A 56,838-nucleotide genomic window follows, 5' to 3' on the forward strand; every position below is an offset into this window, starting at 1 on the left:
GGCAGGGCCAGCAGGCACCGTCCGGTCACATTCCTTTCACCCCGCGGGCGAAGAAGGTGCTGGAACTGAGCCTGCGTGAGGCGCTGCAGCTCGGTCATAACTACATCGGCACCGAGCACATCCTGCTGGGCCTGATTCGTGAGGGTGAGGGCGTTGCCGCCCAGGTGCTGGTCAAGCTGGGCGCCGACCTCAACCGGGTCCGCCAGCAGGTCATCCAGCTGCTCTCGGGCTACCAGGGCGGTAAGGAGACGGTCGAGTCCGGCGCACGTGGTGAGTCGGGGACTCCGTCCACCTCGCTCGTGCTCGACCAGTTCGGCCGCAACCTGACCCAGGCGGCACTGGAAGGCAAACTCGACCCCGTCATCGGACGTTCGAAAGAGATCGAGCGTGTGATGCAGGTGCTGAGTCGCCGCACCAAGAACAACCCGGTCCTGATCGGTGAGCCCGGCGTCGGTAAGACCGCCGTCGTCGAGGGGCTGGCTCAGGCCATCGTCAACGGTGAGGTCCCGGAGACACTCAAGGACAAGCAGCTCTACACCCTCGACCTGGGTTCCCTGGTCGCGGGCAGCCGCTACCGCGGTGACTTCGAGGAGCGCCTGAAGAAGGTGCTCAAGGAGATCAACACCCGCGGCGACATCATCCTGTTCATCGACGAGCTGCATACGCTGGTCGGTGCCGGTGCTGCCGAAGGTGCGATCGACGCGGCCTCGATCCTGAAGCCGAAGCTGGCCCGCGGCGAGTTGCAGACCATCGGTGCCACCACGCTCGACGAGTACCGCAAGTACATCGAGAAGGACGCCGCCCTGGAACGCCGGTTCCAGCCGGTGCAGGTGGGCGAGCCGACCGTCGAGCACACGATCGACATCCTGAAGGGGCTGCGCGATCGCTACGAGGCGCACCACCGGGTGTCCATCACCGACGGTGCCCTGGTGGCCGCGGCGACGCTGGCCGACCGCTACATCAACGACCGTTTCCTGCCGGACAAGGCGATCGACCTGATCGACGAGGCGGGCGCGCGCATGCGTATCCGCCGGATGACCGCTCCGCCGGACCTGCGCGAATTCGACGACAAGATCGCCGATGCCCGCCGGGAGAAGGAAAGCGCCATCGACGCGCAGGACTTCGAGAAGGCCGCGCGGCTGCGCGACAAGGAGAAGCAGCTCGTCGCCAAGCGCGCCGAGCGCGAGAAGCAGTGGCGTTCCGGTGATCTGGACGTCGTGGCCGAGGTCGACGACGAGCAGATTGCGGAGGTGCTGGCCAACTGGACCGGTATTCCCGTCTTCAAGCTCACCGAGGAGGAGACCACCCGTCTGCTCCGCATGGAGGACGAGCTGCACAAGCGGATCATCGGCCAGGAGGATGCCGTCAAGGCCGTCTCCAAGGCGATCCGCCGTACTCGTGCCGGCCTGAAGGACCCGAAGCGTCCGTCCGGTTCGTTCATCTTCGCCGGTCCGTCCGGTGTGGGTAAGACCGAGCTGTCCAAGGCGCTGGCGAACTTCCTGTTCGGCGACGACGACGCACTCATCCAGATCGACATGGGTGAGTTCCACGACCGCTTCACCGCCTCGCGGCTCTTCGGTGCCCCTCCGGGGTACGTCGGCTACGAGGAGGGCGGCCAGCTCACCGAGAAGGTGCGTCGCAAGCCGTTCTCGGTGGTGCTGTTCGACGAGATCGAGAAGGCGCATCAGGAGATCTACAACACCCTGTTGCAGGTACTCGAGGACGGCCGCCTGACCGACGGTCAGGGTCGTACGGTCGACTTCAAGAACACCGTGCTGATCTTCACCTCGAACCTCGGTACCTCCGATATCTCGAAGGCCGTGGGCCTGGGCTTCGCCCAGTCCAACTCCGAGGGCTCGAACTACGAGCGGATGAAGCTGAAGGTCAACGACGAGCTGAAGAAGCACTTCCGCCCGGAGTTCCTGAACCGTATCGACGACGTGATCGTCTTCCACCAGCTCACCACCGAGCAGATCGTGGAGATGGTGGATCTGATGATCAACCGCGTAGCCACTCAGCTGCGGAACAAGGATATGGAGATCGAGCTCAGCGACAAGGCCAAGAGCCTGCTGGCCAAGCGCGGTTTCGACCCGGTGCTGGGTGCGCGGCCGCTGCGTCGCACCATTCAGCGCGAGATCGAGGATCAGCTCTCGGAGAAGATCCTGTTCGGCGAGCTCGGCGCCGGTCAGATCGTCGAGGTCGATGTCGAGAACTGGGACGGCGAGGGCGCCGGCGAGGATGCGCGGTTCACCTTCGTCGGTACGGCCAAGCCGGCCGCACCGGAGTCCGAGCCGGTCGGCGCGCTCGCCGGTGCCGGTGAGAGCACACCGGAAGCTCCGGCCTCGGGCGAGTAGGTAGCGCCCGCACACGACCGATTGTGCCGGTCACCCTTCATGGGTGGCCGGCACGATGCGTTCGGGGCTGTCGCGTACTCAGCGGCACACGGTCGGCCGCGGCGGCGCTACCCCTTGGCGGTGGCTTCGACCGCTGCTCGGGGAGTGGATTTGTCGGTGCTCCGGCGTACCGTGGAGGCGTTCGGATTATTCGACAGGGGGGAGCAGAAAATGACCAATCCTGACCTGACGTTGCTCGCGGTCCTGCTGGACCGGTCCGGGTCGATGCAGTCGATCAAGGCCGATACCGAGGGCGGTGTGGCCGCGTATCTCGAGGAACAGCGCAAACTACCCCGGCACACCCAGGTGACCTTCGCGCAGTTCGATACCGAGTACGAGACCGTGTACTCGAATGTGCCGATCGCGGAGGTGCCGCCACCGGTGCTGGCGCCGCGCGGTGGCACCGCGCTCTACGACGCGGTCGGCACCCTCGTCACCGAGGTGGGGGCCGAGCTGGCGGCCCGGCCGGAATCCGAGCGGCCTGGGTCGGTGATCGTGGTCGTGCTCACCGACGGGCACGAGAACTCCAGCCGCGAGTGGACCCACGACGCGGTACGGTCGCTGATCACGCAGCAGCAGGAGGTCTACAACTGGGATTTCCTGTTCCTCGGCGCCAATATGGACGCGGTGCAGATCGGTTCGCGCATGGGATTCGCGCCGACGCAGTCCATCACCTATGCGGCGGCGCCGGCCGGAGTGGCCGGCGTATTCGGAGCCGCGGCAGCCTATTCGGCGCGGCTGCAGTCGGACCCCAGCTCCGCTCGCCGTCGCGGATTCACCGATTCCGAACGCGAACAATCGAATCCGGAAGCGTGATCGGCGGCAGGCTTCACGGTATCGGCATGCTTCACGGCAATGTGCACGGCGGCGCCATGATTGCCGGTACCGCGCGGGCCGTACGCGGGGCCGTCGGGGGCTACTGCCAGCCGGGGCGGACCAGCCCGGACTCGTAGGCCATGACTACCAGCTGAGTGCGGTCGCGAGCACCGAGTTTCATCAGGATGCGACTCACGTGGGTGCGGGCGGTGGCCGGGCTCATGAACAATCGCTGGGCTACCTCGGCGTTGGTCAGGCCCTCCGCGACCGCCGCCATCACTTCGCGTTCGCGCTCGGTGAGCTCTGCGAGCGCACCCGTCGGCGCCGGTTTCGCGTGCGTGGCGAATTCGGCCACCAGGCGTTTGGTGACGCTGGGGGACAGCAGGGCCTCCCCGTCGGCGACCACCCGCACCGCCTTCACCAGATCCGCTGGTTCGGTGTGTTTGACCAGGAAGCCCGTCGCGCCCGAACGCATTGCCTCGAAAACGTATTCGTCCAGCTCGAATGTGGTCAGCACGACGACCTTCACCTCGGTGAGGGTGGGGTCCGCGGCGATTTCGCGGGTGGCGGCCAGCCCGTCGAGCAGCGGCATTCGGATATCCATCAGCACCACATCGGGCCGCAACTCGCGGGTGAGACGCAGAGCTTGCCGGCCGTCCTCGGCCTCCCCGACGATCTCGATCCCGTCCTGCGCATCCAGTAACGCGGCGAAGCCGGCGCGCACCAGAGCTTGATCATCCGCCACCAGAACCCGAATATCGCTCACGCTGCCTCCTGGAGTTTGCGGAGCACCCGCGCCCGGTCGGCATCGTGAGCCGCTGCGCGATTGTCGCTCACGCTGCCTCCTGGGATTTGCGGGGCACCCGCGCCCGGTCGGCATCGTGAGCCGCTGCGCGATTCTTGCTCACGCTGCCTCCTGGGATTTGCGGGGCGCCCGCGCCCGGTCGGCATCGTGAGCCGCTGCGCGATTGTCGCTCACGCTGCCTCCTGGACCATGTGCCTTGTTCATATTTCCCCCGGCGGTTCGGTACGGGTGCTCGTGGGGACCGGTAGTCGGGCCTCGACTCGGAAGCCTCCGTCTGCGCGTGGCGCCGCGGTGACTTCTCCGCCGAGTGCGTGCGCGCGTTCGATCATCCCCGGAATTCCGTTCCCACCACCGGTTGTGGACAACTGTGCAGAACTCGACGGCTTCGTGTTGTCCACAGTGATGCACAGCTCGCCCGGTGCGTAGTGCACCGCAACCTGTGTGCGAGCACCCGGGGCGTGGCGCAGGGCATTGGTCAGTGATTCCTGCACGATGCGGGCCGCGGCCACATCGACGACGACCGGGAGCCGGTACGGCGTCCCCGTGATGCGGGCATCGACTTCGGTCCCGGCCGCACGGGTCGGAGCCAGCAATGCTTCCAGCTCGCCGACCCCGATCGCCGGACTGGTCGGTGCTGCAACATTTTCCGCGCCGGCGCGGATCGAGCGCAGCAGCGTGTGCACCTCCTCGAGTGCGTCCCGGCTGACCTCCTTGATGGCCGACAGCGCGGTGCCCGCCTGGTCCGGTTTGCGCTCCAGCAGTTCCAGCGCCACCGAGGACTGCACATTGATCAGCGACAGACTGTGGGCGAGCACATCGTGCAGTTCGCGGGCGATGGCCAGCCGTTCCCGTGCGGCGCGCTGTTCCCGCTCGGCCAGCTCGCGCGCCTGTTCGGCGGCACGGTTGCGGCGCGCGGCGTCGGCGCGCTGCTGACGTGCGATACGCACCGACCGGCGCTGCCGGATCGCTTCGGCAACTGCCACCAGAACCATCAGCCAGGCCAGGATCCCGACCATCGGCCAGCCACCGGGATGGTGTCCGCGCAGTGCCGGCACCGGCCACACCAGCACCAGATATCCGAGCGGAACGAGGGGATAGGTGTACCAGCGCGAGCCACGAGTCGCCGCGGTCAGGAAGGCGATCACGAGTGAGATGAAGACCGGGCCGTACCCGTAACCGATGAGCAGATATGTGGCGGTCACCGCGAGCACTGCCGCGAAGACCGTCCACGGATATGTGCGGCGCGCCGCCAACAGCATCGGCCCGGCCACCAGCAGCGCGAATCCGAGCGCATCGAGGGAGCGCAGCCCGCTTTGATGCGAGTTCGCGGCATATCCGCCGCCCAGTTGGATGGCGGCCACGATCAGGCACAGTGCCACATCCCAGCCGCCCGGCCGCCTGCTCGGTTCCACAGTTCGAACGGTAACCCCGGCGGCGCCGGAGCAGGGCCCACGCGCGTCGATTTACGTCGAGATACGTATGCCCGCCCCGGCCCGGCGGCGGATGTATCGGCGCCGGTAGCAGCGGATCGTCGAGTTCATGACCACCACGGATTCCAGCGACCGAGATCCGGCAGCCGCAGCGCCCACGAAGCCCCCGCCCCCGAACTCGCAGTCCCCGGCTACCGCTTCGCCGCCGACGGCCCCGAACTCGCAGCCCACGGCTGCCCGCGGTGCCGCGCAGGTCTCGACCGGCAAGGCCACTCCCGGAACGGACCACGGATCGGTGGCCGGCATCGACAGTGTCGTGAGCACCGATGCACTCACCAAGCGATACGGCGCCCACACGGCGGTGGACGCAGTAGCGATGACCGTGCGCCGGGGCGAGGTGTACGGCTTTCTCGGTCCCAACGGCGCGGGGAAGACCACCACCTTGCGCATGCTGGTCGGGCTGGTCACCCCGACGTCCGGTACCGCCACTGTATTCGGCCGGCATCCGCGCGAGGCCGAGGTGCTGCGCCGGATAGGAGTGCTGATCGAGGGCCCCGGCTTCTACCCCTATCTGTCGGGCCGGGACAACCTGCGCGTACTGGCCCGCTACCACCGCTCCGGACAGCGCACCCGCGGCTCCGACAGCACCGGGCGTAGGGGCGGGAGCCCGCGCCGGCGGTCCGGGTCCGCGCACGGCGGTCCGGTGAGCACTGGCGGGGCTGGCAAGGGCTCGAGGGGTTTCACGGGTAATCGGCAGCTCTTCGCCGAGGTGGACGAGATACTGGAGCGGGTCGGACTCGCCGATCGCGCCGGCGACCGGTTCCGCACGTATTCCCTCGGCATGAAGCAGCGCCTCGGTGTCGGCGCGGCACTGCTGGGTGGGCCCGATCTGCTCATCCTCGATGAGCCCACCAATGGCCTGGATCCGGCCGGTATGGCCGAAATGCGGGAACTGATCACCGGTTTGGCGTCCGAAGGGCACACCGTGGTGCTCTCCTCGCATCTGCTCAGCGAAGTGCAGGAAATATGCGACCGGGTCGGCGTCATCTCCGAAGGAAGCCTGCTCACCGAGTCGACAGTGAGCCAACTACGCGGTGCGGCAACACTTCTGGTCCGTGCCGACCCGATCGACACGGCCTTCCCGGCGGTGTGCCGGGTGGTGGGTGAGCAGGCCGCGATGCTGACCGCCGCCGGGATCAGAGTCGATTCCGGTAGGGCAATGGCGCCCGCGGTGGCCCGCGCGGTGATCGAATCCGGTGCCGATCTCCTGGAGTTGCGCACCGACGAGAAGTCCCTCGAGGAAGTGTTCTTCGAGATGACCGGACAGGAGCAGCGGTGATGGATGTATTGACCTGTGCCCGCGCCGAATTCGCCCGGCTGCGGAAATGGCCGGCCTTCTGGATCGTGCTCGGCACCTGGGTACTGCTGAATCTCGTCTTCGCCTATCTGTTCAACTATCTGGCCTACACCTCGGGTGACAGTTCGCGGATGTCCAACGGTCAGCCTCGGGAGGTGTTGCTGCAGTTGATGCTGCCCGCGGCGGTTCCGGAGGTGTTCACCCAGGGGATGGCGATGTTCGGCGGTGCGCTGATGCTGGTGCTGGGCGCGCTGGTGGTGGGCAGTGGTTACGGCTGGGGCAGTTGGAAAACGGTGTTCACCCAGGGGCCGTCGCGTCCGGCGGTGGTCGGGGGCACCGTGCTGGCTCTCGCCGCGGTGGTGGTGGGCTTGGTGGTCGCGGCCTTCGTCATCGATACCGGGGTCGCCGCCGCGATCGGCGCGATCGAACACCAGTCGCTGACGCTGCCGACGCCCGGACGGGCACTGTCGGGGCTCGGCAGCGGAGTCGCGATTCTGGGCATGTGGACCCTCGCCGGTGCCCTGATCGCAGCCATCGCCCGGGGCCCGGCGCTCGCCGTCGGCCTGGGCCTGGTGTGGGTGCTGGTGGTGGAGAATCTGCTGCGCGGCGTGGCGGGGATCTTCGCGCCGATCCGGGCGCTCACCGACCATCTCCCCGGTTCGGCCGCGGGGTCGCTGGCGGGGGCGATGCGTACCGTGTCGGGTTCGGCGACGCCGGGAGTGCTCGATGTCCTGTCCCGCCCGGCCGCACTGGTGATGCTCGTCGTCTACATCGCCGTATTCGTCGCGGGCACAGTCGCATTGCTGGTCCGCCGCGATATGGCCTGACAAGCTGCCACATCGGAGTAGGTTCGATCGGGACGGCACATCCAATCTCGAAGGAAGGACAGCGATGCCTACACGTAGCGCTCGGACCGCGTGGACCGGTGGTTTGCAGGACGGATCCGGACAGGTCGATCTGGCCAGTTCCGGTGTCGGCAAGTTCGACGTCTCGTTCCCGAAGCGGACAGCCGACACCGCCGAGGGCACCACCAGCCCGGAGGAGCTGATCGCGGCGGCGCATTCCTCGTGCTACGCGATGGCGCTGTCGGGGCAGATCGGCGCCGCCGGTGGGACGGTGCAGGGCTTGGACGTGAGCGCAGATGTCACCCTCGGACCGGATCCGGCGGGCGGTTTCCAGATCTCGAAGATCGTGCTGAAGGTGCGGGGCCGGGTCTCCGGCATCGATGCGACAGCGTTCGGTAAGGCCGCCGAGGAGGCGAAGGCCGGCTGCCCGATCAGCAAGGCACTGGCCGGGGTCGGCACCATAGAACTCGACGCCGCACTGGAGAGCTGAGCAGTTCGACCCGATGGCGGCCGGTCTCGGATCGAGACCGGCCGTCGGCAGGCGGGATGGGCAGTGCCATCCGTGGGTCGGGAATCAGTCGGCGGACTTGGCGGGTACGTCCAGCACGACCTCGAATTCCAGCAGCGAGGCACCGGAGGAGACGGGCTTGCGATCGGAGCCGGCGTGCGCCTCGCGAGCCGGGCCGTCCCGCCACGCGGCGAAGGACTCTTCGGAATCCCACTGGGTCACAACGAAGTACCGGTTGTCACCGGCCACCGGGCGCAGCAACTGGAAGCCCAGGAAGCCGGGAGAATTGTCCACCGCGTGCGCGCGATGGGCGAAGCGCTTCTCGAGTTCGGGTCCGGCTCCCTCGGGAACCTCGATCGCATTGATCTTCACAACAGCCATGAGCCCAGGCTATCTCTCGCGGCGGCCACGTATCGTCGGTGCCGATGTTGTACGACGAGGGCGGCACCGGGGTGCCGATTCTGCTGCTGCACGGACTGATGGGCAGCGCCCGGACCTGGGCGGACCAGGTGCCGTGGCTGCGGGAATTCGGCCATGTCCACACGTTCGACGCCGCAGGTCACGGCCGACCGGCCCCGCCGGCCCTGACCACCGAGGCTTTCGTCGCCGATCTGGCCGAGGCGACGGCGGCGATAGCGGAACCGATGGTCCTGATCGGTCATTCGATGGGGGGCTTGCACGCCTGGATGTTCGCCGCAGCCCATCCGGACCGGGTGCGTGCGCTGGTGGTCGAGGATATGGCGCCGGACTTTCGCGGTCGCACCGCGCAACACTGGGCCGAGATGATCGCGGCATGGCCACAACCGTTCCCGGACGCGGATGCGGTGCTGGCGCATTTCGGGCCGATCGCCGGCCGGTACTTCCTGAACTCGTTCCGGCAGTCGGCGGACGGCTATCGGCTGCACGGCGAGGTATCCACCTTCCGCGATATCTCGGAGGAGTGGGGCACCCGCGATTTCTGGGCCCAGTGGCGGTCGGTGCGGGCGCCGGCGCTGCTTCTGGAAGGGGAATACACGATCACTCCGGAGGGGCAGATGCGGGAGATGGCGGTGGTCCGTCCCGGGGTGCGGCATCGGCTGGTGGCCGATGCCGGACATCTCGTCCACGACGATCAGCCGGATGTCTATCGGGCCGAAGTGGAACGGTTTCTGCACGAAAACCTGAGCTGAAAGCGGCTGATTGTGGAGAACCGGCGGTGAGGTTCCGGCCGGTCGGTCAAATTTGATGGCAGCCGCCTTCAGTCTCGATCGCCGACAGTCGTATGCTCCTTTCAAGCCCACGAACGAAGGTGAACGATGATCGACTTCTCGCTTCCCGAGGACCTGGCAGCCGAACGCGACCGCATTCGCCGGTTCGTCGTCGACAAGATCGTTCCCTACGAGCGGGACCCGCGGCTGACCTCGCACGGCCCCAACGACGAGCTGCGCCAGGAACTGGTCGAGCTGGCCCGCGCCGAGAAGCTGCTGACCGTTCAGGCACCCGAGGAACTGGGCGGGCGTGGCCTCACCCATGTCGAGCAGGCCGTGGTCTACGAGGCGGCGGGCTGGTCCACCCTGGGGCCCGTCGCGATGAACTGCGCCGCACCGGACGAGGGCAATATGTTCCTGCTGTCCAAGGTGGCGAATCCGGAGCAGACCGATCGGTATCTGATGCCGGTGATCAACGGCCATCAGCGCTCGGTTTTCGCGATGACCGAACCCGGCGGCGCCGGTTCCGATCCGGGCCAGCTCGCCACCACCGCAACCTTCGACGGTGAGAACTTCACCATCAACGGCCGCAAATGGCTGATCACCGGCGCCGACGGTGCGAAAACTTGGATCATCATGGCCAAGTTGGAGGCCAACCCGCACCTGGACGGGCCCATTCCGGAGGGGCCCACCCTGTTCCTCGCCGAGGGCGGAACCCCCGGAATAACCATCGAGCGGACCATGAACACGATGGACCGTAACTACGTCGGCGGCCACGGCGTGGTGAATTTCGAGAATCTGGTGCTGCCCGCGGAGTCGCTGCTCGGGGAGTCCGGTCAGGCGCTGCGCTACGCCCAGCTGCGGCTGGCCCCGGCCCGGCTCACGCACTGCATGCGCTGGCTGGGTGCGGCCGAACGCGCCCAGAGCATCGCGGTAGAGCACGCCAAGACCCGCACCGCCTTCGGTAAGCCGATCGGCGAGCACGAGGGCGTGTCGTTCATGCTCGCCGACAACGAGATCGCCCTGCATCAGTGCCGGCTGACCATCTGGCATGCCTGCTGGCTGATGGATCAGGGCCACAAGGCCCGCCACGAGAGCTCGATGGCGAAGTCCTACGTCTCCGAGGAACTGTTCAAGGTCGCCGACCGCTGCGTGCAGGTCCTGGGCGGTATCGGCATCAGCGACGAAACCGTGGTCGAGATGATCTTCCGCGATATGCGCGCCTTCCGCCTGTACGACGGCCCCACCGAGGTCCACAAGTGGGCCATCGGCCGCAAGGTCCTGCGCGACTGAAAAGGTCCTGCGCGACTGAATCCGAATGCGCTCACCCACCCCTCGCATCCGGGGTAGCCTCCCCGAAAATGCGCCCATCCAGCCTCCCCCTAGCAGCAGACTTCCCAAGGGTGCTCCTATCCCTGGTTTCGGCCCGCCTCGATTGTGGAGCGACGGAGCGAGGGAGCGAAGCGACTGAGCGTAGGAGTGAAAAATCGAGGCAAAGGGCGCCGAAACCCCGCCGGAGCGGAGCGAAGGCCGAGGACACTAGAGTGGCCGAAAGATCATTCGAGCCTAGGGATTGTGTGGGATGAGTTCGGAACTGCAGGTCGATATCTCCGCCGGCGTCGCTGTCCTCACTCTCAACCGTCCGGCGCAGCAGAACGCCATGACACCGGCGATGGCGGAGGCTCTCGGTGCCGCGTTGCGCCGGTGCGACACCGAGGACGCGATCCGCGCGGTGGTGCTCACCGGGACTCCGCCCGCGTTCTGCGCGGGCGCGGATCTGTCCGATCGGACCGGTGATGTCAGTGGCATGATCGACCCGCCGCCCTGGCAGATCCGCAAGCCGGTGATCGCGGCGGTGAACGGGCATGCGGTCGGGATCGGGCTGGCGTTGGCGCTGCAATGCGATCTGCGCTACTTCGCCACCGATGCCGTGTACGGCCTCAATCAGGTGCGTCGCGGTGTCATGGCCGACGGGTACGCGCATTGGACGCTGCCGCGGCTGGCGGGTATGGCACGCGCCGCCGACATCATGCTGACCGGGCGCACCTTCGACGGTGACGAGGCGCAGCATCTGGGCTTGGCCAACAACAGCCTGCCCGCCGGGGAAGTGCTCCCGACCGCGTTGGCGGTGGCCACCGATTTGGCGACCGGTTCGGCACCGTTGCCCACGGCGCTGAGCAAGCGGTTGCTGTGGGAGGGGCTGGGGATGGGGCCGGACGCGGTCGGCCGGCTGGAGGCGGATCTGCACGGCTATGTCGGCGACAGCGCGGACGCCGGCGAAGGTATGGCGGCGTTTCGTGACCGTAGGCAACCCCGCTGGACCGGCAGTATCAGTGCCGAATGGCCCGCCGGTGAGCTGGCACCTCCGGTGCCGCGTCACGGATTGGACGCCGGCGACGCCGAGTGAGGTGTGGCTAGTCAGCCGCCGATCAGTACCAGCAGGAATATGCAGGCGGTGACGACCATCATCAGCGTGCCGATGATGCCGATGACGTAGCCGACCAGCACCTGGGAACGGCCGCCGATCGTGCCGCCCGACAGCTCGATCTGGTCGAGCGCCCGCTTGCCCATCACCCAGGCGATCGGACCCAGTGCGCCGCAACACAACATGCTCAGCACCCCCAGAACCAGCACCGTCGTCGCGTGCGGATGCTCGACCGGGTTGCCTGCAGGCGCCTCGGGTAATGAGCCCCAGTACTCGGGATGGTTCATGGCCACCCCACGAGTTTACTGGGAAATGCCGATACCGCGGGGTATCTCGGCGCTACCGGCGTTGGCGGGCTATGTCGGCCAGCACCACGCCCGCGGCCACCGACGCGTTGAGTGATTCGACGGGGCCGGCCATGGGGATGCTCAGGATGGAGTCGCAGGTTTCGCGGACCAGCCGCGACAGGCCCTTACCTTCCGAGCCGACGACCACCACTGTCGGTGTGCTGCCGTCGAATTCGTCCAGCGGCATATCGCCGCCCGCGTCCAGGCCCACCACCTGCAGCCCCGATTTCGCCCAATCCTTCAGGGTGCGGGTCAGATTCGTCGCACGCGCCACCGGAAGCCGGGCCGCGGCCCCGGCGCTCGTGCGCCAGGCCACCGCGGTGACGCTCGCGCTACGGCGCTGCGGGATCACCACGCCGTGGCCGCCGAACGCGGCGACCGAACGGATCACCGCACCCAGGTTGCGCGGGTCGGAGATGTTGTCGAGCGCGACCAGCAACGGGGCCGTGCCCGAGTTGCGGGCCGCGTCCAGCAGGTCGTCGGGATGTGCGTACCGGTACGGCGGCACCTGCAGGGCCATGCCCTGATGTAATCCGTTGGTGCTCATGCGGTCCAGATCGGTGCGCGAGACCTCCAGGATGGAGATACCGGCATCGGCGGCGCGCTGGACGGACTCGGTGAGCCGGTCGTCGTTCTCGGTGCCGAGCGCCACGTACAGCGCGGTCGCCGGCACCTCGGCACGCAGACACTCCACGACCGGGTTGCGTCCGAGTACCAGCTCGGGACCGTCGTCGCCCTTACGAGTGCTGGGACGGCCACCACCGGGTCGGCGGTTCTGCTGTCCCTGAGCTGCTTTCGCCGCGGCGCGGGCACGTTTGGCGGCCGGATGCTTGTCCCGCATCACCGCGGGTGGGGTGGCGCCGCGGCCTTCCAGCCCCTTACGGCGTTTACCGCCACTGCCCGTCGTCGCGCCTTTCTTGGTGCCACCCTTGCGGATTGCGCCTCGACGCTGCGAATTGCCTGCCATCAGTGTGCCTTTCGTCTGGGTCGCGATACCCGCACCCGGTCAGCAGGCTTCGCTCGGTCGATCATTTGGTCAGCGACCATTCCGAGCCGTCGGCGGTGTCGACGACCTCGATACCGGCCGCGCCGAGACGGTCGCGCACGGCGTCGGCGGTGGCCCAATCCTTGGCCCCGCGGGCCTCGCGGCGCCGCTCGAGCTCGGCGCGAACCAGCACGTCGAGTGCCGATTCCGCCGCCGTGGAATCCGAGGCCGCGGTGGCCCAGTGCTCGTCCAGCGGATCGACACCGAGAACCGCGAGCATGGCGCGCACCTGTCCGGCGGCCGCCCGCGCCGATTCGGTGTCCCCGGCCTGCAGCGCTCGGTTGCCTTCGTGCACGACGCGGTGAATTTCGGCCAGTGCCTTCGGAATCGCGAGGTTGTCGTCGAGCGCCTCGGCGAAGGCATCGGTCCACTTTCCGACCGCAACCGCACCGGCACGTTCGGCGGTGCGCTGCACGAAAGCCTCGAGTCGCTGATAGGTCTGGGCGGCGTCGTTCAGCGCCTGCTCGGAATATTCGAGCATCGACGCGTAATGGGCACTGCCCAAATAGAAGCGCAATTCGACCGCGCGGACCTTGGTGAGCATATTCGGCACCGACAGGGTGTTGCCGAGCGATTTCGACATTTTTTCCCCGCCGAGCGTAACCCAGCCGTTGTGCAGCCAGTAATTCGCGAAACCGTCACCGGCCGCGCGGGACTGGGCGATTTCGTTCTCGTGGTGCGGGAAAACCAGATCCATGCCGCCGCAATGGATATCGAATTCCGGGCCGAGGTAGAACTCGGCCATCGCCGAGCACTCCAGATGCCAGCCCGGGCGACCCGGTCCCCACGGCGAGGGCCAGGTCGGCTCACCCGGTTTGGCCGCCTTCCACAGCGTGAAATCGCGCGGATCGCGTTTGCCCGCGCCGGCGCTCTCACCCTGCTGCACATCCTCGAGTTTGTGACCCGACAGTGCACCGTAGTCGGGGAAACTGCGCACGTCGAAGTACACGTTTCCACTCGAGGCGTAGGCGTGGCCGCGGTCGACGAGCCGCTGCATCAGATCGATCATCTGGGTGATGTGCCCGGTGGCGCGGGGCTCCACCGACGGCGGCAGCACCCCCAGAGCCCGGTACGCCCGGTCGAAGGCGCGCTCGTGCGTCGCGGCCCATTCCCACCAGGGACGACCGGCTGCGGCGGCCTTGTTGAGAATCTTGTCGTCGATATCGGTGACATTTCGCACGAACGCCACGTCGTATCCGTTCGCGGTGAGCCAGCGGCGCAGGACATCGAATGCGACACCGCTACGGACGTGTCCGATATGCGGTTCGCCCTGCACGGTGGCGCCACACAGGTACACCGAGGCACGTCCGGGGACCAGGGGGGTGAAATCCCGCATGGTCCGCGTCTCGGTGTCGAACAGGCGCAGAGTCACGACCAGCCATCCTAAGGCTTGTTGAACAACGGTATGGGTGGGCCCCTCCAATAGTCCGTGCCACATCCACCGAGATGCGCGCGTGGACCGGTGCAGGGGTGGTTCGGCGGGATATCTCCCGCGGGCGAATTACGGCCGGAATATGACCGGCCGCAGTACCGGAATCACTATTCGGTACTACATCGCCCGAGCAACAACGCGGTGGCCACCGCGGCCACCCCCTCGCCCCGGCCGGTGAGTCCCAGCCCGTCGGAGGTGGTGCCCGAGACCGCGACCGGCGCATCGAGAAGCTTGCCGAGAACCTGCTGTGCTTCGGCGCGTCGCGGGCCGATCTTCGGGCGATTGCCGATGATCTGTACCGCGGCGTTGACGATCCGATAACCGGACTCGGTGAGCAGCCGCCGCACTTCGGTCAGCATCGCGGCGCCGGACACACCTTCCCATTCGGGCCTGCCGGTGCCGAACACAGCGCCGACATCGCCCAGGCAGGCCGCCGACAGCAGGGCGTCACAGAGCGCGTGCGCGGCCACATCACCATCGGAGTGGCCGGAGCAACCGTCGTCGCCCTCGAACAGCAGGCCGGCCATCCAGCAGGGCCGTCCCGGTTCGATCGGGTGCACATCGCTGCCGATGCCGGTGCGCAGCGCGGACAGATCGGCCGATTCGATCATCGGGGCACCGCCGTCCGCTTCTCCTGCTGCCCGCCGACCTGACCAGAGGTGTGGTCGGCGCCGGACAGCAGGGCTTCGGCGAGCCGTAGGTCGAGTGGTCCGGTGATCTTGAATGCGAGTGCATCGCCGGCGATCACCCGCACGGTCGCGCCGCAGGCCTCCACCAGCCCGGCATCGTCGGTGGCCGACAGTTCGGCCGCGTAGGCGGTGCGCAGCAACTCGGCGTCGAATCCCTGGGGAGTCTGGATGGCCCGTAGTGCGGCGCGCTCGGGTGTGCCGGTCACCGCACCGTCCGCGCTCACCGACTTGATGGTGTCGGCTACGGGAAGCCCCGGTACGACGGCGCGATGCCCGGCCGCGAGTTCGGCGACTACGCGTGCGATCAGGGCCGGTGGTGTCAGCGCTCGGGCTGCGTCGTGCACGAGGATGTGCGTGGCGTCGGAGGCCGCGGCCAGTCCGGCGCGCACGGAGTCGGTGCGTTCGGCGCCGCCGGGGACCACGTCGACCGGGATCGAGCTGGCCGCGTGGGCACGGGCGGCGAGCAGTTTCCGGGCGTCATCGAGCAGCTCGATGGGCGCCATGATCACGATGCGGTCCACGACCCCGGACGCGATCAGGCCGTCAATTGCGCGTACGAGCATGGGACTGCCGCCGACGGGGACGAATGCCTTGGGCGTGGCTTCACCCAGGCGAACGCCCCGACCGGCGGCAGGAACCAATGCCACAACACGACGAGGGGTGTCGAGCGTCAAGGCGGTGCGGTCAGGAAGCCGCGGCGAGAACCTCGTCGAGCAGGGTCTCGGCCTTCACGTCGTCGGTGCCCTCGGCGAGCGCCAGCTCACCGACCAGGATCTGCCGGGCCTTGGCCAGCATGCGCTTCTCGCCGGCGGACAGGCCGCGGTCCTGCTCCCGGCGCCACAGGTCACGGACGACCTCGGCCACCTTGTTCACATCGCCGGAGGCGAGTTTCTCCAGGTTGGCCTTGTACCGCCGAGACCAGTTCGTCGGTTCCTCGGTGTGCGGAGCGCGCAGCACCTGGAAGACTCGATCGAGACCTTCCTGGCCGACGACGTCGCGGACGCCGACGTATTCCGCGTTCTCTGCGGGAACCCGAACGGTGAGATCGCCCTGTGCGACCTTCAGGACCAGATACTCTTTCTGAACACCCTTGATGGTGCGAGTCTCGATAGCTTCGATCAGCGCCGCTCCGTGGTGGGGGTAAACGACGGTGTCTCCGACCTTAAAAATCATGTGTCCCGTGCCCCTTTCGATGTTCACAGTTTAACATGCGACTCGATAACGCCGCGATCAACGGCGCAGGTCAGGGCCACAACTGGCCGACGCTGGGGCTTGACAGATCGCGAAGCGTGTGCATGCCGTTGTGCCAGAACAGAATCCGGTACACACTCGGCGCGCGGCGACATTGCGGCGGACCGGTCCACACCGACCACCCTGCGTACTACTACGCTGCCTACTACTACTCTCCATCGTGGAGTGAGACGGTCGACATGGAGGACAACCCGTGACTGCCCTGAAAGCCATCACAGCGTCGAATGGGACCAAGGTGTCACGCTGCGCGATCGCCGTCGCAGCGCTGGCCACCGGTGCGGCGCTGGCGTTGTCCGGATGCAGTGCCGGCCAGATCTCGCAGACCGCGAGCCAGGTCCCGGCCGTGAACGGCAATGCCGCCACCGTCGGCAATGTGGCGCTGCGCGATGTGCGCATTCTGCTGCCGCAGTCCGAGGAGTACACCAACGCCAAGGGCGGTAAGGCCGTCCTCGCTTTCAGTGCGATCAACGAAGGCTCCGCGAAGACCGACAAGCTGGTCAGTGTCACCACCGATCTCGGCAAGGTGAACTTCATCCCGTCCGCACCCGAACTGGCGCCGGGCCAGACCGTGCTCGCCGGTAGCGCGGAGGAGGTCGCGGCGGCCCGCGCCGACCAGGGGGCACCGACCTCGGCTCCGAACCCGGCTCCGGCGTCGAGCGCGGCGGCCACCCCCACCCCTGAACACAGCGCGTCCCCGCGCGAAGAGGGCGCCGGGACCGCCGATCAGCCGGCCGACCCGGCCGCCAACCCGCTGCTGGTCGAGATCACCGACCTCAGCGAGGACGTCGTGCCCGGCCTGACCTACGGTGTCACCTTCAACTTCAAGGACGGCGGCACCGTGCAGATGCAGGTGCCCGTCGACGCCGGCCCGAAGACCCCGCGCCACGAGTCGGCGACGCTCGAAGAGCACGAGGGCCACTGAGCCCCACCCCGCCGGGCCCTGCCGCGGTGCGCCCCGCCCCATCGCGACCCGGCCCGTCGGACCTCGGGCACCCGGACCGGTTCGTGCCGGTCGGTCCGCACTACCCGGACCTGTCGCCTCCTGTCGTTAGGCTGCGCACGTGGCCAAGGTGAAGTCGCTGTACCGGTGTTCGGCGTGCGGTAACGAGGTTGCCAAATGGGTGGGGCGCTGCCCCGGATGTAGCGAGTGGGGAACCGTCGACGAGGTGGTCGCGGCTCCGGGGGGATCGAATGCCTCCGCGGGGCGCCGCGCGCTGCTGCCCTCGACCGCGGCAGCGCCCATCTCGACCATCGATTCCCGGATCACCCGCGCCCGTCCCACGGGCGTCCCGGAGCTGGATCGAGTGCTCGGCGGGGGAGTGGTCCCGGGCTCGGTGGTGCTGTTGTCCGGCGAACCCGGGGTCGGTAAATCGACGCTGTTGCTCGAGGTGGCGCACCGCTGGGCGCGGCAGCGCGAGGAACGGGCACTGTATGTGACGGCGGAGGAGTCCGCCGGGCAGGTCCGGTTGCGGGCCGACCGCACCGATGCGGTGCACGACCGGGTCTACCTCGCGGCCGAATCCGATCTGGCCACCATTCTCGGTCACGTCGAGCAGGTACGCCCGACGCTGCTGGTCGTCGACTCGGTACAGACCATGCTGGCCGCCGACGCCGACGGTGTGATCGGCGGTGTGACGCAGGTCCGCGCCGTCACCGCGGCACTGACCGCACTGGCCAAGGCGAGCGGGATCGCGGTGCTGCTGGTCGGTCACGTCACCAAGGACGGAAACGTCGCCGGCCCGCGCACCCTCGAACATCTGGTGGATGTGGTCCTGCAGTTCGAGGGCGACAAACATTCCACGTTGCGCATGGTGCGCGGCATCAAGAATCGCTTCGGCAGCGCCGACGAGGTCGGCTGTTTCGAGCTGCACGAGGACGGTATCGCCGGGGTCAGTGACCCGTCCGGGCTGTTCCTGCACCATCGTGAGGACCAGGTACCCGGTACCGCCGTCACGGTCGCGATGGACGGCAAGCGGCCGCTGCTCGGCGAGGTGCAGGGGCTCACCGTGTCCACCCCGGTGCCCGCGCCCCGGCGCGCGGTGAGCGGACTGGACTACAACCGGGTGTCGATGGTGCTGGCGGTGCTGCAGAGCCGCTGCGGGGTATTTCTCGGCAAACACGATGTGTACGCGGCCACCGTCGGCGGGATGCGATTGACCGAGCCGGCCGCGGATCTCGCCGTGGCGGTCGCGATCGCCGGGGCCGAGCGCGATATCGCGCTGCGCGCGGGGATGGTGGTGCTCGGTGAAGTGGGCTTGGCGGGTGAGGTGCGCCGGGTCGCGGGGGTCGGCCGTCGCCTGCGAGAAGCACAGCGGTTAGGTTTCACCGAGGCGTTGGTACCGCCCGGAACCGACCGCACCGGTATCACCATGAAGGTGCACGAGGTCGCCAGCGTCCGCGCGGCACTCGCCTCCAGTGGTTTGTCGAAGCGACGACGTGAGCGTACGGAGGCGGAATGATCCCTGGCCGGTGGAAGCCGCAGCGGCCCGCCCGCCCCGTGTCGTTTCCACGCGACACGGAGAGACGGGGGCGAGCCGAGTTGCGGACACCGGCCGGACCGGACACCGGCGCCGCGGCTACCGGGGCGGATGCTGCCGAACCGGCCCGTACGATCGCCCGCCTGGTCCCCGGCACCGAGCTGCGTGACGGGATAGACCGCATTCTGCGTGCCCGCACCGGCGGACTGATCGTGCTCGGGTACGGCGCCGAACTGGAGGCCGTCTGCGACGGTGGATTCGAGCTCGACGTCGGCTTCTCGCCGACGAGGCTCCGCGAACTGTCGAAAATGGATGGGGCGGTGGTGCTTTCCACCGATGGCCTGCGAATCCGGCGCGCCAATGTGCATCTGGTACCCGATCCGGGGCTACCCACCGCCGAATCCGGCACCCGGCACAAGGCCGCGGAACGCACTGCTGCGCACACCGGATACCCCGTGGTGTCGGTGAGTCGTTCGACCGGCATCGTCACCGTCTACGTGGCCGGGTTCCGGCATCAGATTCAGCGCTCGGAGACGATCCTGTCGCGGGCCAATCAGGCCATGGCGACGCTGGAACGCTATCGGTCGCGCCTGGAGGAGACCACGCGGCAGTTGTCGCTGGCGGAACTGAGCGACCGCGCGACCCTGCGCGATGTGCTGGCGGTGCTGCATTGTCTGGAACTGGTGCGTCGGATCGCCCGCGAAATCAGCTCCGATGTCGACGAACTCGGAGTGGACGGCCGCCAGCTGTCACTGCAGCTCGCCGAACTCGTCGGCAACAGCGACCCGCTGCGCCGCCTGCTCGTGCGTGACTATCTCCGGATCTCGGGTACCGCGAGTACCGCTGCCGAGGCCGCAGCGACGAGTCCTGTCGCTGCGGCAGCGGGGAACTCCGTTGCGGCAGCCGGGGACTCCACTGCGTTGCCCGGGGGCTCGGCTGTGGTTCCCGGAGACGTGCTGGTCGATCGGACCCTCGCCGGGCTGGATGCCCTGCTCGAGGTGGAACTGCTGGAACTCACCAATCTGGCTGCTCCACTGGGTTTCCCGGCGGCGATCGAGGTGCTCGACACCGCGGTGGTGCCGCGCGGTCACCGCCTGCTGGCCGAGATCCCGCGCGTCTCGCCACACAGTGCCGAACGTGTGATCGCCGCCTTCGGTGCGCTACCGGTGCTGGCGTCGGCGAGTATCGCCGAGATCGAGGAGGTCCTGGACGGCGATACACAGCTGGCACAGCGCATTCGTGAGGGTCTGACCCGGCTGGCCGAGTCCGGCACGGTGCGAGTCACCGAGTCCGGCGGTGCGCGGTTCAGGCGATATTGAAGGTCTCGGGATCGCTCTGTACCGAACCGAATTGCGCCACGACGGCGTAGCCGCCCGGCGGAACCGGTACCCGATCGCCGGCGCAGCCCGGTTGTGAGGTGGTGCCCGACCAGGTGAGTGAGAACGGTGCCTGCTCGCCGCCCTTCAGGGTGCGAACGTCGGCCGCGCCGCCCTGATCGCAATCCGTGCTGGTCCACAACCGGCGCTTACCGTCCAGCGACTGCACCCACACCTGTTGCATACCCGATCCCATGTCGCGCGTGCAGGCGCTGGTGGAGATATTGGTGATCACCACGCTGAACACCGGTTGATCGCCGGACTTGTATGTCGGCTGACCGACCGAAGCCTTCACCGCCAGTGACTGATCCGGGCACTGTGGCGGCGGATTGCTGGCGGTGGAGTTGACGGTGCCCGAGGTGGTCTCCTTCGAGTCGGCGTCCGTGGAGGTCGCCGGCGGGGGACCGCTCTGTTTCGCAGCCGATACCGAGGTCGAGGCGGCTGCGGCGGCCTTCGGATCCTCGTCGTCGCCACCACCGCGTAGCAGCATCATCGCCAGCCAGACGACCAGCGCGAGGGCGACGATCAGCGCACCGATGGCGAGCAGGCGGCGACGCCAGTAGATCTCCGGGGGGAGCGGTCCATTCGGTTCCAGCACGAGACCAACGGTATGTGCATATTCGAGCGGTTTCACTCAGGTACGCGGCGTGTCGGCACCGGGACGGCCGTGATGCCGGGTACATTTCCGCGCTTCACTCGCGGTGGCCGCAGACCACCGCGAGTCGCATAGCAGTGGTTCAGACCGCTTCGCCGATATCGCCGATCACCTTGTGCAGCTGGGCACGGCCGTCGGCAAGCTTGTAGTTCACACAGGCGATGGCGAGCCGCCCGGCGTCCACCCGGTCACCCACGATGCGCGACCGCTCGGTGAGCATGCTCGCGGTCTCCTGCACGTGGCGCGCCTCGAGTTCGTCGACCTCGTGCAGGCCCTCGCGGCGGCCGTTCAGGATGGACGGCGTCACCCGCTCGACCAGGCTTCGGATGAAGCCGCCGGGGACCGTGCCCTCGTCGAGCGCGTCCAGCGTGGCCCGGACCGCACCGCAACTGTCGTGGCCCAGCACCACGATCAGGGGAATGTTGAGGATCTCGACGCCGTATTCGATCGAGCCGAGTACCGACTCGTCGACCACATGGCCGGCGGTGCGGACCACGAACATATCGCCGAGGCCCTGGTCGAAGATGATCTCGGCGGCCACCCGGGAATCACCGCACCCGAACAGAATTGCTCGCGGATGCTGACCGGCGACGAGTTTCGTTCGATCGGCCGCACCCTGGCTGGGGTGCTGCAGCGTACCGCTGACGAACCTGTCGTTACCCTCGCGGAGAGACTTCCAGGCACTGATCGGGTTGGTATGAGGCATGAGTCCCATTTTCCACGGCCGCCGAGCTACCGGCGAGTCCGTCGGGCTACGAACAGGCAAATCGCGGGTGTACGGCAGGTGTACGAAACGGTGATCAGATGAGGTCAGACGTCCGGTATGTCTGGTTTGCTGCGTTGAGCTGTGAAGATACTGAGAAATTGTTCCCGGACACCGGATCTGTTCCGGCTGCACCGGGGGTCGCGCCCGAATCGCCTGTGTACGGGGCTGTTCGGTGATGAAACGAGGTGGCGTGGAACCGGCGGGCGGTATCGACAGCGATGTGCTGATCGACTGGTACGAGCACTCGGCCCGGGATCTGCCGTGGCGGCGGCCCGGGGTCACGGCGTGGCACATCCTCATGAGCGAGATCATGTTGCAGCAGACGCCGGTGGTACGGGTCGAACCGATCTGGCGCGAGTGGGTGGCACGCTGGCCGGTCCCTTCCGCGATGGCGGCGGCTGCGCCGGGGGAGGTACTGCGAGCCTGGGGCAAACTGGGATATCCGCGCCGGGCCCTGCGCCTGCACGAATGCGCCGGGGTGCTCGCCACCGACCACGATGACGTGGTGCCCGCCGATGTGGACGTGCTGCTCGGGCTGCCCGGGATCGGCGCCTACACCGCGCGGGCGGTGGCCTGTTTTGCGTACGGGCAGCGGGTGCCGGTGGTCGACACCAATGTGCGCCGAGTGGTCGCCCGTGCGGTCCACGGCCGCGCGGAGGCCGGTAATCCCCGTGCCCGCGACCTGGCGGACACCGAGGAACTGTTGCCGGTCCGGGTGGATCGCGCGGCGGTGTTCTCCGCGGCCCTGATGGAACTGGGTGCCACCGTCTGCACGGCCCGCACTCCGGACTGCGACCTGTGCCCGCTGCCGCGGTGCGGATGGATCGAAGCGGGCCGTCCGGCCTCGGATGTGGTGCGTCGCACGCAGAAGTACGACGGCACCGATCGGCAGGCCCGCGGTCGGTTGTTGGATGTCTTGCGCGGTGCATCCGGCCCGGTCGAGCGGGTGGCACTGGATCTGGCCTGGACTCGCGATCCGGGACAGCGTGATCGCGCGCTCGATTCGCTGCTGGTCGACGGGTTGATCGAACAGACCCGTGACGGCCTGTTCGCGCTTGCCGGGGAGGGCTGAGCGGACGGACGGTGCCGCAGCCGTGCTGTTCGACGGCTAATCGACGGCAGCTTCGATACGCCGCGCGGGCGTAGCGGGTCCGGCAGCCGCCGGTCCGGCTGTGCCGCTCCGGGCGCCGGTCGTATCGCCCGCGGTCCCGGTGGCATCATCCGACGGGCCGGGCGCGCGGAGTGTTGTCCGGCGGCGCGCGGTCAGCACGGGCTTGGCGACGAATCGGCACAGCAGGTAGATCACGAAAGAGATCGTGGTGATGAACGTGGACACCGGCACCCCGGGAGCCAGCGACAGCACGATGCCGCCGACCGCAGCGATCTCGGCGAACAGCACCGACAGCAGGGTCGCATGCAGTGGGTTGGCGGTGACCTGTGCCGCAGCGGCGGCCGGGGTGATCAGCAGGGCCAGCACCAGCAGCGCCCCGACGATCTGCACGCCGAAGGCCGCGGTCACACCCAGCAGCACGGCGAAGATCACCGACAGGGCCCGCACCGGAACGCCGCGGGCCACCGCGACCTGCGGATCGGTGCTGGCGAACAACAGCGGTCGGTAGATGAACGCCAGCACCAGCAGCACGCCCACGGTGCACAGCGCGAGCAAGGTCAGCCCGTTGTCGCCGACACTGACCACCTGCCCGGTCAGCAGGGAGAATTTCGATCCGGCGCGGCTGGGTCCGAGCCACAGGAACAGCACCGACAGGCCGAGCCCGAACGACATCACCACCGCGATCACCGAATCGCGTTCGCGCGCCTTGGAGCCCAGCAGCCCGAACATGACCGCGGCCACCACCGAGCCGACGATTGCGCCGGCGCCGACTCCGACGCCGATCAGCAGGGCCGCGGCCGCACCGGTCAGCGACAGCTCACTGGTGCCGTGGACCGCGAACGACATCTGCCGGTTCACGATCAGCGGGCCGATCATTCCGGCCAGCAGACCCAGCAGTGCGGCCGCGATGACCGCATGCTGGACGAAATCGTAGGTCAGCAGGTCGGCCGCGGTCTGCAGGTCGAGCATGCGGGTGAAGACGTCGGAGAGTTTGTCGTTCATGCGCGGACTCCCTCGCCGTGGTGGGTGCCGAGTGCGTCGATCTCGTCACCGGTGCCGACGACGACCAGCCGCCCGCGCACCCGCAGCACCTCCACCTCGGTGCCGTAGAGCTCGGAGAGCACCGGCGAGGTCATCACCTCGTCGGGTGTGCCGATCCGGAATTTGCCGTCCACCAGGTACAGCACCCGGTCGACCAGGGGCAGGATCGGGTTGATCTCGTGGGTGACGAACAGGACGGCGGTATCGTGCGTGCGGCGCCGGCGGTCGATGAGCTCGGACACCAGGCGCTGATTGGCCAGGTCCAGGCTGAGTAGCGGCTCGTCGCACAGCAGTACTCGTGGATCGCCGGCCAGTGCCTGCGCGACTCGCAAGCGCTGTTGTTCGCCGCCGGACAACGATTCCAGCGGCGCCTTCGCGAACCGCTGGGCCCCCACCTGGGCGATGGCGTCATTCACCCGGCGTCGGCGCTCGGCGCGACCCCGCCAGCCCAGGCCCCAGCGGTGGCCGTCCACGCCCAGTCCGACCAGATCGACACCACGCAACTGCACGCCCGCATCGATGGTCTTCTGCTGTGGCACGTACCCGATACGGGGGTTTCCGAGCCGGGCCGGTGTTCCGCCGATGTCGACCGTGCCGGCGCTCGGGGGCAGCTGCCCCAGCAGCATGCGCAGCAGTGAGGTCTTCCCGGAACCGTTGGGACCCAATACCGCGACGAATTCGCCGGCCGCGACGTCGAGATCCAAGCCTTCCCACAGCGTGCGGGGTCCGAAGGCCAGGCCCGCACCGCGCAGCGATACCGCGGGAGTTCCGGACTCCGGCGACGTTGTGTTGCCGGGCTCGCAGAACGTGCAGTCGGAGGTGTCGAAGCCGGGGCGCAGATTGTCGGGATTCGCAGCCGGATCTCCGGGCTCGCTGCCTACCCCGTCGGGCACAGCGTGGCCGTCGTTCTCTAGTGCAGTGCGACTCTCGTCGTCGTTGCGTTCGACGACGTTCGGCTCGGTAGGTCCGGGCATCGGTGCCCTCCTCAGTCGAGTGCCGCGGCCAGAGTGGTCGCGTTGTCGGTCTGCCAGGTCACGAAATCTGTTCCCTCCGGAAGGGTTTCGGTGACCTCGACGATCGGAACGCCGGCGCCCTTCGCAGTCGCGGCCACATCCTTCGTGGTCTTGTCTTCGGTCTGGATGTTGTAGACCAGTGCGCGAACCTGTTTGCCGTCCAGCAGTTCTCGCACCGCGGCCAGATCGGCGGGAGCCGGATCGGTGCCCTGTTCGATCGCCTCGGCGAAGGAGTGCGGGGTGCGATCCTCGGTATCGGCAGCGCGGAGCAGGTAGTGCGCCAGCGGCTCGGTCTGCAGCACGGGCGTTTTCGGATGCGTCGTCGCGACGTTCGTCATGATCGCAGTGATATCGGCGAGCCGCCCGTGAAATGCCGCGGCGCGGTCGGTGAAGGCCTGCTGGTGCGCGGGATCGATGCGGCCGAGTTCGTCGGCGATCTTGTCCGCGACCGCGCCGACCGTGGCCATGTCGTACCAGACGTGTTCGTTGTCGTCACCGGCCGCCGCGCCGGTGCGCAGGTCGAAGGCCGACAGGGTCGGTTTGTCGCGGCCCTGCGCGGCCTGCTCGGCGAATTCGTCGTAGTGGCCGCCGTTGTAGACCACCAGCGCCGCATCGCGGATCGCGGCGGCATCGGAGGCGGTGGTCTGATACGAGTGCGGGTCCTGATTCGGGCTGTCGATGATGGATTTCACCTCGACATCGGCACCGCCCACGGCGGCGGCGACACTGCCCCACACATCGGTGGAGGTGACGATCGTGGGCATCCCGGAGTCCGCGGACGAGCCGGAACAGGCGGCCAGCGTAGCGGCGGTGGTGATTCCCAGCGTGGCGACAGCGATCCGGACGGCGAACTTTCTGATCACGCGGGAACTCCTGGACACACAGACTCCGTGCGGCACACAGACTCTTAACGGAAACGATTTCCATTTAAATGTAGCGCATCTGTCCAGGAACGGTGACATTCCGGCACCGGCAAACCGGTGTGAGACCAGCCACGAAGCTGGTTCCGGGCCCGGATGCCCGCTCGTCGCGCGAACGGGGCCGGGCCCGGAAACGAGAGTTCGCGCTACTGAACGAGCGCAGCCACCGGTTGACTCAGCAGCTGCGCACAACGCAGCAGGCCCAAATGGCTGTAGGCCTGCGGGTGATTACCCAGTGAACGCTCGGCTACCGGATCGTATTCCTCGCTGAGCAGGCCGGTCGGCCCGGCGACATCCACCAGTTGCGCGAACAGGGCCTCGGCCTCCTCGCGCTTGCCGATCAGCAGGTACGCCTCGACCAGCCAGGCGGCACACAGATGGAATCCGCCCTCGCCGCCGGGCAGACCGTCGTCGTGGTGGTAGCGGTACACCGTCGACCCGCTGCGTAGCTCGGCCTCGGTCGCCACGACCGTTGCCGCGAAACGCGGATCCGACGGTTCGATCAGACCGCTGAGCCCGATGTACAGGGTCGCGGCGTCCAGATCCGTGCCGTCGTAGGCCGCGGTGTAGGACTGCGCTTCGTCGTTCCAGCCCTTCGCCTTGACCTCTTCGGCGATGGTTTCGCGCAGTTCGAACCAGATTGGTTCGGTGGCACGGTCGAACCGTTCGGCCAGTGTGATCGCCCGGTCGACGGTCAGCCAGCCCATCACCTTCGAGTACACGTGGTGGCGCGGGTTGCCGCGGATCTCCCAGATGCCGTGATCGGGTTCACGCCAGCGTCGCTGTACCGCCGAGACCATGGCCTCGACCAGTTCCCAGTCCCGGTCGGGCAGTGCTTTGCCGGGGTCGGTGATCCCTTTGGCTTCGCGGGCCGTCGCCAGTGCGGAGATCAGATCCACGATCGGGCCGAACACGTCCAGCTGGACCTGCATATTCGCGGCGTTACCCACCCGAACCGGCCGGGAGCCGGCATAGCCGGGCAGCTGGTCCAGCACCGCCTCCGGCGGCAGTGTCTCGCCGTAGAGCGTGTACAGCGGGTGCAGGCGTTCCGGCCCGGCGAGGGTGTCGAGCACCCGGTGCGTCCAGGCCAGGAAGTCCTCGGCCTCGGTCAGCGAGCCGAGCGTGACCAGCGCATGTGCGGTCAGTGAGGCATCGCGCAGCCAGCAGTAGCGGTAGTCCCAGTTGCGGACGCCACCGATGTCCTCTGGGAGGGAGGTGGTGGCCGCGGCCATGATCGAGCCCGAGGGGGCGTGCACCAGGCCACGCAGGGTCAGCGCCGAGCGCTTCATCAGGTCCGGCTTCAGCGGCGGCAGATCCAGTTCCGAGGACCAGCTGTGCCAGTAGTGCTCGGCTACTCTGCGACGCTCCGTCTCACTCACCATTGCCGGTGCGAGATCGGAGGTGCCGCAGCGCATTTCGAGTACGACCGGACCGTCCGAAGGATCGACCACCGCGCGAGCGACGTGATGGATGCCTTCCTCGACGATCTCCCAGGCCACCCCGGGCGAGCGCAGCACGATCGGGTCGTTGGTGCCGTGCACGCGCAACCCCGCGGGTTCGCGGATCAGGGTGACCCGGACCTGCCCGAATTCCGGGCGGGGCGCGAAGGTCACCACGGCCTTGGCGTCACCGGTGATCACCCGGGTCAGATCCGTCCGTTCCAGCGCCACATCGTGTGGTAGATAGTCGACGACCTTCAGGCTGGACCAGCGGGTGACCACGGTCATGGTGCCGTCGACGTAGCGCTGCGACAGCGGCAGGCCCTGGCGTTCCGGGGCGATGCTGAAATGTCCGGCCGCCGGACCACCGAGCAGGTGGGCGAACACGGCCGCCGAATCGGGTTCCGGATGGCAGAGCCAGGTGACGGTGCCGTCCGGGGTCAGCAGCGCCTTGGAACGCGGAGAGGCCAGCATGGACAGGCGCTCGATGCGCGGTGCCGAGGCGCCGGCCAGCCAGGTGCGGCGTTCCTCGAGCAGGTAGGCCAGTGCCTTGGCGACCTCTTCGGTGCTGTCGACCCGGTATTCGGCCGAGCTTTCGCCCTCGCCGACCTTGATGCCGATATCCGGCCCGGACAGCCGGGCGAAGGCCTTCTCGTCGGTGACGTCGTCGCCGAAGAAGACCGCGGCCGAGGCGCCTTCCTGGTGCCGGATGATGTCGAGTGCGGCGCCCTTGTCGGTCCGGATGACCGCCAGCTCGATCACCGCTTTACCTTCGGTGACCTGAATGCCGACCCAGCTGGCCGGGCCCTGCCGGGCCAATTGCAGTGCCCGCCGCCCCACTTCGGGAACCGCGTTGCGCACGTGCAGCGCGATGCTGGCGGGTTTGGCCTCCACCGTCACACCGGGATGGTCGGCGGCGATCGCGGCCAGGGCGTGCCGCACCTCGGTCAGTAGTTGTTTGGCGTCGTTATCGATGGCGTGCACGAAGCCCACATCGAATTCGGACCCGTGGCTGCCGATCAGTTGCACCTCGACCGGGAGCCGGGACAGCGCCGCGAGATCTCGCAGCGCGCGGCCGGAGATGACGGCCGCGGTGGTAGTACTCAGGCCGGCCAGCGCACGTAGTGCACTGACCGATTCTCGATGCGGATAGGCCTTGGCCGGGTCGGACACAATGGGCGCGATTGTCCCGTCGTAGTCCGAAGCGACCAGTAGCCGCGGTACGCGGGCTACGGCCGAGAGGGCTCGGCGAAGTTCGTGTGGCAGATCCTGTGCGCTCACGCATCCAACCTAGTGATCGGAGGAGATTTTTCAGGGCGCGAGAAACTTTACTGGGTCCTCGTTGCCCACTTGTTCGCGCAGTGATACCTCTCGATTACCCACTCCGGCGCCGCCGATGCGGCACCGTTTTCACGAGGACTTTTCGCCCAGCAGCAGATCGACGGTCAGCTCGAGACGCTCGGTGACGTCGGTGGCGGAGGCGCGCCGGGTGAGCCATGCCACCAGATTCGACAGCCACACGTCACTGATCACGCGGGCGATCGCCATATCCCGTTCGGTCGGCTCACCCTCGTTGAGAGCACGGGCGAAGAAGCGGTCCATCACCTTGCCGACCCGATCCACTTCGGCGGCCGCGGAGGCGTCGGCGAACATGAATGCTCGGGTCATCGCCTCGGTGAGCAGCGGGTCACGCTGCATGGCGCGGGTGATCTGGGTCAGCATCAGGTGCATGCGCTCCTGCGGGCTCTGACCGGCCAGCGGTTTGCGTTTGCTGTCGAACTGCTCGAATTCGCGCGCCAGGGTGGACACCAGCAGGTGCACCTTCGACGGGAAGTACCGGTAGAGGGTGCCGACTGCGACATCGGCGCGGTCGGCGACCGCGCGCATCTGCACGGCGTCGTAACCGCCCTTGGAGGCGAGGGACAGGGTGGCGTCGAGGATTCGCTTTCGCCGCTCGCGCTGGGCGGCCGAGCTCAGCTCGTCTTCGCTGAGCGTGTTCACCGTCGCGCTGTTACGGGCACCGTTGCCCGCACCCGAGTCGGAAGCCTGCTCTCGGGAGGGACTGGCCATGGGTGAAAGTCCTTTCCTGCACTCACGTCGGTTCGGCGGCCGGCGCGCGGTGGTAGGTCGAGCAGTGGATGGGACTGCCCTTGACTTACGCCCGGCCGTCACATTAGAACATGTTCTAGGTGTGGGAGTCACGCCGGAAAGGCGGTATGGAGTGTGACCATCGCCACCACTGACGAGCATAAAGCCGTTCAGGAGTCGATGCGCGGGTGGGCCCGAGCGGCTCAGCCGATTGCAACAATGCGCAGTGGCGGACCGGGGTCGTGGCGTGAGTTCTGGCCGGGACTCGTGGACCTCGGGATCTTCCGCGTCGCTGTGCCGGAGGAGGCGGGCGGCGCAGGTGGCTGCGTCGCCGATCTGGCCGTGCTGATCGAGCAGGCCGCACATGATCTCGTGGGCGGGCCGGTAACGGCTACCGCGCTGGCCGGCCTCGTTGCCGGTGACACCCTCGACGAGGCTACGCCCTGCGGAATTGCGCTGGTAGAGCCTGTTGCGGTGTCCCACAACGGGACCGGTGACCTCGAGCTCACCGGCACCTGGGACACGGTCTACGGTGCCGACGAACACACCGCGCTGCTGCTGCCGGTTCGCACCGGCGAGCGGGAAGCGTGGTGTCTGGTCCGGCCGGGTGCCGTGGGCGTGCACGTGGCGGAACTCACCGGCCTCGACACCGGTGTCCCGCTGGCCCGGGTCGAATGCGCCGGGGTCACGGTGTCGGCCGCGGACACCTTCGCGCCCGGATACACGGTGTCGGATGTGGCCGCGGCCCTGATCGCTGCCGAGGCCGCCGGGATTGCCGGATGGTGCCTGGAGACCGCGGTCGAGTACGCGAAGGTGCGTGAGCAGTTCGGTCGCCGGATCGGCCAGTTCCAGGCCGTCAAGCACATCTGTGCCTGGATGCTGTGCCGCACCGAGCAGGCTCGTGCGGTGGCCGCCGATGCCGCGGCCGCCGTCGATTCCGGAAGTTCCGAGCTGGGCCTGGCGGCCGCGATCGCGATGTCGATGACGCTGGACGCCGCGGTGGAGAACGCGAAGGACTGCATTCAGGTCCTCGGCGGAATCGGCTTCACATGGGAGCACGACGCGCATCTGTATCTGCGTCGCGCCACCGCGCTGCGGGCCGTGCTGGGCGGCTCGGCGCACTGGCGTGCCCGGGTCGCCGAACTCACCGCGGCGGGCGTGCGGCGCACGGTCGGCGTGGAGCTCGGTGCCGACGGTGAATCCGACTGGGAGGCACTGGGCCTGGACGCGGCGCAGGTCGCTGCGCTGGACGCGGATGTGCAGCGGATCGCGGCACTGCCGGCCGACGAGCATCGTGCGGCCCTCGCCGACGCGGGTTTGCTGGCCGCGCACTGGCCCGAGCCCTACGGTCGTGGTGCGGGCCCGCTGTTGCGGAGCCGTATCGACGACCGGATCCGCAGCGCCGGAATCGACCTGCCGGACCTCAACATTGCCAACTGGGCGGTTCCGACCCTGCTGCAATGGGGGACGCCCGAGCAGATCGAGCGCTATGCGGGCGCCACCCTGACCGGTGAGGTGATCTGGTGCCAGCTGTTCTCCGAACCGGGCGCCGGCTCGGATCTGGCAGCGCTGCGCACCGTGGCCGAACGGGTCGAGGGCGGCTGGAAGCTGCGCGGCCAGAAGGTGTGGACCTCGCTGGCCGACCGGGCCACCTGGGGAATCTGCCTGGCTCGCACCGATCCGTCGGCGCCGAAGCACAAGGGCATCAGCTATTTCCTGGTCGATATGAAGAGTGCCGGGCTCCAGATCCGGCCGCTGGTGGAGATCACCGGCGAGGCACGCTTCAACGAGGTCTTCCTCGACGATGTGTTCGTCCCGGACGACTGCGTGGTCGGTGAGCTCGGCAACGGCTGGCGGATCGCCCGCTCGACGCTGTCCGCGGAGCGGATCGCGATGGGCGGTAAGGGGATCGGTGACGAACTGGAAGCCGTGATCGCCGCGGCCCCGGCCTCGGGCCCGGGTGCGGAAGTGGTGGCCGATCGCCTCGGCGCGCTGGTCGCCGAGTCGGTGGCCGGGACCTTGCTGGAGGCCCGCGCCGCTCAGAAGATGCTGTCCGGTGGCGACCCTGCCGCGGAGAGCAGCGTACGTAAATTGGTCGGTGTGCGACACCGGCAGGCGGTGGCTGAGTTCGCCGTCGAATTGTCCGGTACGGCGGGTGCTCTCGACACCGATCTGGTGAAGGAATTCCTGCTCACACGCTGTTTGTCGATTGCCGGTGGTACCGAGCAGATTCTGTTGACCGTCGCCGGTGAGCGGATTCTCGGGCTACCGCGTGAATCGCAGAGCTAGTCCCCATTTCACACCGGGAGCTTGAATTGGACTTCACCAGAGACGAGAGCCAGGACGCTGTCGCCGAGGTTGTCGTAAGTTTGCTGGAACGCGAGAGCGCGCGCGATATCGCGCTGTGGCCGGTCGTGGCCGAGAGCGGCCTGCTGGCCGTGCCGCTGCCGGAACGGTTCGGCGGCGACGATATGGGCCTGCTGGAGGTCTCGGCCATGCTCACCGAGCTGGCCACCGACGCCGCGCAGACACCGGCACTGGTCACCCTCGGCTTCGGTGTGCTGCCGTTGCGCGCGCTCGGCGTGCCGGACGAGGTGGCCGAGCAGGTGTTCCCGGCCGTTGCGGAGGGCGGGGTGATCACCGCCGCCCTGCACGAGCCGGGGTCCCCGTTCACCGTGAAGCCGGAAACCTCGGCGGTGTCCGACGGTGTCACCGTGCGGGTCACCGGCACCAAGGTCGCGGTGCCCTATGCCGACACCGCGCGCTGGATTCTGGTACCCACCGACAGCGGGATCGCCCTCGTCGACGGTGCGGCCGCGGGAATCACCCGTACGCCCAGCCCGAGTTCGGACGGCGTGCCGGAATTCTCGCTGCGCTTCGACGGAGTCGAGGCCCCGGCGGCGCACCTGCTGCCGGACGGCATCGCGGAGCTGCAGCGGTTCGCCCTGGCGAGCATCGGCGCTGTGGCCGACGGACTGCTCAAGGGCGTCGTCGCGCTGACCGCGGAACACGTGCGGACCCGAGAGCAGTTCGGGCGGCCGTTGGCCCAGTTCCAGGCCGTGGCACAGGAAATCGCCGACGTGTACGTCGTGTCGCGCACCCTGAGTGTCGCGGCCGCCTCGGCGGTATGGGCTCTGGCACAGGAGGATCGCAGTACCGAACACGCCGAGCGCGTCGACGACGATCTCGAGGTGCTGGCGTATACGGTGGCCGCCGAACTGCCCAAGGCCATGCAGCAGTGTCATCACCTGCACGGCGGGCTCGGCGTCGATATGACCCACCCACTGCACCGCTACTACTCACAGGCCAAGGACATCGCCCGCTGGCTCGGCGGTGCGTCGTTCCGGCTGGACCGATTGGGAGTCAGATGTTCATCGAACTGACCGCGGAACAGCGGCAACTGCGGGACGAATTACGTTCCTACTTCACCGGTCTCGTCACTCCTGAGGAGGAGGCCGAGATGCAGGTCAACCGCCACGGTGACGCCTATCGTGCGGTGGTCAAGCGGATGGGACGCGACGGCAAGCTCGGTCTGGGCTGGCCGAAGGAGTTCGGTGGGGCCGGATTCGGACCGCTGGAACAGCAGATCTTCTACAACGAGGCGGTGCGTGCCGATGTGCCCGTTCCGCTGGTCACCCTGCTGACCGTCGGCCCGGCGTTGCAGTCGTTCGGCACCGAGGAGCAGAAGCAGAAGTTCCTGCCCGGAATCCTCACCGGTGACGTGCATTTCGCGATCGGCTACTCCGAGCCCGATGCCGGCACCGACCTGGCCGCGCTGCGCACCTCCGCGGTGCGCGACGCGAACGGTGACTGGGTCGTCAACGGGCAGAAGATCTTCACCACCGGCGCGCACGAGGCCGACTTCCTCTGGCTGGCCGTGCGGACCGGCACCGTCGAATCCCGGCACAAGGGGATCACGATCCTGATCGTGGACACCAAGGATCCGGGGTATTCGTGGACGCCGATCATCACCGCCGACGGTGCGCACCACACCAACGCCACCTACTTCGACAATGTGCACGTGCCCGCGAGCATGACGGTCGGGGAGGAGAACGGCGGCTGGAAGCTGATCACCACCCAGCTCAACCACGAGCGGGTCAGCCTGGGACCGTCCGGCAAGATCGAGCAGCTCTACGAGCGGTTGCGGGAATGGGCGCAGCAGCAGGGCGTGCTCGGTGAGGGCGATGTGCGGCGCGCATTGGGCCGCCTGCACGCCCAGGTCCGGCTCAACGAGCTGCTGAACTGGCAGGTCGCCTCCAATATGGAGCGTCCCGACGCCGATCAGCGTGATGTGATCGCCGACGCCTCCGCGACCAAGGTGTTCTCCACCGAGGCACTGCAGGAGGCGGGCAGGCTCACCGAGGAGATCGTGGGACGCTTCGGCGACCCCGCCGATCCGGACACCGCTGACCTGCTCACCTGGCTGGACAAGCGCACCAAGCAGAACATCGTCGTCACCTTCGGCGGCGGCGTCAACGAGGTCATGCGTGAGCTGATCTCCCAGATGGGCCTGCGCTTGCCCCGCGTACCGAGATAGGAGTCATCCACCGTGACACAGTCATTCACGGCCGACGAGATTCGCGAGGGGCTCGAGAAGATCAAGGCGGACGGCGAGTCCGCGCCGCGCGCCGGCCGCGACCCGATCAATCAGCCGATGGTCAACAACTGGGTCGAGGCGCTCGGCGACGCCAATCCGATCTACGTCGACGCCGGCGCCGCGCGCGCCGCCGGACATCCGGGCATCGTCGCGCCGCCGGCCATGGCACAGGTGTGGACCATGCTGGGTCTGGGTGGCGAACGTGCCGCCGACGACCCGATGACCCGCACCAACGATTTGTTCGATGCCGCCGGGTTCACCTCGGTCGTCGCCACCAACTGCGAGCAGATCTACCACCGCTACCTGCAACTCGGTGAGCAGGTGACGGTGCGCTCCAGCGTCGACGAGATCGTCGGCCCGAAGCGCACCGGACTCGGCGAAGGCTGGTTCACCACCTACCGCACCAACTGGTACGTCGGTGACGAACTGGTCACCGAGATGCTGTTCCGCATGCTCAAGTTCATTCCGGGCACCGGAAAGCAGGCGCCCGCACCGGAACCCGGCGCGGTCTCGGCGGAGGATCTGGCCAAGCGGGTCCGCCCCACCGTCTCGAAGGACACCGAATTCTTCTGGGACGGCGTCGCACTCGGTGAGCTGCGGATTCAGCAGCGGCCCGACGGCTCACTGCAGCATCCGCCGGTGCCGGCGTTGTGGAAGGACCACACCGAGCAGACCGATTACGTCGTGGCCTCCGGCCGCGGCACCGTGTTCAGCTTCGTGGTTCATCACGCGCCGAAGGTGCCCGGACGCCAGGTGCCCTATGTGGTCGCGCTGGTCGAGCTCGAGGAAGGTGTGCGCATGCTCGGTGAGCTGCGCGGCATCGAGCCGGGCGAGGTCGAGGTGGGCCTGCCGGTAGTGGTCGGTTTCCAGCAGCTCGACGACGACAACACCGTGCCGTACTGGGAGGCCGTGCGATGACTTCTACTATCGAACCGGCCGCCGTGGCGGTCGGGACCACGCTGCCGGAGTTAGTGATTCACGCCGACCCGACCTTCGTGATCTCGACGGCGCTCGCCACCCGGGATTTCCAGGACGTGCACCACGACCGCGACAAGGCGGTCGAACGCGGTTCCAAGGACATCTTCGTCAATATCCTCACCGACACCGGTCTGGTGCAGCGGTTCGTCACCGATTGGGCCGGGCCGGGGGCGATCGTCAAGTCGATCGCGCTCCGCCTGGGCGTGCCGCTGTACGCGGGGGACACCCTGACGCTCACCGGCACCGTGGCGGCCGTGGACGGTGGCGAGGTCACCATCGACGTGGTCGGCAAGGACAGTCTCGGCGATCACATCACGGCGAAAGCCGTTATCTCCCTGCAGGAGGCACGCCAGTGACGGAATTGAGCCGTCGCGCCGCCATCGTGGGTATCGGCGCCACCGACTTCTCCAAGGACTCCGGCCGCAGCGAGCTGCGTCTGGCCGCCGAGGCGGTCACCGCGGCACTGGCCGACGCCGGGCTCACTCCGGACGATGTGGACGGCCTGACGACCTTCACCATGGATACCAATACCCAGGTCGCCGTCGCGCGCGCCGCCGGTATTCCGAATCTGAAGTTCTTCAGCAACATCCCGTTCGGCGGCGGTGCGGCCGCGGCGACGGTGCAGCAGGCCGCGATGGCCGTCGCGACCGGTGTCGCCGATGTGGTCGTGGCGTACCGGGCCTTCAACGAACGGTCCGGGAACCGCTTCGGCCAGTTCGCCACTCATCTGGCGACCGGCAATCCCAGCTCCTCGGGTGTGGACAACGCGTTCTCCTACACCCACGGCCTGGGGACGCCCGCCGCGCAGGTGGCGATGGTGGCGCGCCGGTACATGCATGTATACGGCGCGAGCAGTGCGGATTTCGGCCGGGTGGCCGTCGCCGACCGCAAGCACGCCGCGGTGAATCCGGCGGCGCACTTCTACGGCAAGCCGATCACCCTGGAGGACCACCAGAACTCGCGGTGGATCGCCGAACCACTGCATTTGCTGGACTGCTGCCAGGAAACCGACGGCGGCGTGGCGCTGGTGATCACCAGCGCCGACCGGGCGAAGGGCCTGTCGAACAAGCCTGCGCTGATCGCCGGTGCCGCACAGGGCTCCGGTGCGGACCAGTACGTGATGACCAGCTACTACCGTGACGGGCTCAGCGGCCTGCCGGAAATGGGGCTGGTCGGCGATCAGCTGTGGCAGCAGAGCGGTTTGCGGCCCGAGGACATGCAGGCCGCGATCCTCTACGACCACTTCACCCCGTTCGTGCTGATGCAGCTGGAGGAGCTGGGCTTCTGCGGCCGCGGTGAGGCCAAGGATTTCGTCGCCGACGGTGCGATCGAGCTCGGTGGCCGGCTGCCGCTCAACACCCACGGTGGCCAGCTGGGCGAGGCCTACATCCACGGCATGAACGGCATCGCCGAGGGCGTACGCCAGATCCGCGGCACCTCGGTGAACCAGGTCGACGCCCTGGACAACATCGTCGTGACCGCCGGCACCGGAGTTCCGACCTCGGGGCTGGTGCTGACCGCAGCCTGAGCTACTCGAAGGCCGCGTATCGGAACAATCCGGTACGCGGCCTTCGCTGTGCGTATCGTGCCGATGCTCCCATCGATCCTGTCGCCGAGTTAGTATAGAAACTATATAGCCAGTATCGATACTAGATATACGCTGGAGGTTATGGTGTCGAAACTGTTGATCGATGTCGATGACGAGGCGCTCGCTCACGCACAGCAGCTGTTGGGAACATCGACGAAGAAGGACACGGTGAACGCGGCGCTGGTCGAGATCGCCAAACGGCTCGAGCGGGTCAAAGCGCTGAACACTCTCGGCGAGATGGCTGAACAGGGTGACTTCGACGTCCTGCTCGACAAGGACAACTACCGCCGGTGATCAGCTACCTGATCGACACCTCGGCGGCAGCGCGTCTGTTCATCGATCCCACGGTTCGAAAGGTATGGCACGAGACCGTCACGGCTGGAGTGATAGCGGTCTGCGATGCGGTCGAACTCGAGTTGTTGTTCTCCGCACGCTCGCTGGCGGATCGCCTGCACAAGAAGGAACAGCTGGGAGCGCTGTTCGGTTGGGTAGCCACGCCGGAGAACGTCTGGGTACGAACGCACCAGGTGCAGCAACTACTCACCGAACGCGGTCATCATCGCAGTGCGGGTGTCTCGGATCTGGTCATTGCCGCGACCGCGGAGGCGAACAATCTCACGATCTTGCACTACGACCGCGATTACGAGACCGTGGCCGAGGCGACCGGCCAACCGACACAGTGGATTTCGCCGCCCGGATCCATCTCTTGAGGCGCACGAAAGGCCGCGAACGGAAGTGTTCGCGGCCTTTCGAAGTGGGTCGAATCAGGCGGAGCGGATCAGGCGGTGGCGCCGGTCTTCTCCCGCTGCAGTTCCAGCGCGATGTCGATCAGCTGATCCTCCTGGCCGCCGACGAGCTTGCGCGCTCCGGCGCGGACCAGCATTTCCGCGGCCGAGACGCCGTAGCGTTCCGCCTGGCGTTCAGCGTGCTTGAGGAAGCTGGAGTACACGCCCGCGTAGCCCATCATCAGGGCCTGGCGGTCGAGCAGGCATTCCTGCGGCATGGCCGGGCGGACCACATCCTCGGCGGCATCGGCGATGGCGAAGAAGTCGATACCGGTCTTGATGCCGACCTTGTCGGCCACGCCGATGAAGGCTTCCACCGGGGTGTTGCCCGCGCCGGCACCGAAACGCCGCGCGCTGCCGTCGATCTGCTTGGCGCCCGCCTTGACCGCGTAGATCGAGTTGGCCACGGCCAGATCGAGGTTCTCGTGGCCGTGGAATCCGACCTGCGCGTCGTCGCCGAGTTCGGCGACGAGGGCGGAGATCCGGTCGGAGACCTGGTCCAGCACCAGCGCACCGGCCGAATCGACCACGTACACACACTGGCAGCCGGCATCGGCCATGATGCGCGCCTGCTTGGCCAGCTTCTCCGGCGGCTGCGAATGCGACATCATCAGGAAGCCGACGGTTTCCATACCGAGATCGCGGGCGTAACCGAAGTGCTGGATGGACACGTCGGCCTCGGTGCAGTGCGTGGCGATACGCACGATGGAGGCACCGTTGTCCTGCGAGATCTTGATGTCCTCTTTCACACCCACACCGGGCAGCATCAGGACCGCGATCTTGGCCTGTTTCGCGGTCTGCGCCGCGATCGTGATCAGTTCCTGTTCGGGGGTTTTGGAGAACCCGTAGTTGAACGAGGAACCGCCCAGCCCGTCACCGTGGGTCACCTCGATGACCGGAACACCGGAGGCATCGACGGCGGCGACGATATCGCGCACCTCGGTGGTGGTGAACTGGTGGCGCTTGTGGTGGGACCCGTCACGCAGCGAGGTGTCGGTGACGCGGACGTCGAGTTCCTGGGAGAACGGCTGCAATACGTAATTCATTGATCTGGTCCCTTCTACACCCGGGCCGTGAGGATCTGTTCGGCCATGACGTCGCCGACGCGCGTCGCGGCCGCGGTCATGATGTCGAGGTTGCCGGCGTACGGCGGCAGGAAGTCGCCCGCACCCTCGACCTCGACGAACACCGAAACCTTCGCCATACCACCGGAGATCACGCTCGGCTCGTCGAACTGCGGCTCGTTGAGCAGCCGGTAGCCCGGGACGTACTCCTGGATGTCGGCGACCATCCTGTGGATCGAATCGGTGATCGCCGCGGTGTCGGCGTCCTCGGGGATCGCGCAGAAGATGGTGTCGCGCATGATCATCGGCGGTTCGGCCGGATTGAGGATGATGATCGCCTTACCGCGCTGCGCCCCACCGATGGTTTCCACACCCTTGCTGGTGGTCTTGGTGAACTCGTCGATGTTGGCGCGGGTGCCCGGGCCGGCCGAGACCGAGGACACCGAGGCGACGATTTCGGCGTAGGGCACCTCGACCACGCGGGACACGGCGTTGACGATCGGGATCGTGGCCTGTCCACCGCAGGTGATCATGTTGACGTTGGGGGTGTCGGTATTGGCGCCGAGGTTCACCGGGGGCACCACGGCCGGGCCCACCGCGGCGGGGGTGAGGTCGATCGCGCGGATACCTGCGGCCTCGTACTTAGGCGCGTATTCGCGATGCACGTAGGCCGAGGTGGCCTCGAACAGCAGGTCCGGCTTCTCCGGCAGCGCGAGCAGCCAGTCGGCGCCCTCGTGCGAGGTCTCCAGACCGAGGCCGCGGGCGCGCTTGAGGCCCTCGCTCTCGGGGTCGATACCGATCATCCACCGCGGCTCGATGCGCTCCGAACGCAGCAGCTTGTACAGCAGGTCGGTGCTGATATTGCCCGAGCCGACGATGGCGGCTGTCACTTTTCCATTGCTGGACACTCGAAACTCCTCAGCTGAAACGCAGACGGACAGAACCGAGTCCGGCGAACTCGGCGTGGAAGTCGTCGCCCGGACGGACGTCGATGGCGCGGGTGCACGAGCCGGGCAGCACGATGTCGCCGGCCTTCAGGCGTACGCCGAAGGAGGCGACCTTGCGGGCCAGCCAGGCCACCGCGATGGTCGGATCGCCGAGCACCGCTTCGCTGCGCCCCTCGGCGACCACCTCGTCGTTGCGGGTCAGTCGCGCCTCGATGCCGGTGATATCCACCTGATCCGGCGCCACCCGCTCGGTGCCGAGCACCCATCCGGCCGACGACGCGTTGTCGGCGATGGTGTCGCACAACGCGATGTTCCAGTTCTTGATGCGGCTGTCGATCAGTTCGATGGCCGGGGCGTAGGCGACCGTCGCTGCGAGCACGTCGGCTTCGGTGCACTCCTCGCCCGGCAGATCGGCACCCAGGACGAAGCCGACCTCGACCTCGACCCGGGGGTACAGATATTTCGAGGTGTCGACCGGGGCATCGGTGAAAACCTGCATATCGTCGAGCAGATGGCCGTAATCGGGCTCGTCGACGCCCATCATCTCCTGCATGGCCTTCGACGACAGGCCGACCTTGTGGCCGACGACCTTCGCGCCGTCGGTCAGGCGCTGCCGGATATTGCTCAGCTGGATCTCGTAGGCGTCCACCACGTCGATCGCCGCATACCGGGTGACCAGCGGGTCGATCGCCGTCCGGTCTCGTTCGGCGGCCGCGAGCTCGGCGGCCAGTTCTTTCCGTACCGCGTCGGACAGCACGCTTGTTCCTTCCATCGGGGCCCGGTCGGGTACCGGGACTCAAACTGTAACGAGTTTTCCGGTGTCAACCCCTAGCAGCAGTCCCATCTGCCAGACCAATATAGACCGAACGTGTCCTGATTCTATAACGTGTTCTACATGACTGATCGGGAATACGACGTGGTGGTGGTCGGCAGCGGCGCCGCCGGAATGACCGCCGCCCTCGCCGCGGCGCACCACGGCCTGCGCGCGGTACTCATCGAGAAGGCCGCGCACTACGGCGGCAACACCGCCCGTAGCGGTGGTGGCGTGTGGATCCCCGGCAACAAGGCGCTCAAGGCGTCCGGCCGGCCGGACGACCGGGAGGAGGCGCGCAGGTACCTGCACAGCATCATCGGCGATGCGGTGCCGAAGGAGAAGATCGACACCTATATCGACCGTGGTGCGGAGGCCTTCGACTTCGTGCTCGACCACAGCCCGCTGCAGATGAAGTGGGTGCCCGGATACTCCGACTACCACCCCGAGGCTCCCGGTGGCCGGGGGGAGGGTCGCTCCTGCGAGCCCAAACCGTTCAATGGCAAGGTGCTGGGCGCCGAGCTCGCCAACCTCGAACCTGCCTACGCCAAGGCCCCACTGAACGTGGTGGTCATGCAGGCCGACTTCGTGCGACTGAACCTGATCAAGCGCCACCCCAAGGGCGTGATGCGGGCGATGCGGGTCGGTGCGCGTACCTACCTCGCCAAGTTCACCGGTAAGCACATCCTGGGTATGGGCCAGGCGATTGTCGCCGCCATGCGCAAGGGCCTGATCGATGCGGGCGTCCCCGTCCTGCTGAACACCCCCCTCACCAAGCTTGTCACCGAGGGGGACCGCGTAGTGGGTGTGGAGGCGACCGTCGACGGCGAGCCGGTGATCTTCAAGGCCCGCTACGGCGTCGTGCTGGGCACCGGCGGTTTCGAGCACAACGCCGAAATGCGCGCGAAGTACCAGCGTCAGCCCATCACCACCGAGTGGACCACCGGTGCGGCCGCCAACACCGGCGACGGTATCCGCGCGGGTATGGAGCTGGGTGCGGCCATCGGATTCATGGAGGACGCCTGGTGGGGGCCGACAGTGTTCAAGGGCGGCGGCAAGACCTGGTTCGCCCTGGCCGAGCGCAACCTGCCCGGCTCGATCATGATCAACACCGAAGGTAAGCGGTTCGGCAACGAGTCCGCACCGTACGTGGACGCTGTGCACACCATGTACGGCGGCAAGTGGGGGCAGGGCGAGGGCCCGGGTGAGAACGTGCCCTGCTGGCTGGTCTTCGATCAGCGTTACCGCAACCGCTACATCTACGCCGGTCTGCAGCCCGGTCAGCGCTTCCCGTCGCGCTGGATGGAGAACGACAACATCGTCAAGGCCGACACCCTGTCCGAACTCGCCGAGAAGGTCGGCGTCCCGGCGGAGAATCTGTCCGCCACGGTGACCCGGTTCAACAGCTTCGCCGAGAAGGGCGTGGACGAGGACTTCGGTCGCGGTAAGAGCCACTACGACCGCTACTACGGCGATCCGACCGTCAAGCCGAACCCGTGCCTGGCCTCGCTGGTGCAGGGCCCGTTCTTTGCGGCGAAGATCGTTCCGGGCGATCTGGGAACCAAGGGGGGCCTGGTCACCGATACTGCCGCGCGCGTGCTGCGTGAGGACGGCACCGTGATCGAGGGTCTCTATGCCTCCGGTAACTCCTCCACCCCGGTCATGGGGCACACCTATGCCGGCCCCGGCGCCACCATCGGCCCCGCGCTGACCTTCGGTTACCTCGCGGTCATGGACATCGTAGAGCGGGCGAAGCAGAAGTCCGCGGCCGCCGCGAGTGGCAAGTAGGCAACATTTCCGGTGAATGAGACCTGGTCCGGGTTCCCGGACCGTGCCCGTCCACCATTGGACGAGCAGGGGCGGCGCGGATCCGATGCGCGCACCGCGCCGCCCCACCCCCGGGTCGCGGCACCGCACCAGAGTAGGAGAGTCAATGCCCATCGATCTGAACACCGCGCTGGGAGCGGAGCTTCCGGGCCAGGAATTCGCCTGGACGCCCTCGGATGTGCAGCTGTACCACCTGGGTCTGGGCGCGGGTGAGCGCTGGACCGATGCGGGTGAGCTGCGTTATCTCGACGACCGGGAGCCGCAGGTGCTGCCGACCTTCGCGACGGTGGCACCGACCATGCGGGTCACCGAGCCGCCGAAGGTCAGCTATCCGGGTGTCGAGATCGACCTGGCCAAGGTCGTGCACGGCAGCCAGGAGATCATCGTGCACCGGCCGATTCCTGCCGAAGGCAAGGCGAGCAGCACCGGCCGCATCACCGAGGTGTGGGACAAGGGTTCGGCCGCGGTGATCGCCCACGAGACGGTGATCACCGGATCCGACGGTCAGCCGCTGTGGACGGCCCGTTCGTCCATCTTCGCCAAGGGTGAGGGTGGTTTCGGTGGTGAGCGCGGACCGAGCAACAAGGCGGTGCTGCCCGATCGTGCACCGGATTTCGAGGTGCTGACGCCGACCTTGCCGCAGCAGGCGCTGCTGTACCGCATGTGCGGTGACCGCAACCCGCTGCATTCGGATCCCGAATTCGCCAAGGGGGCAGGCTTCCCCAACCCGATCCTGCACGGGCTGTGCACCTACGGCCTGGTGTGCAAGGCGGCCACCGATACGGTGCTGGACTCGGATGCGAGCCGGGTGGGCGGCTTCCGCGCGCGGTTCGCGGGCGTGCTCTACCCGGGTGAGACGATCCGCTCCCGGATCTGGCGCGAGGGTGACGAGCTGGTCATCGCGGCCACCGTGGTGGAGCGCGACGATGCGCCGGTACTCGGCGATGTGCGGCTGACCGTCGTCGGCTAGCCCGGCCGTTCGGCTCGAACGAAACGACCGCCCGATCGGCACTGCTGGTCGGGCGGTCGTTTGTTGCTATGGCCGCGCGCGGCGGCGGGGGGAGTACTACCGCGGTGCGGCGCAGGTTCGGGTTCGCCTCAGTCCGGGAAACCGGTCGCGAACAGACCGGCGATCGCGACGGAGCAGATGACGGCGATGATCGGGATAATCCACATGCCTCCAGACTACAAGGCGTAGTAGAAAAGCACGACATCGTGTAGTAGTGCAAAATCGCAGGTTGTGGGATGAAACACAGTTGTGGGAGCGGTGCTGCTAGGGAGTGTCCACCGCATTCGACGCCGCACGCCGCCCCGTCAGGCCGGCCACGATCAGCCCGTACAGCACGATGACCAGCACCGGAGCCAGCAGTGGCAGCCAGGCCACCTGCGCCGGGAGCAGGGCCGCGAGTACCGCCGCTCCGGCGAAGCTCAGCGCACCGGTCACCGAGGCCACTGTGGTAGGAACCACACCGGCCGGGGCGTGCAGCGTGGCGGTGTTCAGCAGATAGGCGGTGGCTACCAGACCGGTGCCCGCCGCCGCGGCGGCGCCCGCATCCGCCCACGCCAGCACACCCAACGCGAGCAGCACCGCGACGACCGCGACGGAACGGAACCACCAGCCCGCGATCACCGCGAGCAGCACCGCGATCGCTCCCCACGGTTCGACGATGGTGACCGCCGCGATGAGCAGCAGTCCGGACAGCACGGCCAGAAATCTCGTCATCGCCGCACCCGCACCAGCCGCCGCTTTTCCGGAATCAGCCGCATCGCCTGGTCGAGCCGGGCGCCCTCGGGCCAGGGCACCACATCGACACCGACGGTGCCCATATCGCGGTACATCGCGGTGCGTTCCAGCTGCCACATGCGCGCCATCGTCGAATCCAGTGCGTCGGTGAACGGCGGTCCGCGCAGCACGTCGACCACCACCACGGTATGGCCGCGCTTGCGCAGGTCGATCAGTGCCAGCGCGAATTCGGTATCGAGCAGGGTGGAGAAGGCGACCACGATCGCGCCCAGCGGCACCGCCGCGTACGGGGCCAGCGTGCCGGTGGTGGGGACGTGCTCGTCGCCGATTCCCAGCACCGCGTCGACGATGCGGTAGAACTGCCGGCGACCGATATCGGGATGCAACCACCGTGGCTCCCGGCCCAGACACACCAGTGCCGTGCGGTCACCTGCCTGCAGCGCGGACTGCGCCACCTGGGCCGCGCCGCGCACCGTCAGTTCCAGGGAATCGGTGGCCGGTCCGGGCGCCTGCAGCGAGGTGTCGACCAGCACCACCACATCCGCGGCCCGATCGGTGAGGCGCTCGGTGACGTAGAGCCTGCCGCGGCGCGCACTGACGGGCCAGTTCACGGTCCGCAGTTGATCGCCCGGGGCGTAGGCGCGAATATCGGCGTATTCGACGCCCGGGCCGTGCCGCCGGGTCGGATGGGTGCCGATCCGCTCCGGAAGTTCGGTGCGTGGCAGCCGCATTCGCTGCGGGTCGGCGATCGGGTAGACGTACACATCGCCGGCCGGGACGCGGGCCGACGCCTGTGCCAGTCCGGCGGGGCTCAGGGCGGTGAGCCGGATCGTCACCGGATAGCGGCCCCAGCGGGCGGTGGACAATGCCAGCCGGAGCCCGGCTGGCGCGGGCCCGGAGTCGGAGCTCTGCTCCACCTGCACCTCGAGCCCGGCTGCTGCGTCGGGATGGCACCGCAGCAGTGCGTGCCCGTGCTCCACGAAGGCGGCGACCGCGAGCTCGACCTCCTCGGTTTCGAAGCAGCGCACGGTGCCGCCGCCGTCGACCTGAACTCTGGTGCGCGACAGCTGCATCGGCGCGGTGGCCAGCACACCCAGCATCGGGGCCGCGAAGACCGCGAGCTGCCAGCGTTGCAGCACGATCGCCGCGACCAGCGCCGCCGCCGCGGTCAGTGCCAGCATGTACACCAGCGGCGCGGGGCGCCACCGCAATTCGATCTCGGTGGCCGACGTGGTATCGCGATGCCTCATCAGCGCCTCAGGTCACCGTCGCGCGGGGAACCGGCAGCCGGCGCAGTAGTTCCGCGATGACGTCCTCGCCGCGGATCCGGCGCACCCACATCTCCGGGCGCAGCGTGATCCGGTGCGCCATCGCCGAAACCGCCAGCGCCTTCACATCTTCGGGGATCACGTAGTCGCGGCCCAGCAGCAGCGCACGAGCCCGGGCCATCTGCACCAGATCCAGCTCCGAACGCGGGCTGGCGCCGACCTCCACCTGCGGGTGACCGCGGGTGGCCGCCGCCAGCGCCACCACATACGACACGACATCCGGATGCACGGTGACGAATTCGACCGCTTGACGCATCTCCAGCAGTCCGTGCGCGTCCACCACCTGACCGACCTGTGGGGTGCCCGCGCCGCGTTCGAGCCGGCGGCGGATCATCTGGGTCTCGTCCTGTTCGGACAGATAGCCCAGGCGCAGTTGCAGTGCGAACCGGTCCAGCTGGGCCTCGGGGAGCGGGTAGGTGCCCTCGTACTCGATCGGGTTGTCGGTGGCGAGCACGATGAACGGCTGTGGCAGCGGGTAGGTTTCACCGTCCACGCTCACCTGGCCCTCGGCCATCGCCTCGAGCAGTGCTGCCTGCGTCTTGGGCGGGGTGCGGTTGATTTCGTCGGCCAGCAGCATATTGGCGAACACCGGTCCGCGGCGGAAGTTGAACCGGCCCGAGTTCATGTCGTAGATGGTCGAGCCGATCAGATCCGCCGGCAGCAGATCCGGGGTGAACTGCACCCGGGTGAAGTCCAGACCCAGTGCGGCGGCGAACGATCGGGCGATGAGTGTCTTGCCCAGTCCCGGTAGATCTTCGATCAGGACATGCCCGCCCGACAGCACCGCGATCATGATCAGCTGTAGCTCGTCGCGTTTGCCCACCACGACCCGCGAGATTTCCCGCAGCACCGCGTCGGTGCGTTTGATGGTCCCATCCAGAGGTGTCGTCATATCCGATCTCGCATTAGTTCCAACGGTTCACATGTCCTGCAGGCGGCGCAGGATCTCTTCGAGCGCGGGCCGGCCCGGTGCGGGTCCGGTCTGATCGCGCAGTGCCGCATTGGCCGGATCCACCCAGCGCCACAGTTCCGGGCCGAACTGCAAGCGGCCGGCGGCCTCGGTCGCGGTGCGGTTCTTCCCGATCCGGTGCCCGCTGGACAGCTCGAACTCCTTGGCCAGCAGTGGCCGCAGATAGCGATCCCAGTCGGCCCGCGAGCCGTCGGATCGGGTGACCAGCATCTGGGCGCGCGCATGCCAGCGGGTGAGCATTTCGGCGGGCCCGTTGTCGATCTCCTCGTCGTCGAACTCGTCTCGTCGCTGTGCCCGGGCGCGTTCGGCCAGCGTCCACAGCAGTAAGGCCAGAGCCAGCGCGACCGGCACCCCGACCAGCACCGGCAGCAGTTCACGCCGGCTCGTCACACCGATCACCTCGACCACCCCCACCATCAGCACCGCGGCCGTCACGATCGCCGTCCGGATCACAGCTGTGCCCCCTGCAGGTCCGCGAGCACGATGCGCAGCAGTTGTTCGGCCCGCATGCGCTGCCATTCCAGCATCGAGTGCGGACTGAACCGGGCCTCTTCGAACAGCGTCACCAGTTCCCGGGCCGAGGCATCGCGTAGCACCCCGCGATCGAAGGCGCGGGCCAGCACCTCGGAAGGGGTGTCCGAGATCAGCGGTGCCACCTCCCGGGCCTGTGCCAGACCGCGTTCCATCGCGACGTAGCAGGAGATGATCGCGGTGCGGGCGTCCTGGCCGGATGCCATCATCGCGGCCAGGCCCATCTCGGCGACCTTCGCCAGCGATACCGCGGTCTCGGGGGCGGGCTCGGGCAGTTCGGCCACCGGCGCGCGGCGGTGCTGCCGGGCGCTCAGCGTCACCACTGCCAGTCCCACGACGGCCACGGCGAGCAGGGCGGCAGCCGAAACGCCGATCAGAATTACTGCGGTGCTGCTCAATTCGGGCATTTCGGCGCCGGATTGCGGAGGCGGCGGCGCGGTGGTTCCGGTCGGCGGGGTGGTGGCCGGTGCGGAAGTCGAGGGTGCCGAATTCGGCGTACTCGGTTCGGTATGTCCCGCGACGACCAGGTACACCACCCAGATCACGGCGGCGACGATGGCCGCCACCGCGGCCGCGGCCACGATTAGCATTCCGGCCCGGCCCAATTGCAGCGGGCGGCGGGACCGGTCGCGGTCGGGCAGCGCCAGTGGCAGTCGATGCTGGCTGGTGAGCACACCGGCCAGCAACAGCACCACCGATACCAGCGACAGCACCGGCATGAGTGCGACGCTCACCGCGGTCGGGGGTGATCCCGGGTGCGCCCCGCCGGTACCCGGGATGTAGCCACGCAGCGCGATTACGACACCGGCCATCAGGGCGATCAGCCCGATCGCGCGTGGTATCGCCGCTCTCACCCCGGCCACGGGCCACTCCCAGACATTCCGAACTGCACAAACTCCGCACATCGTTGCACGGTGGTGGCGCTCGCAACGGGGAAATCGTGACACCGGCCGGCAACCGATCCGGGATACCCGGCCCACCCCGGAGATCCGGGAGACGAAACTGTGATCGCGCACAACACCGGCGACCGCAATGCGCCGGTCAACCCAAACGAATTCGCTTCACATGAGCGGCGTACTCACCGGATTTCGTCGACGCGCGCACCCGACAATCGGCTGAGGCGGCTGGCGGTGCGTTGCAGGTCCCGGGTGCCTGCGCTGGACTCGATCAGGTCCGGCAGGGATACCTCGGCGTAGACGTTCAGCTCCAGATCGGCGTCGTAGAGTACGTCGATCAGACTGGTCCAGCGGGTGCGCCAGTCCATCGGGACGGAATGCAATGCGGGGACCTCGCAGACGGTCCAGCGGCGGTAGCTCCGGGTCAGGGTGAGATAGTCCGCGGCCGACAGGGGACTACCGCACAACTCGGCGAAATCGATGGTCAGCTCATCGTTCCCGGCGGCACGTGCATGCACCACGCGGTGGGCGATCGCGAGATCTACCCGGCCCTGGATCGGACATTCTCCGTGCACGAAAATGCCTGCGGCGAAGCCGGTGTGGGCACCGCCGAGCAGACGATAGTCCTGGCCTCCGTCGACCGGAAGCACATCCAGGTGGGTGCGGAGCAGTGCGATCGCGGGCTCGAATTTCGCGTGTGTCAGCGGGTTCGGCAACAACTGTTCCGGCGGATAGTTGGAGGTCACCACCAGTGTGATCCGGCGGGCGAAGAGGGCTTCGAGGAGTCTGGTCAGCAGGATGGCGTCGCCGACGTCGTGGACGTGGAATTCGTCGAAGCAGAGCAGTTCCACGTCCTCGAGGACCGCGTTCAAGGCGGCCGGTAATTCGCCGAATGCTGCGATCGCGTTGTGCAGCCGGGCGAAGAATTCGTGAAAGTGGTAGCGGCGCTTGCGGTCGGTGGTGACGTTCGCGAAGAACTCGTCCATGAGCATGGTCTTGCCGCGGCCGGGGCGGCCGTGCAGGTAGATCCCCCTGCCCGCTCCGCGCGGGTGCGGCCCGCGAGGCAGGGGGAGGAACCTCCCCGAAGTGCGGAATGCGGAACGTCCACGCAGGCGCCCCCGGCGTTCGAGCTGTCCGGCCAGCTCACACAGCCGCGTGGCCGCCCGTTGTTGTTCGGCATCCAGCGTCACCGTATTCACGACGTTCGCCTCCTCGGCCTCTTCACTTACCTCCTCTATAGATATAGAGCGAGATTGTGAACGGGACCAGCGAAGGTGACGATGTGCACAGCGGACGGCCGGAGTGCGGGTGGGTAGCTCGCGCCGGTATCGCTGCGTAGCCGACCGGCACGGCCTGATTGATACGCTCGTGAATCGTTCGCCCAGGGAGAGGACTCGCCGTGACGCCACCCGGTGCCCAGCACTCGCCCGCTGTGGTCGCGGCTGTGCCCCGGCCGCTGACCAAGCGGCGGGCCGAGACCCGGCAGCGGTTGCTGGATGCCGCCTACGACGCGTTCGCCGACGAAGGATTCGGCCGCTGCACGGTCGAGCACATCTGTGAACGCGCCGGGTACACCCGGGGCGCGTTCTACTCGAATTTCGCTTCGCTGGAAGAGCTTTTCCTGGCGATGTGGGAATTACAGTCGGCGCGCATGCTGGGGGAGCTGAGCGAGGTTCTCGGCGCCGGCGATCCGGTCGGGGGCGCTGATCCGCGGGCCGCGGTGGAGCGCGTGTTGAGCGCGGTGCCCCTGGACGGCAAATGGTTTCGTATCACCGCCGAATTCACCGCACACGCCCTGCGCAATCCGTCACTGCGCCGCGTGATGGTCGCCCGGGAGCGGGCGATCATGGACGCGTTGTTGCCGGTCCTGGAGACGCTGCTGGAACGGGCGGGGCGGACGGTCACCGATCGCGAAGGTCTCGGTCGTGCTGTGGTCGCGGTGCACGACGGAACGTCGGTACAGTGCCTGCTGGACCCCGGTGACACCGCGGCGCACGAGCAGCGGATCACCCTGTTCACCCACGTAGCAATGGCCTACAGCGTGGCGATTCCGGATTCGTGAGCAGGCTCGGCACGAGCCGGCGATCGCCCGCACGAATTCGAGGGAGCCGACCGTGAGCGACCGTCCTGCCCTGGCCCGGGCGCTGGATCTGCAACCCCACCCCGAGGGGGGCTGGTTCCGCGAAACCTGGCGCAGTCCGGTGCAATTCGAACCCGAGGGTTATACCGGCCCGCGCGCCAGCGCGACCGCGATCCACTATCTGTTGCTGCCACAGGACCATTCGGCCCCGCATACCGTCGCCTCCGATGAGATCTGGCTGTGGCAGCGCGGCGGCCCGCTGCTGCTGAATATCGGCGGTGACGAGGTCACCCTGGGGCCGGATGTGGAACGGGGGCAACTACTTCAGGCCGTGGTTCCGGCTGGGGTCAGCCAGGCCGCACGCCCGGCGGGTGACGAGTACGTACTGGTCAGCTGTGTGGTCTCGCCCGGATTCGATTTCGCCGACTTCCGCCTGGACTGATCCGGACACACGTCGGGCCGCATACCGTGTCCCAGAACGGTATGCGGCCCGACTGCGCCGACTTGTCAGTCGTCGATTTCGATGATGCCCTCGTCGATCGCGTACTGGATCGACTTCTCCAGGTCCGGGCACGGATCAGGCTTGCCCGGTCCCGGCAGCTTGGCGAAGACGGGGCAGTGTTCGGCCGGGCTGGTGGTGAACTGCACCGAGCGCTGATGCTGCGAGGATTTGCGCACCAGGACTTCGATTCCGCAGGCGCGGCAGGCGACCGGGGTCAGGCCGTTCTCCAGAAAGTGCTGCTTGTCCACCACTGTCTGGGCGCGCACCTGCGCCCGTTGCTCCGGACGGTCCGCGAAGTCCGGTGCTTTCGCCCAGCCGGTCATCAGGCACCCGCCTCCTGCTTGACGGCGGTTTCCTCTTCTTCGGCCTTCCGGCGCAGGTTCTCCGCGACCTCGGCCTCCCAGTGCTCGTTGGCCTTGTCGGTGTCGACCTCGAATTCGAAGCGCTGCACCATCTTCGGGTCGATATCGGCGACGTCCACGTAGAACTGCTCGTACCAGCGGCGCAGCTGGTAGACCGGGCCGTCCTCCTCGCAGAGCAGCGGATTGTCGATCTTGGACTTGTGCTTCCAGATCTCCACATCCTGCAGGAAGCCGTCACCGAAGAAGGTGGCCATCGAATTGGCCAGCTTCAGCGCCGTCTTGTCGTCGAGTCCCTGGGGGATTTCGACCGACAGGCCGTACTGCAGCACGAACGAATCCTGGCTGACCGGGTAGTGGCAGTTGACCAGCTGAACCTTGATCTCGTAGCCACCGTAGATATTGGTCAGTGGATTGAGCATGTACGACGGGCCGAAGTACGACGCCTCGGACTTCAGCAGGTTGTCGCCGCCGTACTTGGCGGCCGCACCGACGTCGGGCCGGCCCTTGGTCTCGAGGAACTGCGTCGCCACATGTCCTTCGAAGACGTTCTTGAAGTACGTCGGGAAGGCGAAGTGGATGTAGAAGAAGTGCGCCATATCGACGACGTTGTCGACGATCTCGCGGCAGTTGGCACCCTCGATCTCGATGGTGTTCCAAGTGAACGGCGTCCAGGCGGTGTTCAGCTCCTCGGACGGGTTGCCCTCGGCGTCGGTGTACGGACCCTCGATGTACGGGATCGTGACGTCGTCCGGCGGCGGCTTGCCCTCGTGGTCGTGCCAGACGAACAGCTGTCCGTTGCGTTCGAGTGTGGTCCATGCGCGGGTACGAGCCAGTGGCGGCACGCGGCGCGCGTACGGGATCGACGTGCAGCGGCCGTTGCCGCCCCAACGCCAGTCGTGGAACGGGCACGCGATGGAATCGCCCTTGACCTCGCCCATACTGAGATCGCCACCCAGGTGGCGGCAGTAGGCGTCGAGCACTTTCAGCTCGTTGTCGCTGTTCGCCCACACCACGAGCTTGGTGCCGAAGGCCTGCACGGCGTGCGGCTTACCATCGCGAAATGTTTCGGTCAGGCCCAAGCAATGCCAGCCCCGCGCATACCGCGTCGGCGCCGAGCCGACGTCGATCTCGCGGACCTTTCCGCCCCGCTGCGTGGGCTGTGCGGTTTCTGCCATCGTCATCCCTCCTCTGGAATCACTAGAACACGTTACAAAATCACAGCCACATGCGCCAGCTATTCTGCGTGCTACCAGCGATTCGCCTACAGAGTGGGACAATGAACACGCGTTCTCGACATAAACAAGAACGTGTTCTAGTCTCAAGACAAGTATCGGTCTCGCCGAACGGCGTCGGACCGACACGCACCGTTCTGAAACGACGAGGCAGGAGCAGCCCCCGAGATGACGCAAGAAGTGACCGAACGGGTCGAAGCGCTGTTGCCGAAGCTGCGCGAACAGGCGCAGGAGGCAGAAGATCTGCGCCGCATCCCCGACGAGACCATCAAGGCCCTGCAGGCCACCGGCTTCTTCAAGCTGCTGCAGCCCAAGCAGTGGGGCGGCTACGCCGCGGACCCGGTCGTCTTCTACGACACCGTGCGCAAGATCGCCAGCGCGTGCGGTTCCACCGGTTGGTGCGCGGGCATCCTCGGCATCCACAACTGGCATCTGGCGCTGTTCGACCAGCGCGCCCAGGAAGAGGTGTGGGGTAAAGACACCGAGGTTCGCATCTCGTCGTCCTATGCCCCCATGGGGGCCGGCGTGGTGAGCGACGACGGTGAGGGATACATCGTCAACGGTTCGTGGGCCTGGTCCTCGGGCTCCGATCACGCCGACTGGGTGTTCGTCGGCGGCCCGGTGATCAAGAACGGCAAGCCGGTCGACTTCGGCTCCTTCCTGATTCCGCGCAGCGAATACAAGATCAACGATGTGTGGCACGTGGTCGGCCTGCGCGGCACCGGTTCCAACACGATCGTCGTCGAGGATGTGTACGTGCCGCGGCACCGCTTCCTCAGCATGAAGACCATGGGTGACCTGAAGTCGCCCGGCCTGGAGCGCAACACCGACCCGGTGTACAAGATGCCGTGGGGCACCGTGCATCCCGCGACCATCACCGCGCCGATCGTCGGCATGGGCTACGGCGCGTACGAGGCCCACGTCGAGCATCAGGGCAAGCGGGTGCGTGCGGCGTTCGCGGGTGAGAAGGCCAAGGACGATCCGTTCGGCAAGGTCCGCATCGCCGAGGCGGCCAGCGATATCGATGCGGCCTGGCGCCAGCTGTCCGGCAATATCGCCGAGGAGTACGCCTACATCCTCGAGGGTAAGGAAGTTCCCTTCGACCTGCGGGTGGCCGCTCGCCGCGACCAGGTGCGTGCCACCGGCCGCGTGATCGCCTCCATCGACCGTCTCTTCGAGGCATCCGGCGCCACCGCTCTCGCGGAAGGCACGCCGCTGCAGCGCTTCTGGCGTGACGCGCACGCCGGCCGGGTGCACGCCTCGCAGGATCCGGAGCGTGCCTACCAGATGTTCGGCACCCATGCCTTCGGTCTGCCGATCCAGGACACGATGGTCTAGCCGATGACCGACACCATCGAAGCGAACGAGCTCACCTACGAGTCGACCTCCCGCTATGCGCAGGTGCGACCCGACCTGAAACTGCACTATCACGAGGCCGGGGTCGGCAACGGCCCCACCATCGTGCTGCTGCACGGCGGTGGTCCGGGTGCCTCCTCCTGGTCCAACTTCGCGAAGAACATCCCGGTGCTGGCGCAGCGGTTCCATGTCCTCGCGGTCGATCAGCCCGGCTTCGGGCAGTCCGACAAGCCGACCGAGCATCCGCAGTACTTCGTGCACAGCTCCTCGGCGCTGAAGGATCTGCTGGACACCCTGGAGATCACCGATCGCGTGCACCTGCTGGGCAATTCGCTCGGCGGCGGCGCGGCGGTCCGGTTCGCACTCGACTATCCCGATCGTGCCGGCAAGCTGGTGCTGATGGGCCCGGGCGGGTTGAGCACCAACCTGTTCGCACCGGATCCGACCGAGGGCGTCAAGGCGCTGGGCAAGTTCAACGCCGAGCCCACCCGGGATAATCTGGAGAAGTTCCTGCGGATCATGGTCTTCGACCAGAAGCTGATCACGCCGGAACTGCTGGACGAGCGCTTCGCCTCCGCGAACACCCCGGAATCGCTGGCCGCGACCCGCGCGATGGGTAAGTCCTTCGCGAGTGCGGACTTCGAGAAGGGCATGCTGTGGCGCGACGCCTACAAGCTGCGCCAGCCGGTGTTGCTCACCTGGGGTCGTGAGGACCGGGTGAATCCGCTCGACGGCGCGCTGGTCGCGCTCAAGAACATTCCCCGCGCTCAGCTGCATGTCTTCGGTGGCTGCGGGCATTGGGCGCAACTGGAGAAGTTCGACGAATTCAACCGGCTGGCAACCGATTTCATCCTCGGCCTTAAGGGGGAGTGAACGTGGGTATTCGGACACTCGGATACATGCGCATCGAGGCGACCGATGTGGCCGCCTGGCGTGAGTACGGCGTGAAAGTGCTCGGCATGATGGAGGGCAAGGGTGCGAACCCGGATGCTCTCTACCTGCGGATGGACGATTTCCCCGCCCGTCTGGTGATCGTGCCGGGCGAGAAGGACCGGCTGCTGGTCTCCGGGTGGGAGGTCGCCAACCGCGCCGAACTGCAGGAGCTGCGCGAGACGCTGGCCAAGGCCGATGTCGCCTTCGAGGAGGCGACCAAGGAGGACCTGGCCGAACGTCGCGTCGAGGGCATGATCCGTTTCCAGGATCCGACCGGCAATACGCTCGAGGCGTTCTTCGGCGCGCAGTACCTGGGCCGCCGTTTCGTCAGCCCGTACGGCCACAAGTTCGTCACCGCCGAGCAGGGCCTCGGACATGTGGTACTGACCTGCGACGACGATGCCGTGGCGCAGGCCTTCTACCAGGATGTGCTGGGCTTCCGGCTGCGTGATTCGATGCAGCTGCCGCCGCAGGCCGTGGGCCGTCCCGCCGACGGTGATCCGGCCTGGCTGCGGTTCTACGGCTGCAACCCGCGCCATCACGCGCTGGCGTTCCTGCCGCTGCCGAATCCGACCGGCATCGTGCATCTGATGGTCGAGGTGGAGAACTCCGACGATGTCGGCCTGTGCCTGGATCGCGCGCTGCGCAAGAAGGTCAAGATGTCGGCCACCCTGGGTCGCCACATCAATGACAAGATGCTGTCGTTCTATATGAAGACACCCGGTGGTTTCGATATCGAGTTCGGCTGCGAGGGTTTGGAAGTCGAGGACGAATCCTGGATCGCGCGGGAATCCACCGCGGTGAGCCTGTGGGGTCACGACTTCACGGTGGGATTCAAGTAGGCGGCTGATCGGGTGAGCACAGAGAGGGCGACACTATGACCACGACCGGCGAAACTCCGGAGATCGACGGCCGGCAGTTCCGTAATGTGCTGGGGCAGTTCTGTACCGGCATCACGGTGATCACGACCTTCGGTCCCGCGACCGACGGTGCCGGGCCGGCACCGATCGGGTTCGCCTGTCAGTCGTTCGCCGCTCTTTCCATCGACCCGCCGCTGGTGCTGTTCTGCCCCACCAAGGGGTCGCGCTCCTGGGCCGCGATCGAGCAGTCCGGACGGTTCTGCGTGAACGTCCTGGCCGAGGAGCAGCAGCAGGTGTGTGCCCGGTTCGGTTCCCGCGAGCCCGACAAGTTCGGCGGAATCGACTGGAGCACGTCGGAACTGGGACTTCCGGTCCTGGACGGCGCGCTGGCCACGATCCAGTGCACTGTGGACAGCGTCGCCGATGGCGGCGATCACTTCATCGTGATCGGCCGAGTGCAGGCCCTGTCGGAGTCCACCGACTCCGGCAGGCCGCTGCTGTTCTACCGCGGTCAGTACACGGCCATCGAACCGGAGAAGACCACTCCGGCGCCGTGGCGCGCGGATCTCGAGGACTTCCTCACCACGACCACTCTGGACACCTGGTTGTAGGCAACGGCAAGGACGGCGGCAACTCGGTTGCCGCCGTTCGTCGTTTCTGGCGCTCCCCGGACATACAGAAGCCGGAACCCGGTCCGCATTGTCTGCGGGCCGGGTTCCGGCTTGTCGCCGTGGTGATCAGAGAAGGGGAATCACAACGGTGCTGTCGTCCGTTCCGGCGGGGTGTGCCGGGCGGGACGACCGTGCGCCCTCCGGTGGGTTGCCGGCGGGCGCGGACCCGGGGTCAGTCGTCGCCGACTGTGATGGCTTCGGCTTCGGCCGGGCTGTGCTCGGCCGGCTCGTGGTCGTCGACGTGGGACAGGGCGGAACGTCCGGCCAGGAAGACGATCACACCGACCGCGGTGGCCGCGGCGCCGACCCAGAACGGCAGTGCCGCATGGCTTTCGCCGAGCTTTCCGGCCAGCCACGGTGCGATGGCACCGCCGACGAAGCGCACGAAGCTGTAGGCGGCCGAGGCGGTGGAGCGTTCCACCGGCGCGGAGATCATCACGGCCTCGGTGATCAGGGTGTTGTTCACGCCCAGGAAGAATCCGGCGAGCACGGTGCACACGATCAGGACGGGCTTCTGGTCGGTCCAGATCGCCATGACGGCGAGGTCGGCGGCGAACAGGCCCAGTGCGGTGGCGATCATCGGTACGGTGCCGAACCGGCGCTGCAGGCGGGGGGCGAAGAAGACCGAGGCCAGGGCCAGTAGCAGGCCCCATCCGAAGAAGATGAACCCGATCGCGTAGGTGCCCATGTCCAGTGGGAACGGCGTGTAGGCCAGCAGGGTGAAGAAGCCGAAGTTGTAGAGCAGTGCGGTGATGCTGACCAGCAGCAGTCCGCGGTGCCGCAGCGCCTTGAACGGTGCGACGATAGAGGTGCGGTGTTGCGGTTTCGGCATCTCCGGTAGCAACACGATGATCGCGACGAAGGCGATGGCCATCAGCACCGCGACGCCGAAGAACGGTGCGCGCCAGCTGAAGCTGCCGAGGAAACCGCCGACCAGTGGCCCGGTGGCGATACCGATCCCCAGGGCCGCCTCGTACAGGATGATGGCGCGGGCGACGCCGCCGCTGGCCGCGCCCACGATGGTGGCGAGCGCCGTGGCGATGAACAGTGCGTTACCCAGGCCCCATCCGGCGCGGAAGCCCACGATCTGTCCGACGGTGCTCGAGCAGCCGGCCAGGGCCGCGAACACCACGATGATCGCCAGACCGGCGAGCAGAGTCTTCTTGGCGCCGAAGCGACTGGACACCACGCCGGTGATCAGCATCGCGACGCCGGTGACCAGCATGTAGCTGGTGAACAGCATCGTCACCTGGGAGGGTGAGGCGTGCAGCTGTTCGCCGATGGGTTTAAGAATCGGGTCTACCAGGCCGATACCCATGAAGGCGATGACCGAGGCGAAAGCTACCGCCCAAACCGATTT

56 protein-coding genes (2 of these 56 cut by a window edge) are annotated in these 56,838 nt (G+C 67.4%); 28 read left to right on the forward strand and 28 right to left on the reverse strand.

The window, feature by feature from the left end; genetic code table 11:
- On the forward strand, window positions 1–2,354 hold the 3' portion of the coding sequence (locus tag NV2_RS07710; protein ID WP_067870845.1) for an ATP-dependent Clp protease ATP-binding subunit. Its footprint begins 202 nt before the window's first position; 2,354 of the gene's 2,556 nt are visible here — the last part of the coding sequence; the start codon falls outside the window, past its left edge; it ends in the stop codon at window positions 2,352–2,354.
- 210 nt (window positions 2,355–2,564) lie between these two features.
- Window positions 2,565–3,209 carry a vWA domain-containing protein gene (locus tag NV2_RS07715; protein ID WP_067870921.1) on the forward strand — a complete coding sequence of 215 codons (645 nt, stop codon included), beginning with the start codon at window positions 2,565–2,567 and terminating at the stop codon, window positions 3,207–3,209.
- 100 nt (window positions 3,210–3,309) lie between these two features.
- Here the strand turns inward: NV2_RS07715 and NV2_RS07720 are convergent, their stop codons facing one another.
- Window positions 3,310–3,975, reverse strand: a complete 666-nt coding sequence (locus tag NV2_RS07720; RefSeq protein WP_067870846.1) for a response regulator transcription factor — start codon at window positions 3,973–3,975, stop codon at window positions 3,310–3,312.
- A 239-nt stretch (window positions 3,976–4,214) separates the two neighbouring features.
- On the reverse strand, window positions 4,215–5,426 hold the full coding sequence (locus NV2_RS07725; RefSeq protein ID WP_067870847.1) for a sensor histidine kinase: 1,212 nt from the start codon (window positions 5,424–5,426) through the stop codon (window positions 4,215–4,217).
- Window positions 5,427–5,820: 394 nt separating this feature from the next.
- Between NV2_RS07725 and NV2_RS07735 the strand changes: the two genes are divergently transcribed.
- The 3 genes from NV2_RS07735 to NV2_RS07745 all read left to right on the forward strand — a co-directional run bounded on the left by NV2_RS07735 (window position 5,821) and on the right by NV2_RS07745 (window position 8,136).
- Window positions 5,821–6,783, forward strand: a complete 963-nt coding sequence (locus NV2_RS07735) for an ATP-binding cassette domain-containing protein (RefSeq protein ID WP_157102798.1) — start codon at window positions 5,821–5,823, stop codon at window positions 6,781–6,783.
- Window positions 6,783–7,628 carry an ABC transporter permease subunit gene (locus NV2_RS07740; RefSeq protein ID WP_067870849.1) on the forward strand — a complete coding sequence of 282 codons (846 nt, stop codon included), beginning with the start codon at window positions 6,783–6,785 and terminating at the stop codon, window positions 7,626–7,628. The genes NV2_RS07735 and NV2_RS07740 overlap by 1 nt, the downstream gene beginning before the upstream one ends.
- A 64-nt stretch (window positions 7,629–7,692) precedes the next feature.
- On the forward strand, window positions 7,693–8,136 hold the full coding sequence (locus NV2_RS07745; protein ID WP_067870850.1) for an OsmC family peroxiredoxin: 444 nt from the start codon (window positions 7,693–7,695) through the stop codon (window positions 8,134–8,136).
- Window positions 8,137–8,220: 84 nt separating this feature from the next.
- On the opposite strand, the gene NV2_RS07750 is transcribed toward NV2_RS07745, so the two are convergent.
- Complete coding sequence (locus NV2_RS07750; RefSeq protein ID WP_067870851.1) at window positions 8,221–8,535, reverse strand: antibiotic biosynthesis monooxygenase family protein; 315 nt, start codon at window positions 8,533–8,535, stop codon at window positions 8,221–8,223.
- 44 nt (window positions 8,536–8,579) lie between these two features.
- On the opposite strand from NV2_RS07750, the gene NV2_RS07755 reads away from it, so the two are divergent.
- From NV2_RS07755 to NV2_RS07765, 3 genes are all read left to right on the forward strand, one after another.
- The gene (locus NV2_RS07755; RefSeq protein ID WP_067870852.1) at window positions 8,580–9,323 is read left to right on the forward strand and encodes an alpha/beta fold hydrolase; all 744 of its coding nucleotides are present in this window, start codon (window positions 8,580–8,582) and stop codon (window positions 9,321–9,323) included.
- Window positions 9,324–9,449: 126 nt separating this feature from the next.
- A complete protein-coding gene (locus tag NV2_RS07760) occupies window positions 9,450–10,634 on the forward strand; it encodes an acyl-CoA dehydrogenase family protein (protein ID WP_067870853.1) in 1,185 nt (394 codons plus the stop codon).
- 289 nt (window positions 10,635–10,923) lie between these two features.
- On the forward strand, window positions 10,924–11,748 hold the full coding sequence (locus NV2_RS07765; RefSeq protein ID WP_067870854.1) for an enoyl-CoA hydratase/isomerase family protein: 825 nt from the start codon (window positions 10,924–10,926) through the stop codon (window positions 11,746–11,748).
- Between the two features lie 11 nt (window positions 11,749–11,759).
- Here the strand turns inward: NV2_RS07765 and NV2_RS07770 are convergent, their stop codons facing one another.
- From NV2_RS07770 to carD, 6 genes are all read right to left on the reverse strand, one after another.
- Complete coding sequence (locus NV2_RS07770; RefSeq protein WP_067870855.1) at window positions 11,760–12,053, reverse strand: DUF4190 domain-containing protein; 294 nt, start codon at window positions 12,051–12,053, stop codon at window positions 11,760–11,762.
- Between the two features lie 52 nt (window positions 12,054–12,105).
- A complete protein-coding gene (gene rlmB / locus NV2_RS07775; protein WP_067870856.1) occupies window positions 12,106–13,080 on the reverse strand; it encodes a 23S rRNA (guanosine(2251)-2'-O)-methyltransferase RlmB in 975 nt (324 codons plus the stop codon).
- A gap of 61 nt (window positions 13,081–13,141) precedes the next feature.
- The gene (gene cysS, locus NV2_RS07780) at window positions 13,142–14,530 is read right to left on the reverse strand and encodes a cysteine--tRNA ligase (RefSeq protein WP_067870857.1); all 1,389 of its coding nucleotides are present in this window, start codon (window positions 14,528–14,530) and stop codon (window positions 13,142–13,144) included.
- A 167-nt stretch (window positions 14,531–14,697) separates the two neighbouring features.
- Window positions 14,698–15,174, reverse strand: coding sequence for a 2-C-methyl-D-erythritol 2,4-cyclodiphosphate synthase (ispF, locus tag NV2_RS07785; protein ID WP_067870923.1), 477 nt, complete (start codon window positions 15,172–15,174; stop codon window positions 14,698–14,700).
- Window positions 15,175–15,197: 23 nt separating this feature from the next.
- A complete protein-coding gene (gene ispD, locus NV2_RS07790; protein ID WP_084474110.1) occupies window positions 15,198–15,953 on the reverse strand; it encodes a 2-C-methyl-D-erythritol 4-phosphate cytidylyltransferase in 756 nt (251 codons plus the stop codon).
- Between the two features lie 10 nt (window positions 15,954–15,963).
- Window positions 15,964–16,452 (reverse strand): RNA polymerase-binding transcription factor CarD, encoded by a 489-nt coding sequence (gene carD, locus NV2_RS07795; RefSeq protein ID WP_019931623.1) that lies wholly within the window; start codon window positions 16,450–16,452, stop codon window positions 15,964–15,966.
- Between the two features lie 271 nt (window positions 16,453–16,723).
- Here carD and NV2_RS07800 point away from each other — a divergent pair, with 271 nt between their 5' ends.
- The 3 genes from NV2_RS07800 (at window position 16,724) to disA (ending at window position 20,326) form a co-directional block, all read left to right on the forward strand.
- A complete protein-coding gene (locus NV2_RS07800) occupies window positions 16,724–17,452 on the forward strand; it encodes a hypothetical protein (RefSeq protein WP_245662495.1) in 729 nt (242 codons plus the stop codon).
- A gap of 139 nt (window positions 17,453–17,591) precedes the next feature.
- Entirely contained in the window at window positions 17,592–18,989 is a 1,398-nt protein-coding gene (radA, locus tag NV2_RS07805; RefSeq protein ID WP_067870858.1) for a DNA repair protein RadA, read from the forward strand.
- An 80-nt stretch (window positions 18,990–19,069) separates the two neighbouring features.
- The gene (disA, locus tag NV2_RS07810; protein WP_281728494.1) at window positions 19,070–20,326 is read left to right on the forward strand and encodes a DNA integrity scanning diadenylate cyclase DisA; all 1,257 of its coding nucleotides are present in this window, start codon (window positions 19,070–19,072) and stop codon (window positions 20,324–20,326) included.
- Here the strand turns inward: disA and NV2_RS07815 are convergent.
- Together NV2_RS07815 and NV2_RS07820 are read right to left on the reverse strand one after the other, a co-directional pair.
- Window positions 20,313–20,981 (reverse strand): DUF4232 domain-containing protein, encoded by a 669-nt coding sequence (locus NV2_RS07815; protein WP_067870927.1) that lies wholly within the window; start codon window positions 20,979–20,981, stop codon window positions 20,313–20,315. The two genes, disA and NV2_RS07815, sit on opposite strands and share 14 nt — an antisense overlap.
- A gap of 139 nt (window positions 20,982–21,120) precedes the next feature.
- A complete protein-coding gene (locus tag NV2_RS07820; protein ID WP_067870928.1) occupies window positions 21,121–21,744 on the reverse strand; it encodes a carbonic anhydrase in 624 nt (207 codons plus the stop codon).
- Window positions 21,745–21,979: 235 nt separating this feature from the next.
- Between NV2_RS07820 and NV2_RS07825 the strand changes: the two genes are divergently transcribed.
- The gene (locus NV2_RS07825) at window positions 21,980–22,876 is read left to right on the forward strand and encodes an HhH-GPD family protein (RefSeq protein WP_157102800.1); all 897 of its coding nucleotides are present in this window, start codon (window positions 21,980–21,982) and stop codon (window positions 22,874–22,876) included.
- Window positions 22,877–22,912: 36 nt separating this feature from the next.
- On the opposite strand, the gene NV2_RS07830 is transcribed toward NV2_RS07825, so the two are convergent.
- The 5 genes from NV2_RS07830 to kstR form a co-directional block, all read right to left on the reverse strand.
- Window positions 22,913–23,917 (reverse strand): metal ABC transporter permease, encoded by a 1,005-nt coding sequence (locus NV2_RS07830; protein WP_084474114.1) that lies wholly within the window; start codon window positions 23,915–23,917, stop codon window positions 22,913–22,915.
- Window positions 23,914–24,930 (reverse strand): metal ABC transporter ATP-binding protein, encoded by a 1,017-nt coding sequence (locus NV2_RS07835; protein WP_245662496.1) that lies wholly within the window; start codon window positions 24,928–24,930, stop codon window positions 23,914–23,916. The genes NV2_RS07830 and NV2_RS07835 overlap by 4 nt, the downstream gene beginning before the upstream one ends.
- Window positions 24,931–24,941: 11 nt before the next feature.
- A complete protein-coding gene (locus tag NV2_RS07840; protein ID WP_067870860.1) occupies window positions 24,942–25,832 on the reverse strand; it encodes a metal ABC transporter solute-binding protein, Zn/Mn family in 891 nt (296 codons plus the stop codon).
- A 203-nt stretch (window positions 25,833–26,035) separates the two neighbouring features.
- Window positions 26,036–28,609, reverse strand: a complete 2,574-nt coding sequence (gene otsB, locus NV2_RS07845; RefSeq protein ID WP_067870861.1) for a trehalose-phosphatase — start codon at window positions 28,607–28,609, stop codon at window positions 26,036–26,038.
- A 129-nt stretch (window positions 28,610–28,738) separates the two neighbouring features.
- On the reverse strand, window positions 28,739–29,398 hold the full coding sequence (gene kstR / locus NV2_RS07850; protein WP_084474119.1) for a cholesterol catabolism transcriptional regulator KstR: 660 nt from the start codon (window positions 29,396–29,398) through the stop codon (window positions 28,739–28,741).
- A 153-nt stretch (window positions 29,399–29,551) separates the two neighbouring features.
- Here kstR and NV2_RS07855 point away from each other — a divergent pair, with 153 nt between their 5' ends.
- The 8 genes from NV2_RS07855 to NV2_RS07890 all read left to right on the forward strand — a co-directional run bounded on the left by NV2_RS07855 (window position 29,552) and on the right by NV2_RS07890 (window position 37,289).
- On the forward strand, window positions 29,552–31,705 hold the full coding sequence (locus NV2_RS07855) for an acyl-CoA dehydrogenase family protein (protein ID WP_067870862.1): 2,154 nt from the start codon (window positions 29,552–29,554) through the stop codon (window positions 31,703–31,705).
- Between the two features lie 26 nt (window positions 31,706–31,731).
- Window positions 31,732–32,799: an acyl-CoA dehydrogenase family protein gene (locus tag NV2_RS07860; protein ID WP_067870863.1), complete on the forward strand. Its 1,068-nt coding sequence runs from the start codon at window positions 31,732–31,734 to the stop codon at window positions 32,797–32,799.
- Window positions 32,784–33,953, forward strand: a complete 1,170-nt coding sequence (locus NV2_RS07865; RefSeq protein WP_067870864.1) for an acyl-CoA dehydrogenase family protein — start codon at window positions 32,784–32,786, stop codon at window positions 33,951–33,953. The genes NV2_RS07860 and NV2_RS07865 overlap by 16 nt, the downstream gene beginning before the upstream one ends.
- A 12-nt stretch (window positions 33,954–33,965) precedes the next feature.
- The gene (locus NV2_RS07870) at window positions 33,966–34,931 is read left to right on the forward strand and encodes a bifunctional MaoC family dehydratase N-terminal/OB-fold nucleic acid binding domain-containing protein (protein ID WP_067870865.1); all 966 of its coding nucleotides are present in this window, start codon (window positions 33,966–33,968) and stop codon (window positions 34,929–34,931) included.
- Entirely contained in the window at window positions 34,928–35,347 is a 420-nt protein-coding gene (locus NV2_RS07875; protein WP_067870866.1) for a MaoC family dehydratase, read from the forward strand. Before NV2_RS07870 ends, NV2_RS07875 begins: the two co-directional genes overlap by 4 nt.
- Entirely contained in the window at window positions 35,344–36,519 is a 1,176-nt protein-coding gene (locus tag NV2_RS07880) for a lipid-transfer protein (RefSeq protein ID WP_067870867.1), read from the forward strand. Before NV2_RS07875 ends, NV2_RS07880 begins: the two co-directional genes overlap by 4 nt.
- Window positions 36,520–36,660: 141 nt before the next feature.
- Complete coding sequence (locus tag NV2_RS07885; protein ID WP_210749043.1) at window positions 36,661–36,873, forward strand: type II toxin-antitoxin system VapB family antitoxin; 213 nt, start codon at window positions 36,661–36,663, stop codon at window positions 36,871–36,873.
- Complete coding sequence (locus NV2_RS07890; RefSeq protein ID WP_067870868.1) at window positions 36,870–37,289, forward strand: PIN domain nuclease; 420 nt, start codon at window positions 36,870–36,872, stop codon at window positions 37,287–37,289. Before NV2_RS07885 ends, NV2_RS07890 begins: the two co-directional genes overlap by 4 nt.
- Window positions 37,290–37,357: 68 nt before the next feature.
- Here the strand turns inward: NV2_RS07890 and dmpG are convergent, their stop codons facing one another.
- From dmpG to NV2_RS07905, 3 genes are read right to left on the reverse strand one after another with little or no spacing between them, the layout of a single operon-like run.
- Window positions 37,358–38,410 (reverse strand): 4-hydroxy-2-oxovalerate aldolase, encoded by a 1,053-nt coding sequence (gene dmpG / locus NV2_RS07895; RefSeq protein ID WP_067870869.1) that lies wholly within the window; start codon window positions 38,408–38,410, stop codon window positions 37,358–37,360.
- 14 nt (window positions 38,411–38,424) lie between these two features.
- Window positions 38,425–39,336 (reverse strand): acetaldehyde dehydrogenase (acetylating), encoded by a 912-nt coding sequence (locus NV2_RS07900; RefSeq protein ID WP_067870870.1) that lies wholly within the window; start codon window positions 39,334–39,336, stop codon window positions 38,425–38,427.
- Between the two features lie 10 nt (window positions 39,337–39,346).
- Window positions 39,347–40,132 carry a 2-keto-4-pentenoate hydratase gene (locus NV2_RS07905; protein ID WP_067870871.1) on the reverse strand — a complete coding sequence of 262 codons (786 nt, stop codon included), beginning with the start codon at window positions 40,130–40,132 and terminating at the stop codon, window positions 39,347–39,349.
- 129 nt (window positions 40,133–40,261) lie between these two features.
- Between NV2_RS07905 and kstD the strand changes: the two genes are divergently transcribed.
- Window positions 40,262–41,974 carry a 3-oxosteroid 1-dehydrogenase gene (gene kstD, locus NV2_RS07910; protein ID WP_067870872.1) on the forward strand — a complete coding sequence of 571 codons (1,713 nt, stop codon included), beginning with the start codon at window positions 40,262–40,264 and terminating at the stop codon, window positions 41,972–41,974.
- Between the two features lie 145 nt (window positions 41,975–42,119).
- A complete protein-coding gene (gene chsH3 / locus NV2_RS07915) occupies window positions 42,120–42,983 on the forward strand; it encodes an enoyl-CoA hydratase ChsH3 (RefSeq protein WP_067870873.1) in 864 nt (287 codons plus the stop codon).
- Between the two features lie 303 nt (window positions 42,984–43,286).
- On the opposite strand, the gene NV2_RS07920 is transcribed toward chsH3, so the two are convergent.
- The 6 genes from NV2_RS07920 to zapE all read right to left on the reverse strand — a co-directional run bounded on the left by NV2_RS07920 (window position 43,287) and on the right by zapE (window position 48,681).
- Window positions 43,287–43,736 (reverse strand): hypothetical protein, encoded by a 450-nt coding sequence (locus NV2_RS07920; protein WP_067870874.1) that lies wholly within the window; start codon window positions 43,734–43,736, stop codon window positions 43,287–43,289.
- Complete coding sequence (locus NV2_RS07925; protein ID WP_067870875.1) at window positions 43,733–45,007, reverse strand: DUF58 domain-containing protein; 1,275 nt, start codon at window positions 45,005–45,007, stop codon at window positions 43,733–43,735. Before NV2_RS07925 ends, NV2_RS07920 begins: the two co-directional genes overlap by 4 nt.
- Window positions 45,008–45,014: 7 nt before the next feature.
- A complete protein-coding gene (locus NV2_RS07930; protein ID WP_067870876.1) occupies window positions 45,015–45,977 on the reverse strand; it encodes an AAA family ATPase in 963 nt (320 codons plus the stop codon).
- Window positions 45,978–46,004: 27 nt separating this feature from the next.
- On the reverse strand, window positions 46,005–46,508 hold the full coding sequence (locus NV2_RS07935; protein WP_067870877.1) for a hypothetical protein: 504 nt from the start codon (window positions 46,506–46,508) through the stop codon (window positions 46,005–46,007).
- The gene (locus NV2_RS07940) at window positions 46,505–47,449 is read right to left on the reverse strand and encodes a DUF4129 domain-containing protein (protein ID WP_245662497.1); all 945 of its coding nucleotides are present in this window, start codon (window positions 47,447–47,449) and stop codon (window positions 46,505–46,507) included. Before NV2_RS07940 ends, NV2_RS07935 begins: the two co-directional genes overlap by 4 nt.
- 215 nt (window positions 47,450–47,664) lie before the next feature.
- Window positions 47,665–48,681 (reverse strand): cell division protein ZapE, encoded by a 1,017-nt coding sequence (zapE, locus tag NV2_RS07945; RefSeq protein ID WP_067870878.1) that lies wholly within the window; start codon window positions 48,679–48,681, stop codon window positions 47,665–47,667.
- 200 nt (window positions 48,682–48,881) lie between these two features.
- Here zapE and NV2_RS07950 point away from each other — a divergent pair, with 200 nt between their 5' ends.
- Together NV2_RS07950 and NV2_RS07955 are read left to right on the forward strand one after the other, a co-directional pair.
- Window positions 48,882–49,544 (forward strand): TetR/AcrR family transcriptional regulator, encoded by a 663-nt coding sequence (locus NV2_RS07950; protein ID WP_245662498.1) that lies wholly within the window; start codon window positions 48,882–48,884, stop codon window positions 49,542–49,544.
- Window positions 49,545–49,596: 52 nt separating this feature from the next.
- Window positions 49,597–50,004, forward strand: a complete 408-nt coding sequence (locus NV2_RS07955) for a cupin domain-containing protein (protein WP_067870879.1) — start codon at window positions 49,597–49,599, stop codon at window positions 50,002–50,004.
- A 65-nt stretch (window positions 50,005–50,069) separates the two neighbouring features.
- Here the strand turns inward: NV2_RS07955 and NV2_RS07960 are convergent, their stop codons facing one another.
- Window positions 50,070–50,387 carry a hypothetical protein gene (locus NV2_RS07960; RefSeq protein WP_067870880.1) on the reverse strand — a complete coding sequence of 106 codons (318 nt, stop codon included), beginning with the start codon at window positions 50,385–50,387 and terminating at the stop codon, window positions 50,070–50,072.
- Window positions 50,387–51,601: a 3-ketosteroid-9-alpha-monooxygenase, oxygenase component gene (locus tag NV2_RS07965; protein WP_067870934.1), complete on the reverse strand. Its 1,215-nt coding sequence runs from the start codon at window positions 51,599–51,601 to the stop codon at window positions 50,387–50,389. Before NV2_RS07965 ends, NV2_RS07960 begins: the two co-directional genes overlap by 1 nt.
- Before the next feature lie 225 nt (window positions 51,602–51,826).
- Between NV2_RS07965 and hsaA the strand changes: the two genes are divergently transcribed.
- From hsaA to hsaB, 4 genes are read left to right on the forward strand one after another with little or no spacing between them, the layout of a single operon-like run.
- Window positions 51,827–52,996: a 3-hydroxy-9,10-secoandrosta-1,3,5(10)-triene-9,17-dione monooxygenase oxygenase subunit gene (gene hsaA / locus NV2_RS07970; protein WP_067870881.1), complete on the forward strand. Its 1,170-nt coding sequence runs from the start codon at window positions 51,827–51,829 to the stop codon at window positions 52,994–52,996.
- A 3-nt stretch (window positions 52,997–52,999) separates the two neighbouring features.
- Window positions 53,000–53,887, forward strand: a complete 888-nt coding sequence (gene hsaD / locus NV2_RS07975) for a 4,5:9,10-diseco-3-hydroxy-5,9,17-trioxoandrosta-1(10),2-diene-4-oate hydrolase (RefSeq protein WP_067870882.1) — start codon at window positions 53,000–53,002, stop codon at window positions 53,885–53,887.
- Window positions 53,888–53,889: 2 nt separating this feature from the next.
- A complete protein-coding gene (gene hsaC, locus NV2_RS07980; RefSeq protein WP_067870883.1) occupies window positions 53,890–54,789 on the forward strand; it encodes an iron-dependent extradiol dioxygenase HsaC in 900 nt (299 codons plus the stop codon).
- A gap of 35 nt (window positions 54,790–54,824) precedes the next feature.
- Window positions 54,825–55,418: a 3-hydroxy-9,10-secoandrosta-1,3,5(10)-triene-9,17-dione monooxygenase reductase subunit gene (gene hsaB, locus NV2_RS07985; RefSeq protein ID WP_067870884.1), complete on the forward strand. Its 594-nt coding sequence runs from the start codon at window positions 54,825–54,827 to the stop codon at window positions 55,416–55,418.
- 232 nt (window positions 55,419–55,650) lie between these two features.
- Here hsaB and NV2_RS07990 read toward each other — a convergent pair whose 3' ends face one another.
- Window positions 55,651–56,838, reverse strand: the 3' portion of a protein-coding gene (locus tag NV2_RS07990) for an MFS transporter (RefSeq protein ID WP_067870885.1). It continues 66 nt past the right edge of the window; 1,188 of the gene's 1,254 nt are visible here — the last part of the coding sequence; its start codon lies beyond the right edge, outside the window; its stop codon occupies window positions 55,651–55,653.

This window comes from Nocardia vermiculata NBRC 100427, from assembly GCF_001613265.1.
Taxonomy (GTDB): Bacteria; Actinomycetota; Actinomycetes; order Mycobacteriales; family Mycobacteriaceae; genus Nocardia; species Nocardia vermiculata.

Bases quoted from the DNA above. Each gene is read 5' to 3' on its own strand.
- hsaD (WP_067870882.1), top strand. From the start codon at position 53,000: ATGACCGACACCATCGAAGCGAACGAGCTCACCTACGAGTCGACCTCC.
- NV2_RS07755 (WP_067870852.1), top strand. From the start codon at position 8,580: ATGTTGTACGACGAGGGCGGCACCGGGGTGCCGATTCTGCTGCTGCAC.
- NV2_RS07885 (WP_210749043.1), top strand. From the start codon at position 36,661: ATGGTGTCGAAACTGTTGATCGATGTCGATGACGAGGCGCTCGCTCAC.
- NV2_RS07920 (WP_067870874.1), bottom strand. From the start codon at position 43,736: ATGACGAGATTTCTGGCCGTGCTGTCCGGACTGCTGCTCATCGCGGCG.
- NV2_RS07735 (WP_157102798.1), top strand. From the start codon at position 5,821: ATGACCGTGCGCCGGGGCGAGGTGTACGGCTTTCTCGGTCCCAACGGC.
- NV2_RS07925 (WP_067870875.1), bottom strand. From the start codon at position 45,007: ATGAGGCATCGCGATACCACGTCGGCCACCGAGATCGAATTGCGGTGG.
- NV2_RS07770 (WP_067870855.1), bottom strand. From the start codon at position 12,053: ATGAACCATCCCGAGTACTGGGGCTCATTACCCGAGGCGCCTGCAGGC.
- NV2_RS07715 (WP_067870921.1), top strand. From the start codon at position 2,565: ATGACCAATCCTGACCTGACGTTGCTCGCGGTCCTGCTGGACCGGTCC.
- NV2_RS07875 (WP_067870866.1), top strand. From the start codon at position 34,928: ATGACTTCTACTATCGAACCGGCCGCCGTGGCGGTCGGGACCACGCTG.
- hsaA (WP_067870881.1), top strand. From the start codon at position 51,827: ATGACGCAAGAAGTGACCGAACGGGTCGAAGCGCTGTTGCCGAAGCTG.
- NV2_RS07740 (WP_067870849.1), top strand. From the start codon at position 6,783: ATGGATGTATTGACCTGTGCCCGCGCCGAATTCGCCCGGCTGCGGAAA.
- hsaB (WP_067870884.1), top strand. From the start codon at position 54,825: ATGACCACGACCGGCGAAACTCCGGAGATCGACGGCCGGCAGTTCCGT.
- NV2_RS07745 (WP_067870850.1), top strand. From the start codon at position 7,693: ATGCCTACACGTAGCGCTCGGACCGCGTGGACCGGTGGTTTGCAGGAC.
- dmpG (WP_067870869.1), bottom strand. From the start codon at position 38,410: ATGAATTACGTATTGCAGCCGTTCTCCCAGGAACTCGACGTCCGCGTC.
- NV2_RS07750 (WP_067870851.1), bottom strand. From the start codon at position 8,535: ATGGCTGTTGTGAAGATCAATGCGATCGAGGTTCCCGAGGGAGCCGGA.
- NV2_RS07835 (WP_245662496.1), bottom strand. From the start codon at position 24,930: ATGCCCGGACCTACCGAGCCGAACGTCGTCGAACGCAACGACGACGAG.
- kstR (WP_084474119.1), bottom strand. From the start codon at position 29,398: ATGGCCAGTCCCTCCCGAGAGCAGGCTTCCGACTCGGGTGCGGGCAAC.
- NV2_RS07830 (WP_084474114.1), bottom strand. From the start codon at position 23,917: ATGAACGACAAACTCTCCGACGTCTTCACCCGCATGCTCGACCTGCAG.
- NV2_RS07930 (WP_067870876.1), bottom strand. From the start codon at position 45,977: ATGACGACACCTCTGGATGGGACCATCAAACGCACCGACGCGGTGCTG.
- rlmB (WP_067870856.1), bottom strand. From the start codon at position 13,080: ATGGCAGGCAATTCGCAGCGTCGAGGCGCAATCCGCAAGGGTGGCACC.
- NV2_RS07760 (WP_067870853.1), top strand. From the start codon at position 9,450: ATGATCGACTTCTCGCTTCCCGAGGACCTGGCAGCCGAACGCGACCGC.
- NV2_RS07965 (WP_067870934.1), bottom strand. From the start codon at position 51,601: ATGGCAGAAACCGCACAGCCCACGCAGCGGGGCGGAAAGGTCCGCGAG.
- NV2_RS07865 (WP_067870864.1), top strand. From the start codon at position 32,784: ATGTTCATCGAACTGACCGCGGAACAGCGGCAACTGCGGGACGAATTA.
- NV2_RS07960 (WP_067870880.1), bottom strand. From the start codon at position 50,387: ATGACCGGCTGGGCGAAAGCACCGGACTTCGCGGACCGTCCGGAGCAA.
- chsH3 (WP_067870873.1), top strand. From the start codon at position 42,120: ATGCCCATCGATCTGAACACCGCGCTGGGAGCGGAGCTTCCGGGCCAG.
- carD (WP_019931623.1), bottom strand. From the start codon at position 16,452: ATGATTTTTAAGGTCGGAGACACCGTCGTTTACCCCCACCACGGAGCG.
- NV2_RS07825 (WP_157102800.1), top strand. From the start codon at position 21,980: ATGAAACGAGGTGGCGTGGAACCGGCGGGCGGTATCGACAGCGATGTG.
- NV2_RS07820 (WP_067870928.1), bottom strand. From the start codon at position 21,744: ATGCCTCATACCAACCCGATCAGTGCCTGGAAGTCTCTCCGCGAGGGT.
- NV2_RS07765 (WP_067870854.1), top strand. From the start codon at position 10,924: ATGAGTTCGGAACTGCAGGTCGATATCTCCGCCGGCGTCGCTGTCCTC.